A 57671-nucleotide genomic window follows, 5' to 3' on the forward strand; every position below is an offset into this window, starting at 1 on the left:
GACCTGCCGACGCTGGACGAGGCGCTGAAATCGCTGGAGAACGGCGGTACCCTGCCGGGCGCTGCGCCACGCGTGAATGGCACGCCGGCAAGCCCCGGCCCCGCAAACCATGCGCCTGCAAGCGGTGGTGCCGGCGCCGTGGCGCAGGCGCGGATGCCGACGGCGAATGGCGGCGCCCAGACGATGCGCCTGGTCGAGACGATGCGCCTAGTCGAGGCCGAGCCGGTGCCGACTAGTTTCGTTGCTCCGCCGGAGCCGGCGGTCGAGGCGCCGCCGGTGCCGGTAAAATCGCTGGCCGACATTGTCGCCTTTGCCGACGCCCAGCGCGACATGGCCTTCAAGGTGTTGGTGAAGCGTTGCGTGCGCCTGGTGCGCATCGAGCCCGGTCGTATCGACGTCAGCCTGACCGACGATGCGCCGAAGATGTTGCTCAATGATTTGACCGCCAAGCTGCGCGCCTGGACGGGCCGCAACTGGCTGGTGTCGCTGTCGAAGGACGAGGGCGGCCAGACCTTGGCCGAGATGGAATCGACAAAGCGCGAAAACGCCTTCCTCGATGCCAAGAGCGACCCGACGGTCGCCGCCATCCTGGCGCGCTTTCCCGGTGCCAAGATCATCGACGTGCGCATTCCCGACGCGTCGGAAGCCGATGCGGCCGAGGCCGAAGTGCCGGTCGAGCCGCCGGCCGACGACGACGAAACCTGAAACAACCAGCACCAGCTGCAAAGGACCGTGCGATGAAAGACCTTCTCGGCATGATGGGCAAGGCAAAGGAAATGCAGGCCAAGTTCCAGGCCATGCAGGATGAGATCGCCACGCTGGAAGCCACCGGGCAGGCCGGCGGCGGCCTGGTCAGCGTGACGCTGACCGGCAAATTCGAGATGAAGTCGCTGAAGATCGACCCGGCGCTGTTCAAGGAAGACGAGGTCGAGATTCTCGAGGACCTGCTTCTCGCTGCCCACAACGACGCCAGGACCAAGGTCGAGCAGATCATGCAGGAGAAGACCAGGGCGCTGACCGCGGGCCTACCGATCCCGCCGGGAATGAAACTGCCGTTCTAAGGCTAGTGCATGTCGCGCAAAAGTGTGCAGCGGTTTTGCGATAACGACATGCATCAAAACAAGAACCTAAAGCGCGTCGCATGAGGCCGGTCGAACGCGACGCGCTAGTCAATCGTATGCCGTTACAGTGGCCGAAGAGTGCAGCGGCCCAGTGCTCGCTGTACCGCCAGCTGTGTCTATTGGGCAACTCCCACACTTAATAACGCTTTAGCCATCTTTTTGCCTGAAAGTGTCTCATTCTTGCCGCAACCAGGGGCGGGCTGGCAGCAGAATTGAGGGGACACCTGTTGATCTCTACCCGATGGAAGACGCCGTTGCGGCTCGGCGTCGTTATCTCGCCGCTGTTTTTGGCCGCTTGCAGTCAGACCGCCTCGCACGGCATATCCAACCTGACCGATGCTATTACGCCGAGTTTCCTGAGCTCGCGCTCCTACAATTCCACGCCGAAGGAAAAGGAGTGCCTGGAGCGGGCAATGTTCTTCGAGTCCAACCGGTCGAGCCGTGACGGCATGATTGCGGTCGGCACGGTGGTGATGAACCGGCTGCGGTCCGGCAATCACGGCAACACCATCTGCCAGGTCGTCGGCGAGCGCGGGCAGTTCGCGCCGGGCGTCATGACACGGCCGATGAATTCGAAGGCGATGCCCGACGTCGAGGAAGCCGCCGAGGCGGTGCTCAAGGGCGAGCGCAAAGCCAAGCTGAAGAACACCATGTTCTTCCACACCGCCGGCCTGCGCTTCCCCTACAAGAACATGCACTACACCATGGTCGCCGGCGGCAATGCCTTCTATGAAAAGCGCGGCCGCAACTGGCAGCCGCTGCCGGACGAACCGGTGGTCGCCATGGCCCAGGCCAAGCCGCAAGCACCTGCCGCTCAGGCCATACTTGTCGCCTCGGCGGAGCCGGCTCGCGAGGTCAAGCCGACATTCGCCAAGGCAACCTATGTGACCGCCGCTGCATCGCTGCCGGCAAAGCAGACAAGGGTGACCGCCGGAATGGCGACCCCGGAGAAGGCGACGGCGGAGAAGCCGATGCTTGTTGCGCTGCAGGAACCAATGCAGGAGCCGGATGCGGCCCGTTTTGGCGGAACCGTGAGCGAGCGGCCTGTCACCTCCTTCCAGGCCGCGCCGGCAGAGCCGACAATGTCGTTCGAGGCGACGCCCGAGAACACCGACGCCATCGGCGCGATGATCGCCGGCCAGACCCGGCCACTGGAAGAAAACTGAGGACGGCAGCACTGGCCGCGACGTCGGCCTTCCCTTCTCCCACAACAAGGGGAGAAGGGAAGAGCGGAGCCCCTGGCCGCTCAACTGTTCCAAAGCGTGCGGAAAAATCCTAAACCGGTGCGATGTCGAAGCGAATCGCCGGTCCCGAGATCGAACGCCTGATCCAGCTGCTGGCCAAGGTGCCGGGGCTCGGTCCGCGTTCGGCACGCCGCGCCGCGCTCCACCTCATCAAGAAGAAGGAACAATTGCTGGCGCCGCTCGCCGCCGCCATGGGCGAGGCGGTCGACAAGGTGCGCATCTGCTCGACCTGCGGCAATGTCGATACCTCGGATCCATGCATGATCTGCACCGACCCCCGCCGCGACCCCACTACGCTCATCGTCGTCGAGGACGTGGCCGACCTTTGGGCGCTGGAGCGGGCGACAGCCATGAACGTGCGCTACCATGTGCTCGGCGGTACGCTGTCGCCGCTCGACGGCATTGGTCCTGATGAGCTAAACATCCGTTCGCTGGTCGATCGCGTCGCCGGCGGCGAAGTCAAGGAAGTGATCCTCGCCGTCAACGCCACGGTCGAGGGCCAGACCACCGCGCACTACCTCACCGACCAGCTTTCCGGCTTCGACATCAAGGTGACGCGCCTGGCGCACGGTGTTCCGGTCGGCGGCGAACTCGATTATCTCGACGAAGGCACGCTGGCCGCCGCACTGCGCTCGCGGACGGTGTTTTGAGGCGAGTTGCGGGGAGAGTGCTTCCGAGATGATTGCGTTCCGTCGGCTTTGTGGATTGGCGATCTTTCTTGCAGTCCTCTTTGCCTTCCTCCTCGCCACCCCCGCCTCGGCGGCAAAAATCGACGACCAGTTCCACGCCTGGCTTGGCAACGACCTCTGGCCCGAAGCCAATGCCAAAGGCATCTCCAGGAAAACCTTCGATGCCGCCTTCGAAGGCGTCAAGCCGAACCTGAAGCTGCCCGACCTGGTGAAGCCGGGCGAGAAGGCGACGACGCCGCGGAAGCAGCATCAGGCCGAGTTCGGTTCGCCGGGCGCCTATTTCGCTGAAAAGATAGTCCGTGCCGTGACCGCCGGCGGCCGCACCCGCGAGGCGACCAACGCTAGGACTCTTGCCGCGATCGAGAAACGCTACGGCGTGCCTGGCGAAGTGCTGCTGGCGATCTGGGGCCGCGAGAGCGGCTTCGGCGCGGCGAAGATGCCTTATGACGCCTTCGAGGTGCTGGGCACCAAGGCGTTCATGTCGACCAAGAAGGAATTCTTCCGCACCGAGCTCTTGGCTGCGCTCGAGATCGTCGAGCGCGGGCTTGCCCCGGTCGGCGCGATGAAATCGTCTTGGGCAGGCGCGCTTGGCCAGCCGCAGTTCATGCCGACATCGTTCCTCAAGCATGCCGTCGATTTCGACGGCGACGGCCGCACCGACATCTGGAATTCGACGCCCGATATACTGGCATCGATCGCCAATTATCTCGTCCATTATGGCTGGGTCAGGGGCCGCGGCTGGGGCTTCGAGGTGACTGTGCCGGACAGCGTCTCGTGCTCGCTCGAAGGTCCGGACCAGGGCAAGAAGATTTCCCAATGGGCTGATATGGGCATCAGGCGTGTGTCGGGTAAACCGTTCCCGGCGAGCGAACTGAAAGCCGAGGGCTTTCTTTTGATGCCGGCCGGGCGTAGCGGCCCGGCCTTCATCGTCACCCCCAATTTCTATGTGCTGAAGCAGTATAACACCAGCGATCTCTATGCCCTGTTCATCGGCCACGGCGCCGATCGCATCGCCCATGGCGACAGCAATTTCTCGGGCAATTGGGGCGCGGTCGGCGGGCTCTACCGCTCCGACATCGCCGCCCTGCAGCGGGCGCTGGAAGCTAAGGGCTACGATGTCGGCAGCGCCGACGGCCTGCCTGGCTTCAAGACGCGCCGCTCGATCGGCAAATGGCAGGCCAGCAACGGCCGTTCCGCTACCTGCTTTCCCGACGCCGACCTGGTTACCGCGCTGAAATAGCCGGATTTTCGCACCGCCGGTCTGGCCCAATCGACCGTTCTGCAAATGCTCGTTGCCGCGCTCGAAACCGCCGGATATGGTGAACCGGAACCGCACAAAAAATCGCCAAGACAACGGTCCGGGGATCACCGTTCGACGCGGCAAGAAATGCCACAATCCTGAGCCGGGAACTCAGGTCAACAAAAACAGGGAACAGTTAAAATGATGATGGAAAAGTTTGCTCTACGCTCCCGCTTCTTGCTCGCGGGCGCGGCCATGTCCGCGCTGCTTCTGGCCGGTGCGCCTGCCTTCGCGGTCACGCCCGCCGACACGCTGGTCGAGGGTTTCGCCATCGACGACATCATCACCATGGATCCGGGCGAAGCATTCGAATTGTCGACCGCCGAGGTCACCGGCAACACCTATGATCTTCTGGTACGCCTCGACCTCAGCGACACATCCAAGGTCAAAGGCGATCTCGCCGAAAGCTGGAGCGTCTCCGACGACGGCCTGACCTACACGTTCAAGCTCAAGCCTGGCCTCAAATTCGCATCCGGCAATCCGATCACGGCGGCGGACGTCGCCTATTCGTTCGAGCGCGCCATCAAGCTCGACAAGAGCCCGGCCTTTATTATCGGCCAGTTCGGTATCGATGGCGGCAACGTCACCGAGAAGGCCAAGGCCGTTGATGACACGACGTTCCAGTTCACCGTCGACAAGGCCTATGCGCCGAGCTTCGTGCTGAACTGCCTGTCGGCGACGGTCGCCTCGGTCGTCGACGCCAAGCTGGTCAAGGAGCATGTCGCGGCGGTCACGCCGAGCGCCGACTACAAATGGGACAATGATTTCGGCAATGCCTGGCTGAAGACCGGCTATGCCGGCTCCGGTGCCTTCAAGCTGCGCGAATGGCGCGCCAACGAAGCCGTCGTCCTTGAGCGCAACGACAATTACTACGGCGAAAAAGCCAAGCTTGCCCGCGTCATCTATCGCAACATGAAGGAAAGTTCGGGCCAGCGCCTTGCGCTGGAAGCCGGCGACATCGACGTTGCCCGCAATCTCGAACCGAACGACCTCGATGCGATCGCCAAGAATGCCGACCTCACCACCACCAGCGCGCCGAAGGGCACGGTCTATTACATCAGCCTCAACCAGAAGAACCCGAACCTCGCCAAGCCCGAGGTTCGCCAGGCTTTCAAATATCTCGTCGACTACGACGCCTTGAGCTCGACCATCCTCAAGGGCATCGGCGAGATCCATCAGACCTTCCTGCCCAAGGGCGTGCTCGGCGAGCTGGACGAGAATCCGTTTAAGCTCGACGTCGCCAAGGCCAAGGAACTGCTCGCCAAGGCCGGCCTCGCCGACGGCTTCAGCGTCACCATGGACGTGCGTACCGGCCAGCCGACGACGGGCATGGCGGAATCGATCCAGCAGACGCTGGGACAGGCCGGCATCAAGCTGGAGATCATCCCCGGCGACGGCAAGCAGACGCTGACCAAATACCGCGCCCGCAACCACGACATCTATATCGGCCAGTGGGGCCAGGATTATTTCGATCCGAACTCCAACGCCCAGACCTTCGCCAGCAACCCCGACAATTCGGATGAAGGCAAGACCAAGACGCTGGCCTGGCGCAACGCCTGGGACATCCCGGACTTGACCAAGCAGACCGAAGCCGCCCTGCTCGAAAAGGACGCGGCCAAGCGCGCCGCAATGTACCAGGATCTCGAGAAGAAGATCCTCGATACCAGCCCCTTCGTCATCATTCACCAGCAGCTGGAAGTGGCCGGCCTGCGCAAGAACCTCAAGGGTTTTGCGCTCGGCCCGAGCTTTGACACCAACTTCGTCGGCCCCGTCTCGAAAGAGTGATGCCGGGGAGTGACGCCGGCGGACGCGCCGTATGAGTGTCGCTGAAACCGAGGTGACGGCAGGGCGCGGCGGCGCCCGCGCCGTTGCCGTGGCCTCATCTATCGCCCGGTTCCTGGTCATCGCGATAACGACCTATCTCGGTCTGCTCGCGGTGACCTTCTTCATCGGCCGCGTGATCCCGATCGACCCGGTGCTGGCGGTGCTCGGCGACCGGGCGCCGGCCAACGTCGTCGAACGCACGCGCCGTGAGATGGGCCTCGATTTGCCGCTGGTCGAGCAGTTCTACATCTATGTCAAACATGCCCTGAACGGTGATTTCGGCACCTCGGTGCTGACCACCAATCCGGTGATGACCGATATCCGCCGCGCCTTTCCGGCGACGCTCGAACTGGCGACATTGGGAACATTGATCGGTTCGGTGATCGGCGTGCCGCTTGGCGTGCTGGCCGCCGTGCGGCGCGGCAGCGTCATCGACCAGATCGTGCGCATCATCGGCCTTGTCGGCTATTCCGTGCCGATCTTCTGGCTGGGGCTGCTGGCGCTGGTGCTGTTCTACGCCAAGCTGCAATGGGTCGCCTTTCCCGGCCGGCTCGACGTCGTCTACGAATACACCTTCACGCCGATTACCGGCTTTTACCTGCTGGATGCGCTCTGGCAGCGGCAGTGGGACGTATTTGCCGATGCCTTCCGCCACATCATCCTGCCGGCCTCGCTACTCGGCTATTTCTCGCTCGCCTACATCAGCCGCATGACGCGCTCGTTCATGCTGAACGAACTCACCCAGGAATACATCGTCGCAGCGCGCGCCAAGGGCCTGTCGGAAACGCGCATCATCTGGGGTCACGCGCTGCGCAACGCCGCGGTGCCGATGGTCACGGTGATCGCTCTGTCCTATGCCGGGCTGCTCGAAGGCTCGGTGCTGACCGAGACAGTGTTTTCGTGGCCGGGCATCGGCCTCTACATCACCAACTCGCTGCAGAACGCGGACATGAATGCCGTGCTTGGCGGCACGATCATCATCGGCTCGGTCTTCATCGCCATCAATCTATTCTCCGACCTGCTCTACCGGCTGCTCGATCCAAGGACCAAGGCAGGATGAGGACCAAGACAGGATGAGCACGGAAGCGATTCAAACCCGCCGCGACTGGCTGCTCAGCGAACGGCCGGCGTCGCGCGTGCAGGCGAGGCTCGGCCGCGCCTATGTGGCGTGGCGGCGCTTTTCCGCCAACCGGCTGGCGTTTGCCGGCCTGCTCATCATCGTCGCCCTGCTGGTGGTCGCGGCATTCGCCGATGTGCTGGCGCCCTATTCGCCGACGTTCGGCGACCTCAAGGGCTCGCGGCTCCTGGCGCCGAGTGCGGCGCACTGGTTCGGCACCGACGATCTCGGCCGCGATATCTATTCGCGCATCATCTTCGGCTCGCGCTGGACACTCTACGTCGTCATTCTGGTTGCCATTATCGCCGCGCCCATCGGCTTGCTGGTCGGCACCGTCGCCGGTTACGCCGGCGGCTGGACCGATGCGATCCTGATGCGCATCACCGATATCTTCCTCGCCTTTCCGAAGCTGATCCTGGCGCTGGCCTTTGTCGCCGCGCTCGGCCCCGGCATCGAAAATGCCGTGCTTGCCATCGCCATCACCTCGTGGCCGCCCTATGCCCGCATTGCCCGCGCCGAAACGCTGACGGTGCGCAATTCCGATTACATCAAGGCGGTGCAATTGATGGGCGCCTCGCCGTTTCGCATCGTGCTTCGCCACATCATGCCGCTGTGCATCTCCTCGCTGATCATCAGGGTGACGCTCGACATGGCCGGCATCATCCTGACCGCGGCCGGCCTCGGCTTCCTCGGCCTCGGCGCGCAGCCGCCGCTGCCCGAATGGGGCGCGATGATCGCGTCGGGCCGCCGCTTCGTGCTCGACCAGTGGTGGGTTGCGGGCGCGCCGGGCTTTGCCATCCTCATCGTCAGCCTCGGCTTCAACCTGCTCGGCGACGGCCTGCGCGACGCGCTCGATCCCCGAAGCGGTGACCAATGAGTGGCGACCAATGAGCACGCTTCTCGAAGTCGACGACCTGCGCGTTACCTTCCCGACGCGCACCGGCCTGATCGAGGCAGTGCGCGGCGTTTCCTTCTCGCTCGGCCGCGAGCGGCTCGGCATCGTCGGCGAGAGCGGTTCGGGCAAGTCGCAGACCGGCCGCGCCATCATGGGCGTCACCCCGCCGCAGGCCGAGGTGACCGCGAAGACGCTCGCTTTTGACGGCATCGACCTGCTGGCCGCCTCGCCGCGCGAGCGCCGCGCGCTACGCGGCAAGCGTATCGCCATGATCCTGCAGGATCCGAAATATTCGCTCGACCCGGTGATGAGCATCGGCCGCCAGATCGTCGAGACGCTGCGCACGCATGAGAAGGTCTCCAAGGCCGAAGCCCGCGACCGCGCGCTGGCCATGCTGGAGGCTGTGCAGATCCGCGATCCGGCCCGTGTGTTCGACCTGCATCCGCACGAGGTTTCCGGCGGCATGGGCCAGCGCGCCATGATCGCCATGATGCTGATCGCCGGGCCGGAAATGATGATCGCCGACGAGCCGACCTCGGCACTCGACGTCACTGTCCAGCTCGACGTGCTCGGCATCCTCGACCGGCTGGTCAGCGAGCGCGGCATGGGGCTGATCTTCATCTCGCACGATCTGCGCCTGGTCTCGTCCTTCTGCGATCGTGTCATCGTCATGTATGCCGGCAAGGTGGTCGAACAGCTCAAAGCCTCGGAGCTCGGCCGCGCCCAGCATCCCTATACGCGCGGCCTGCTCAACTGCATGCCCAAGATCGGCGCCGACCGTCACCCGCTGCCGGTGCTCGACCGCAAGCCGGAGTGGGCAGCATGACGGCAGCGCTTTCCGTCGACAGGCTGGAGGTGGTCTTCGACCGCTTCCGCGCGTTGAAAGGCGTCAGCCTCGAGGTCGAATCCGGTGAATCCTTCGGCCTGGTCGGCGAGTCCGGCTCCGGCAAGTCGACGTTGCTCAGGGCAATCGCCGGCCTGGCGCCGGCCGCTTCGGGCACCATCGCGGTCAACGGCAAAACGCTCGGCGCGCGCCGCGACAAGGCGTTCTACCGCGAGGTGCAGATGGTCTTCCAGGACCCGTACGGTTCGCTGCACCCGCGCCAGACCGTCGACCGCCTGCTGCAGGAGCCGCTCGCCATTCACGGCTTCACCGACGGCGAAAAGCGCATCCAGCGGGCACTCGACGAGGTCGGCCTCGGCACCGGGTTCCGTTTTCGCTATTCGCATCAATTGTCCGGCGGTCAACGCCAGCGCGTGGCGATCGCCCGCGCCCTGATTCTGGAACCGTCGATCCTGCTGCTCGACGAGCCGACCTCGGCGCTCGACGCTTCGGTGCAGGCGGAGGTGCTGAACCTGCTGGAAGAGATCAGGCGCCGCCGCAAGCTGACCTTCCTGATGGTCAGCCACGACCTAGCCATCATCACCCACATGTGCGAACGGCTGATGGTGATGCAGAACGGCGAGGCGATGGAGAATCTGACCGCGGACGATCTTGTCGAACGCCGTGTCACCAAGGATTATACGCGCAATTTGCTGAGGGCCAGCGAGGGGTTCGTGCGGACGGCGTGAGTAGGCTTGCTTTCAATTCCCCGCGTCGTGTTCTTTCGCGCCCCCCTCTGGCCTGCCGGCCATCTCCCCCACGGGTGGGGAGATTGGCTGTCACCACTGATTTCGCCAATCGCCAACGTTATAGAAGGAACGCTGCCGACGAAGCTGCCAATCTCCCTCCTTGTGGGGGAGATGTCCGGCAGGACAGAGGGGGGCGCGAAGGAACGGGACTTGGCAACTTTGTGTCAGGTCGCCCGCCGGACGGGCAGGCCCAATCGCCCGCCGCCAGTGCCAACTTGAGGAAAACCTGAAATAAGCCCAGAAGAGTCTCAACAGCCATCAACGAGAGCGGGCGCCGGCCCGGTGAGGGATACGATGACAAATTCAGCCATTTCCGAACGCAAGAGCCAGTCGATTTCGCGCGGCGTCGGCATGACCACTCAGATCTATGCCGATCGCGCCGAAAACTCGGAGATCTGGGATGTGGAAGGCCGCCGCTATATCGATTTTTCGTCCGGCATCGCCGTCGTCAACACCGGCCACCGTCACCCCAGGGTGATCGAAGCGGTCAAGGCGCAGCTCGACCGCTTCACCCACACCTGCTATCAGGTCGTGCCCTATGAGAGCTATATCAGGCTGGCCGAACGGCTGAATGGCATGCTGCCCGGCAAGTTCGACAAGAAGACGATCTTCGTCACCACCGGCGCCGAGGCGGTCGAGAACGCGATCAAGATTGCGCGCAACGCCACCGGCCGGCCGGCGGTCATCGCTTTTTCCGGCGGCTTTCACGGCCGCACCTTCATGGGCATGGCACTCACCGGCAAGGTCGTGCCCTACAAGGTCGGCTTCGGCGCCATGCCGGCGGATGTCTTCCATGCGCCGTTCCCGGTTGCACTGCACGGCGTGTCGGTCGCCGATTCGCTGGCTGCGCTCGACCGGCTGTTCAAGGCCGACGTCGATCCGGCCCGCGTCGCCGCGATCATCGTCGAGCCGGTGCAGGGCGAGGGCGGCTTCTACGAGGCGCCGCGCGACTTCATGACCGCATTGCGCAAGATCTGCGATCAGCACGGCATGCTGCTGATTGCCGACGAGGTGCAGACCGGCTTTGCCCGCACCGGCAAGATGTTTGCCATGGACCACCACGAGGTGGCGGCCGACATCACCACCATGGCCAAGAGCCTGGCCGGCGGCTTCCCGTTGGCGGCGGTCACCGGGCGCGCCGAGATCATGGATGCGCCGAACCCCGGCGGACTCGGCGGCACCTATGGCGGCAGCCCGATCGGCGTCGCCGCGGCGCATGCCGTGCTCGACGTCATCGACGAGGAGAAGCTCTGCGACCGGGCCAACACGCTGGGCAACCGTCTGAAGCAGCGCCTGCAATCGATCCGCGACGAAGCGCCGGAGATCGTCGATATCAGAGGCCCCGGCTTCATGAACGCGGTCGAGTTCAACGATGTGGCGAAGGGCCTGCCGTCTCCGGAACTCGCCAATGCGGTCCGGCTAAAGGCGCTCGACAAGGGCCTGATCCTGCTCACCTGCGGCGTCTACGGCAACGTCATCCGCTTCCTCGCGCCGATCACCATCCAGGATGGCGTCATGAACGAGGCGCTCGACATTCTGGAAAGTTCGATCCGCGAGACCCGCGCCGCCTGAGCGGCGAGGATATCGCCTAGGATTCAACTGCGGCGAAGGCCGAGATAGGTGGCAAGCCGCCGTTCAACGCCCTATGCGAGCACGAAATTCGGCAGTCGAATTGGTGCGTGGAAACGGTTCGGAAGGCAACTGTACACCGAGAAAGGCACAAAGCGGCTCCCACCCTTCGGAGGCCTGATAAGTAAGAAGGCGTTCAGGTGGCAGCGTTGATTTCACGGAAGCGTTATGTGCTTCATAGACAGCGATTGCGTGATCACGGTTATCAAATCGACCGCCAAAGACAGTGTTTCCAACCACCGCCACACCAAAGGACTGTGGATCATTGGTAGCAGCATCCATCGTGAGCCCTATTGTTTGCGCCATGCTGTCATACCAGGCTTCCGGGTCACGAACTGTCAGGATAACCTTTGCATGAGGGTAGTGGTCACTCACTTCGCGCCAAAAATGCGCCGTTGGCCAATCGACCGCGGAAAGATAGCCGGCATATGCCGCATCCCAGGTCGGGAGTTGTCCCTGTCCGGCGGCGCGCCACAGCGCCTTCTGCTCGGGATTGGCGTGGACATCTGCCATGTGATGACACGGCCCGAACCCAAGATGCTCCAAGGCGAGCTTCAGCGAATATGTGCCAGTGCGACCCATGCCTGCGCCAATGACATATAGAGCCATGAGCACCCCCCGACGATTTCAATTGGTCAAAATACCGCTGTTTCCTTTACTTCGCTATATGTTTTGAAGGTCAGCTCCCGGTCGAACTCGGTCATTCAGGGTGATTGGGTTTGATCTTATCCCGCAGCGCGGACAGGCTCTCCTTCCTGGAAGGCGGCGAGCGCCGCCTTCAGCCCGTCGGGCCCGGTCGCGACAATCTGCGGCGGCGGCGAAAAGCCGGCGCCGAGCATCTTGCGGCCAAGCATGTGGTCGCCGGGCCGGTTGACCGATTCGATGCCGAGCAGCCGGCTTCCGGCATAGTGGTAGATGGAGAATTTGTTCTCGACCACGTCGCCCAGCACGACATGGCTGTCGCCACCCGCAATCAGGCCGACCATCTGCAGCTTCATGTCACCGATATCGGACCAGAACCACGGCACTGCCGAGTAATTGTCGGTGTGGCCGACGATGGTGCGCGCGGCGAGCCGCGCCTGGTCAGTGGCGTTCTGTACCGATTCCAGCCGCACATCGCCGCCGGTGAACCAGTGCCGGTAGGAGGCGGCATCGCCGATGGCGAGGATTTCCGGCACCGACGTACGCATCTGCTGGTCGACGTGGATGCCGTTGCCGATGGCAATGCCGGCGGCTTCGGCCAGTTCGACATTCGGCACGACGCCGATGCCGATGACGACCATCTGCGCCGGCAATCTTTCGCCGGATGAGGTGATTGCAGCCGAAACACGGCCGTTCTCGTCCTCCAGCCGTTCGATGGTGGTGCCGGTAAGGATGCGCACACCGGTGGCCTCCAGCCGCTGGCGCACATGGCCGGCGATGACCGGTGCCACGGCGCGGCCGAGCAGCCGGTCGACCGCCTCGACCACCGTAACCTTGCGGCCTGCCGCGGTGAGCGTCGCGGCAATCTCCAGGCCGATGAAGCCGCCGCCGAGGATGACGACCTCCTCGCTTTGCGCGCTCAATTCGCGGATCAGGCGGGCATCGCCGAGCGAGCGCAGCGACACAACGCCGGAAAGCTCCGAACCCGGCAGCGGCAGCAGGCGCGGCCGCGCGCCGGTGGCGAGGATCAGCCGGTCAAACGGCAACACACCGCCGCCCGATATCTCCAGCCTGCGGCCGCCTACGTCGATCCGCTCGACCCGGATGCCTGGCCGGAAGTCGATGGCGCTGCCGGTATAAAAAGCCTCGCCGCGCAACGGCTGCGGCTTTGCTTGCTGATCCTTGATGAAGGTCTTCGACAGCGGCGGCTTGTGGTAGGGCAATTCGTTTTCGTCGCCGACCAGGATCACCGGGCCGTCATAGCCTTCTTCGCGCAGGCTGGCGGCCGCTTGCACGCCCGCATGACCCGCACCGACAATGACGACCCCGTTCTTCATAACAGCCCGATTCCTCATCCAAATCTAGGACGTCTCGCCAGGTGGCGATTGTCCGGCGCCGCCGCAAGAGCGCCGATCCGGGTCGCACCCGGAACGGCCGCCTGTCAACTGCGTCATGCGCCGGCATTCCTCATACGTCGGTGTTAAAGTTGACAGTTATAGTTTAGAATAATTCTAAACTATTGTTTCAATTGAATTTTTTCTACGCCACCAGTTGACATCCGGCGTCTTCGCCGTTTTATGGAAGCTCGCGCGTCAGCGCATCCCTTTGATGTCTGGGCCTTGAACCCTTTCGATTGGAGGCATTTCGGTGTCTTTCTTCCGCGAACCGCGCGATGGCGCGACCCTTCTTTGCCCGCTGGCACTGCCCGCCGCGGCGTCGGCATTTCATTGATTCCCGAGGAGAGACAATCATGAGAACGATGATCACGGCGCGGTATGGCGGCAGGCTTGCGGCGATCGGCGCCACCGCGATGCTGACGGCGGCCGTGTTCGTGCTGCCGGCCAAGGCGCAAACCGATGCCAAGGCGGTCATCAAGACCTATTCCGACATTGCACTCGCCAAATACGAGGATTCGCTGATCGCGGCCGAGGCGCTCGACAAGGCTGTCGATGCGCTGCTCGCCAAGCCATCTGCCGAAACGCTGAACGCCGCCCGCGAGGCCTGGAAGGCATCGCGCGTTCCCTATCAGCAGACCGAGGTCTATCGCTTCGGCAATGCCATCGTCGATGACTGGGAAGGCAAGGTGAACTCCTGGCCGCTCGACGAAGGCTTGATCGACTATGTCGCCAAGAGCTACGGCACCGAGTCGGACGCCAACGCGCTCTACACCGCCAATGTGATCGCCAACAAGTCGATCGAGATCAACGGCAAGAAGGTCGACGCCACCGACCTGACGCCGGAGTTCCTCTCCGGCACCCTGCAGGAGGCCGGCGGTATCGAGGCCAATGTGGCGACCGGCTATCACGCGATCGAATTCCTGCTTTGGGGTCAGGACCTGCACGGCACCGGTCCGGGCGCCGGCGAACGGCCCTACACCGATTACGACCTCGCCAATTGCACCGGCGGCAATTGCGACCGCCGCGGACAGTATCTGAAATCGGCGAGCGACCTTCTGGTTTCCGATCTAAAGGATATGGTCGACGACTGGAAGGCGGGCGGCGCCGCCCGCAAGAACCTTGTCGATGGCGAGCCGAACGCCGCCATTTCGACCATCTTCACCGGCATGGGCTCGCTGTCCTATGGCGAGCTCGCCGGAGAGCGGATGAAGCTCGGCCTCTTGTTGCACGACCCGGAAGAGGAGCACGATTGCTTCTCCGACAATACCTACAACTCCCATCTTTACGATGCGATCGGCATCCGTGCCGCCTATCACGGCAGCTACAAGCGGCTCGACGGCACTGTCGTCGAGGGGCCGTCGGTGGCCGACATGGTCAAGGCGGCCGACCCGGCGGTTGACAAGGAATTGTCGGACAAACTGGACGTCACCGTCGCCAAGATGGAGGCCGTCAAGGCGCGGGCGCTTGCCGGCGAGGCCTATGACCAGCAGATCGGAGAAGGCAACACGGAAGGCAATGCCACTGTGCAGGCGGCGATCGACGCGCTGGTCGATCAGACCAAATCGATCGAACGCGCCGTCGGTACCCTGAAGCTCAATGCGATAGCCTTCGAGGGCTCGGACAGCCTCGATTCACCGGACAAGGTGTTCCAATAGACTATCGAAACCACCAGCCACGCGACGCAGCGAAGCGCCGTTAGCCAGAGCGACAAAATGCTGATCTGCCATTGCAACATCATCACCGAAAAGGAGATAGAGCAGACGATCGTCGGGCTGCTGGATGAGGACCCCTGGCAGCTGATCGTGCCGGCGAAGGTCTATCACGCCATGCACAAGCGCGGTCGCTGTTGCGGCTGCTTCCCAAATGTGGTCGAAACGATCATTCGGGTCACCGAAAATTACCATGCCCGCTCGGCGGCGAGTGGCGTGGACATCGTTTCACACCTGGATCGCGTCAGAGGCCTGCGCGTCCAATACGGGAGCAGAACCCATGAAAGGCGAACAGCAGATCATAGAGCGGCTTAACGAGGCTCTGTTTCTGGAACTTGGGGCGGTCAATCAATACTGGGTGCATTTCCGGCTGCTGGAAGACTGGGGATACGCCAAGCTAGCGAAAAAGGAACGCGCTGAATCGATCGAGGAAATGCACCATGCCGACCGGCTTGTGGCGCGCATCATCTTCCTCGAGGGCCATCCGAACCTGCAGTCCGTGGCGCCGCTGCGCATCGGGCAGAATGTCAAGGAAGTGCTCGAATCCGATCTTGCCGGCGAATATGACGCGCGCACCGCCTACAAGCGTTCGCGCGAGGTTTGTAACGAAGCAGGCGACTACGTGACGATGAAGCTGTTCGAGGAATTGCTGGCTGACGAGGAAGGTCACATCGACTTTCTCGAGACGCAACTCGACCTGCTCGCCTCGATCGGCGAAGAAAAGTACGGTCAACTCAACGCAGCGTCGGCCGACGAGGCGGAATAAGGACATGCCGGAATGCGGCGCCCCCTAGATTTCATGCGCCGCTTGCGGCCGGCCGAGCATTGTGGCCTGCCGCCTCAAAAGAAGCCGCGATACGGTATCCTTCGCGGCGCCTTTCTTGCCGTGGTGGCGACGCTCACAGCCTCGGCGCTGGCCGGGGCGCCGCAACCGGCGGGGCTTGCCACCAGCCGCACGGATCTGACGCCGAAGGATCTGGCGCGCGTCATCGCCATCACCAGGCCGACCAGCGATTTCTCCAAGCCCGAGCAATTCGAGCTGATGCAGGGCGGCGCCGGCACCTCGAAGAAGGACGTCAACAAGGACGCCTTCTCGCAATCCTCCGCCAACATCAGCTTCGAGGAAGAGGGTACCTTCAAGCTCGGCAATGCCATTTTCCGCAAGAACTGGGTGTCCTCGCCATCCTCGACACAAGCCTCGGATGGGCTCGGTCCGCTGTTCAACGAGCGCGCCTGCCAGAACTGTCATCTGAAGGACGGTCGCGGCCATCCGCCCGAAGGCGACAGCGGCACCACCTCGATGTTCCTGCGCCTGGCAAGGGAAGCCAGTACCGAGGAGGAGAAAGCCGCGCTCGCCGATCACAAGGTGCTCAACTTTCCCGACCCGGTCTATGGCACGCAGCTGCAGGAATTGGCCGTTCCCGGCCTGCAGGGCGAAGGCAGGATGCATGTCGACTATCAGGACGAGAAGGTGAAATTGGCGGACGGCAGCACGGTGTCGCTGCGCAAGCCGAGCTATTCGGTCGACGGTCTCGCCTACGGGCCGCTCGATCCGCACACCACACTGTCGCCGCGCATGACACCGCCGATGATCGGTCTTGGCCTGGTCGAGCAGATCGCTCCTGCCGACATCCTTGCGCGTGCCGATGCGGCCGACCGCGATGGTGACGGGATTTCCGGCAGGCCAAACATAATACGCGACGCCAGCAGCGGTGAACTGACGCTCGGCCGTTTCGGCTGGAAGGCGCAGGCGGCATCGATCCGCCAGCAATCGGCGGACGCTTTTGCCGGCGATATCGGCATTTCGACGCCTGAGGTGCCGAAGCACTGGGGCGATTGCAGCGCCGCGGAAAAGACCTGCCTTGCCCTACCTAACGGTGTACAGGAGCGCCTCGGTCCGGTCGAAGCGCCGCCGCCGGTCATGGACCTCGTGACCTTCTATTCGCAAAACCTTGCTGTGCCGGCCCGGCGCGATCTCGACAGACCGGACGTGCTCGCCGGCAAAAAACTGTTCTACGATATGGGCTGCATCTCCTGCCATACGCCGAAATTTGTCACCCGTCGCGGCACCCCGAACAAGGCGCAGGCCTTCCAGCTGATCTGGCCTTATTCCGATTTCCTGCTGCATGACATGGGACCCGGTCTTGCCGACGGACAGGCGGTGGGCGAGGCCACGGGAAGCGAATGGCGCACGCCGCCACTGTGGGGCATCGGGCTCACCCAGACCGTCAGCGGCAACACCTTCTTCCTGCATGACGGGCGCGCACGAAGCCTGGCCGAGGCGATTCTGTGGCATGGCGGCGAGGGCCAGAAGGCGCGTGACCGCTTTGCCGCTGCCGATGCCGCCGACCGCGCCGCGCTGATCAAGTTTCTGGAGTCGCTCTGATGCGGAAGCGTCTTGCATTCGCTCTGATGCTGGTCCTCGCCGGTGCGCTGCCGGCATCCGCGGCGGTGAAGGCTTCGGATGTGATCCAGCGGGCGATCGACGGCTTCGTCCGCCCGGCCTATGCCAGACTGCATGACCATGCGGACAGCTTGGCCAAGACCATGCACGCGCTTTGCCAAGCGCCCTCGCGAGACAATCTCGATGCGGCACGCGCCGAGTTCGCCGGTGTCGTGGATGCCTGGTCGGTGGTGGAAATCATCCGTTTCGGGCCGATCGCGGAAAACAACCGGCTTGAGCGCATGCTGTTTTGGCCGGACCGCAAGAGCATCGGCCTGAAGCAGGTGCAGGCGGCACTTGCCGGCAAGGATCCGACAGCCGCCGATCCGGCCCAGCTGGCTACAAAGAGCGTCGCCATGCAAGGGCTCGGCGCACTGGAATTCGTCCTCTACGGCGACGGAGCCGGTCAATTGGTCGGCAGGGACGACGCCTATCGCTGCGCCTACGGTGCGGCCATTGCCGGCAATGTCGAGACGATTGCCGGCGAGGTTGGCGATGCCTGGAACGAGCCCAACGGCTTTGCCGCGCTCTGGGCCAATCCGGGTCCGCAGAACGCGCTCTACCACGACGGAACTGAAGCGGTGACCGAACTGGTCGGCGTCTTCATCAACGAGCTGGAAATGGTCCGCGACGTACGCCTGAAAGGCTTCCTGGGCGCCAAGCCGGAGGCCGACAAACCGAAACAGGCGATCTATTGGCGCTCGCAAAACACCGCCCGCTCGCTGACCGGGAATCTGGCGGGCATGGACACGCTGTTCCAGGCCTCGCAGCTTGGCGACGCGCTGCCGGCCGATGCGCGCTGGATGGCAGAATCGGTCCACATCCAGCTCACCAACGGGATCGAGGCGGCCAAGGCGATCAGGGGACCGATCGACAAGGCACTTGCCGATCCGGCGCTGCGCCAGAAGCTCGACTATTTCTCGCTGGTGACATCCAGCCTGACGACCCTGATCGGCACCAGGCTGACCGCCGAATTCGGCCTGACCGCCGGGTTCTCGTCATTGGATGGCGACTGATCATGAGGACGCCGCTGATCGATCGGCGCGATTTCCTGAGGGCCGCAGGCGCTGGTTTCGTAGCGGCGATGGCGCCGTCGGCCTGGGCAAAGACACTCGACGCCGACTCGGTCTTCGCCACCGCTTTCGTCAAGCGCGACGGCAGCTATGGCGCGGCCGTCCTGTCCGAGGCCGGCAAGTTGTTGCACACGATCGATCTGCCCGATCGGGGCCACGACGTTACCTTCGACCTGGTGTCCAAGCGTTCGGTGGTGTTTGCCAGGCAGCCGGGCACCTTTGCTGTCGTCTTCGACCATACCGGCCGCGATGAACCGCAGACCGTTGCCAGCGTTGCCGGCCGGCATTTCTTCGGCCACGGCGTGTTCTCGGCCGACGGTACGCTGCTCTACGCCACCGAGAACGATTTCGACAATGCCGCCGGCGTCGTCGGCGTCTATGACGCGCATGCGAAATTCAAGCGCATCGGCGAGTTCCCGACCTACGGCATAGGCCCACACGAGCTTTTGCTGCTTTCCGACGGCAGGACGATTGCTGTGGCTAATGGCGGCATCGAGACGCATCCGGATTATGGCCGCGCCGAGCTCAACATCGCAACGATGCGGCCATCCTACGTGCTGGTCGACCGTCTCACGGGCGATCTCACCGAAAAGCACGAATTGCCGCCGGCGCTGCACCAATTGTCGATCCGCCATATGGATGCCGACCGGTCCGGCACCGTCTGGTTCGGCTGCCAGTACAGGGGGCCGGGCACCGATCGTCCCCCGCTGCTCGGCCGCGCGCCGCCGGGCAAGGACTTGAAATTGCTCGACATGTCGCAGGACGTGCTCTCGGCCTTCAGGAACTATATCGGCTCGGTCGCCGCCAACCCTGCCGCCGGCACTATCGCCGTGTCTTCGCCTGAGGGCAATTCGCTCGCCGTGATCGACACGGCCAGCGGCCGCATCGTCGCCACCAAGGCGCTGGTCGAGGTTTGCGGCATTGCAGCCGATGGGGAAAGCTTCATGGCGACGACCGGCGCCGGCGAAATCATCGAAGCCGGTGGTGCGACCCGTTCCGAGCCGGACTATGTCTGGGATAATCACGTGCTGCGTATCGAGCAGATCGGCTAGTCCTGGCACCGATTTGTGGCAGTTACGTTCGTCGAAACTTACCGTCTTGAACCTGAGCCGAAGCAAAGTCGCCTGACGATTTATCCATTATGCCCTTGCGGTGATGAGCCCTGGCGGGCAGAGGGAAGCTGTTTTCGAAACTGTCTCAACCGGCCGCTTCATGAATTTACTTGCCATCGACTGTGCCGCCAATCTCTGCGCCGCCTGCGTCTACGACGCGGCGGCTGGGAAGGAACTCGGCCGTTCGGTGATCGATCTTGGCAAGGGCCATGCGGAACATTTGATGGCCGTGATCGAGGGAGCATTGAAGGCGGCTGGAACCGATTATGCCAGCCTCGGCGCCATTGCCGTTTCCACCGGTCCGGGCTCCTTCACCGGTCTGCGCGTCGGCGTCTCGGCGGCGCGCGGCCTTGCGCTGGCGCTGAAAATCCCGGCGATCGGCGTGACGACTCTTGAAGCATTGGCGGCGCAAGCGAGAGCGACGTTTCCCGGCCGCGCCGCGCTCGCCGCGCTCGATGCAGGGCGCGAGGAAATCCATGCGGCACTCTACGATGAAACATCCGTTTTGATTTACGGTCCCTCGGTGACCACGCTCTCGCAAGCCGCCGCCATCGCGGTTGACAGCTCCGCGGTTCTGGCCGGTACGGCGGCAACGCAAATTGCCGCCTCGGCCGGGCGCGCCTTCGACGTCGGCGCGACAGCGGCCACCGCCGACATCGCCGTCTATGCCCGGCTGGCCGCCGCCCAACGTGCCGGTAAAAAGGGCAAGGGCGAAAAGCCGAAACCGCTCTATCTGCGCGGCGCCGACGCAAAGCCTCAGGGAGGCTTTATTCTATCGAGGCAAGACCATGATCCCAAAAAGTGGAAACCGGTTTTGGGAAAAGATCATGGTCCAAACGGAAACAAGTCCTGATGCGCATTCCCTTCCTCCAGTCGCGCCGCAGGGACTATGCGCTCGAGCCGTTGACGGTTGCCGATAGCGCGGCCATGTCGGTGCTGCATCGCGAGGATTTCGCGCGGCCGTGGACCGACGACGAATTCGCCGCGCTGCTCGAGCAGGACACGGTGTTCGGCTATGCCGCGCGCGAGACCGGACAGGGTGCCAAGCCGCCGGTCGGCTTCGTGCTGGCGCGGCTGGCGGCCGGCGAGGGGGAGATCCTGACGGTCGCGGTGGCACGCTCGCATCGGCGCCGGGGGCTCGGCTGGCAATTGATGGATGCGGTGCTGCGTGAACTGCACGCACAGCGCGCCGAGGCGCTTTTCCTCGAGGTCGACGAGACCAATGTCGCCGCGATCGCGCTCTACCGGCGGTTCGGCTTCCGCGAGGTCGGCAAGCGTGCCAACTATTACAAGTCGCCGGAGCAGGGCCCGACCGGCGCGCTTGTCATGCGCCGCGATCTTCGTTAGCCAAACGCCGGGGTGGTGCGGATGATCGGAAAAATCAGGATTTTCCTGGCGCTGGGGCTGGTTGTCGTCGGCTCGCTGGTGCTTGTGCCGCTGCAGATATTGTCGATGCGGACCGGGCTCTGGCGCGAGACCTTCATCCTGAAAATCTGGCACAGGATGATTGTCAGGACGCTGGGGCTGCGCATCCATGTCAAGGGAGCGCTGTCCGGCCGGCGCCCATTGCTGATTGCTGCCAACCACATCTCCTGGACCGACATCATGGTGCTGGGGTCGATGGTCGACGTGACGTTCATCGCCAGGGCCGATATGGCCGGCTGGCCGTTGATCGGCATGCTGTCGAAGCTGCAGCGCACGGTATTCATCGAACGTGAGCGTAAGCGTTCGTCGGGCGACCAGGCGAGCGAGATCGCCGGCCGCATGGCCAATGGCGACGCCATGGTGCTGTTTGCCGAAGGCTCGACCGGCGACGGCAACATGATCCTGCCGTTCAAGAGCACGCTGTTCGGCGCCGCTACAATGGCGATTGCGGAAGGGGCGGCCGAACAGGTCTTCATCCAGCCGGTGGCGATCGTCTATACGCGCCTGCATGGCGTGCCGCTCGGCCGCCGGCATCGGCCGGTTGCCGCCTGGATCGGCGACGAGGAGCTGATGCCGCACCTCAAGGTGCTGATGGCCGAGGGCGCCCTCGACGTCGAGGTGCATTTTGGCGAGGCGATTGCTTTCTCCAAGGGCTCAAGCCGCAAGGAGACGGCAAAGCAGATGGAACGCCAGGTGCGCAAGATGGTGCAGGCGGCGCTCGCCGAACCGCGTCCGAGCCGGTAGGCTGCGCAGGTCCCGGCCAGATTCGTCTGTTTTTTGTCGGGGAAAGGCGCTAGAAGCCGCGAAATGGAATTGAACACGATAGAACGCGACGACATCGGCGCTGCCGCCGAAAACCTGGTCGTTCCGCCTGCCGCGACCAGAAAGGTCTTCGTCAAGACCTATGGCTGCCAGATGAACGTTTACGATTCGCAGCGCATGACCGATGCGCTGGCGGCCGACGGCTATGCCGCGACAGACGCTATCGGCGAGGCCGATCTGGTGCTGCTCAACACCTGCCACATCCGCGAAAAAGCGGCGGAAAAAGTCTATTCCGAACTTGGGCGCATCCGTGAGTTGAAGGCCGAGCGTGCAAAGGCCGGGCGCGAAATGCTGGTCGGCGTCGCCGGCTGCGTGGCGCAGGCCGAGGGTGCCGAGATCATCCGCCGCTCGCCGGCCGTCGACCTGGTCATCGGCCCGCAGACCTACCACCGGCTGCCCGGTGTGCTGGCGAGGGCGCGTGGCGGCGAAAAGATCGTCGAGACCGACTATGCCGTCGAGGACAAGTTCGAGTATCTGCCGCAGCCGAAGCGCGCCGAACTGATCAGGCGCGGCGTGACGGCGTTCTTGACCGTTCAGGAAGGCTGCGACAAGTTCTGCACCTTCTGTGTCGTGCCCTATACGCGCGGCTCGGAAGTCTCGCGGCCGGTCGCACAGATCGTCGCCGAGGCCGAGCGCCTGGCAGATGCCGGCGTGCGCGAGGTGACGCTGCTCGGCCAGAACGTCAATGCCTGGCATGGAAGAGGCGAAAACGGCGAGGAATGGGGCCTTGGCCGGCTGCTGTTCAGGCTGGCCGAGATTCCAGGCCTGGCGCGGCTGCGCTACACAACCAGTCATCCGCGCGACATGGACGATGAATTGATCGCCGCCCATCGTGATTTGCCGACGCTGATGCCCTATCTACATTTACCGGTGCAGTCCGGCTCCGACCGCATACTCAAGGCGATGAACCGCAGGCATATGGCCAAAGACTATCTGACGTTGATCGACCGCATCCGTGCCGCACGGAACGATATTGCACTGTCGGGCGATTTTATTGTCGGCTTTCCCGGCGAGACGGAAGCCGATTTCGAGGCGACCATGCAGTTGGTCGAAGACGTCAACTATGCCTCGGCCTTTTCGTTCAAATATTCGCCGCGCCCCGGCACGCCCGGCGCCGAGATGAGCGATCACGTGCCGGAGGCCGTCAAGGACGAGCGCCTGCAGCGGCTGCAGGCGCTGCTGCTGAAACAGCAGCAGGATTTCGGCACCAGCCTGATCGGCAGGACCATCGACACGCTGATCGAAAAGCCGGGCCGCCAGGCCGGCCAGAAGGTTGGCCGCTCGCCCTGGCTGCAGCCGGTTATTGTTGATGAAAAGGCCGGCGAAATCGGTGACATTATCCAGGTACGAATCACGAAGACGGGCTACAACAGCCTGTTCGCCGAATTGGCCTGAAGGTCTCGGCAGATGAGGAGAGACGGTTGAGCGCTGCTGAAGTGAAGAACCTGCCCCAGAACCTACCCTCGGGGGCCTCGGATATCGCGCACATCGTACTGACTTTCGACAACAACAAGCTTGCCAGCGCCCTTTACGGCCAGTTCGACGAGAATCTGGCCCGACTCGAGCAGAAGCTCGGCGTCGATATCCGCTCGCGCGGCAATCAATTGACCATCAAGGGCTCTTCCTCGGCCGCCGAGCAGGCACGCCGCGCCTTGGACAATCTTTACGGCATTCTGCAGAAAGGCACCGACATCGGCCAGTCCGATGTCGACGGCGCCGTGCGCATGGCGATCGCCAGCGACGACCAGCTGACGCTGCCGACGCTGGAGCGCAAGGGCAAGATGTCCGCCGCCCAGATATCGACGCGCAAGAAGACGATCTATGCCCGCTCGCTCAACCAGGACGCCTATATGCGCGCGCTGGAGCGGTCGGAACTCGTCTTCGGCATCGGCCCGGCCGGCACCGGAAAGACCTATCTGGCGGTGGCGCATGCGGCAATGCTGCTCGAACGCGGCATGGTCGAACGCATCGTGCTGTCGCGCCCCGCGGTCGAGGCCGGTGAACGGCTTGGCTTTCTGCCGGGTGACATGAAGGAGAAGGTCGATCCCTATCTGCGGCCGCTCTATGACGCGCTCTACGACATGATGCCGGCCGACAAGGTCGAGCGGGCGATTGCCGCCGAGGTCATCGAGATCGCGCCGCTGGCGTTCATGCGCGGCCGTACGCTGGCGCACGCTGCCGTCATCCTCGACGAGGCGCAGAACACCACGCCGATGCAGATGAAGATGTTCCTGACCCGGCTCGGCGAGAACTCGCGCATGATCGTCACCGGCGATCCGACCCAGATCGATCTGCCGCCAAACACCAAATCCGGCCTGGTCGAGGCGCTGAGAATCCTCGACGGCGTCACCGGCATGGTGACGGTCCGCTTCAACGAAGGCGACGTCGTCAGGCATCCGCTGGTCGCCGAGATCGTCAAGGCCTACGACCGGGACGGCAAGCTGGCCAGGGGTTTGGGTGTCGAAAGCTGATACGATTATGCGGCCGCATGGCTGAGGAGCAAAAGGCGGGGGGACCGCTTCCCGTCGAAATCGATATCGCGATCGAGGCGGGCGACTGGCCCGACGAGGCGGTGCTGATGCGGCTGGTCGACCACGCCGTCTCGGCCGCCTTTGCCGAAACCGGTGCCGACGGCCGTTCCGAGCTCAGCATCGTCTTTTCCGACGATGCCCGTATCCGCACGCTCAATGCCGGCTGGCGCGGCAAGGACAAGCCGACCAACGTCCTGTCTTTTCCAGCTTTTCCGTTTGCCAGGGGAGGGCCTCTGCCGCCGATGCTCGGCGACATCGTGCTGGCCGCCGAGACTGTCGCGCGCGAGGCGGCACTGGAAGACAAGCCCATCGAGGACCATATCTCCCATCTCGTCATCCATGGCCTGCTGCATTTGCTGGGCTATGATCACGAAACGGATGCCGAAGCGGAACTGATGGAAGCGACAGAGCGCGCAGCACTTGCGAGGCTTGCCATTCCCGATCCCTACACGTAATTACAAAAGACCAATTGACCGGACGATGATGAACGACAAACCAGAGACTGCCGCCCGCTCCGACGCCGGCAGTGTGATCAAGCCTTCCGAAACGACGGAAGAGGGCTCGAGTCCGAGTACCACGACCGGCAGCTTCGCCAGCGAGGCATCGCCTGCCGGTCCTTCCCTGTTCGATCGCGTGCTCGGGCTTTTTAGGCACCGCAACGGCACCAGCCTGCGCGAGGAGATTGCCGGTGCGCTTGCCGAAACGGCGAGCGATGCAGAATCCTTCTCGCCCGGCGAACGCGCCATGCTCAACAACATCCTGCGCCTGCGCGAAGTGCGGGTCGAGGACGTCATGGTGCCGCGCGCCGACATCGAGGCGGTCGAGATCACCACGAAGCTCGGCGACCTTCTGGGGTTGTTCGAGCAGTCCGGCCATTCCCGCATGCCGGTCTATTCGGAGACGCTCGACGATCCGCGCGGCATGGTCCATATCCGCGACGTGCTGGCGCATATCACCAAGGTCGCCCGCGTCAGAAAGGGCAGGACGACCAGGAAAACTCCGGTCGCGACGGTTCTCGATCTCGCCCAGGTCGATCTGGCGCGCACCATCGGCGATCTCAGCCTGATCCGACCGGTGCTGTTCGTGCCGCCGTCGATGCTCGCCTCCGACCTGATGGGGCGAATGCAGACGACGCGCACCCAGATGGCGCTGGTCATCGACGAATATGGCGGCACTGACGGTCTCGTCTCGCTCGAGGATATCGTCGAGATGGTGGTCGGCGACATCGAGGACGAGCATGACGAGGACGAGCCGATGATTACCCAGGCCGGCGAAGGCGTCTTCATCGTCGACGGCAAGGCCGAGATCGACGACGTCGCCAAGATGATCGGCGAGGATTTCGCCGCCGGCGAGCACGGCGAATATGTCGACACGATCGGCGGCATGATCTTCAACACGCTTGGCCGGGTGCCGGCGCGCGGCGAAGTGGTGCAGGCCATACCCGGCTTCGAGTTCCATGTGCTCGACGCCGATCCGCGCCGCGTCAAGCGCGTGCGCATCGTCGAGACCCTGAAGGGCGAGCGCCGCCGCCGCGCCGTCCGCACCGAGCAGGCTTAGACGCTGCGTTTCGGCAAGCGGTGGAAACCGTTTAGCGTCTTAGCTGGCCGTTAGAGCCAACCCTGGACCATGGCTTGCAGCGAATGCGGTCCAAAGATCCGACACCGAAAGGGTTCCTTTCCAAGGCCGAGCCAGCGCGAACAGCAGGACTGCACTTGGGACGGAAACCATGAGCATGGCCAGAACGCTATTGAGCAGCGAATGTCGCTTCAAGTGAATTGTGCTCCCGTGACGACCAGCATCATCGCATCGCTGGGCAAGGTCTGCCAAGGTCGAGGCCGAAGTTAATGCTCGGCAGCCCCAGCTGGGCGCCATTTGGAGCCAAGGCCGCGGCCTGATAAATCTTGCTTCCTGATTCGCACGACTCGGAAGCATAGATGGAGCGCCAGGCCGGCCGGATAATTCTGCTTTGGGGCTGGCGGCGCGCGTTGGTGGCGTTTCTTGCCGGCGCGCTGGCGGTTCTTGCCCAGGCGCCTTACGATTTCTTCGCCGTCTGTTTCGTTTCGTTTCCCCTGCTGGTGTGGCTCCTCGACGGCGCGACCGGCGAAGCCTCGGACGGTTTTCTGCGGCGCTTGCGTCCGGCTTTCGCCATCGGCTGGTGGTTCGGTTTCGGCTACTTTCTTGCCGGTCTCTGGTGGGTCGGCTCGGCGCTTCTGGTCGAGGCCGACAGCTTTGCCTGGGCCTTGCCGTTCGCGGTGGTCGGCATCCCCCTCGCGCTCGCCTTCTTCTATGGTTTCGCCGCCGTGGTCGCCCGGCTGTTGTGGAGCAACGACATCGGACGCATCGCCGCGCTCGCCTTCGGCTTTGCGCTGGCGGAATGGCTGCGCGGCTTCCTGTTCACCGGCTTTCCGTGGAATGCGGTCGGCTATGCGGCGATGCCGGTACCTTTGCTGATGCAGAGCGTCTCGGTGACCGGCATGGTCGGCATGGACGCGCTTGCGGTCTTCGTCTTTGCGCTGCCGGCGCTGCTTGCGGCGCGCCGGCATCTCCGCCTCGGCGCGGCATTGCTTGTCGTGCTCGTCGCCGCCCATGCCGGCTTCGGCTATATCCGGCTCGCCGCCCCCGAAAAGCCGGCCGCCCGCAGCCTTGACGTCCGTATCGTGCAGCCTGCCGTCGACCTTACGGAAAAATGGGATACCTCGGTGCGTGACCGCATCTTCGCCACCATGATGGGGCTTTCGGCCAAGGCGCCGGAACCCGGCCATGACAGGCCGCAATTGATCCTGTGGCCGGAGACCTCCGTGCCGTTTCTGTTCACCGAACGTCCGGATGCCCTGCCTGCGATCGGAGAGATGCTCGGCGATGGCCAGATGCTGGTCGCCGGCGTCGTTCGCGAAGAAGGCGGCTCGGCGGCCGGCAGCCGTTACTACAACTCTGTGGTGGCGATCGACGAAAAAGGCGAAATCGTCGATGCCGTCGACAAGGTCCACCTGGTACCCTTCGGCGAATACCTGCCTTTTGCCGATCTGCTCGGCCGCTTCGGGCTTGAGCAGCTTGTTGCCGGTCCAATGACCTTCGCGGCGGGCAATGAGCGGCATCCGATCGCGCTGCCCGGCGGTATCCGGGCGCTGCCGTTTATTTGCTATGAGGTCATCTTTCCCGATCTGGTCGCAGTTGACGCAACGTCAGCCGAGCTTATTGTGAACGTCACCAATGACGCCTGGTTCGGCGACACGCCGGGGCCGTACCAGCACTTCAGGCAGGCGCAGATCCGGGCGGTGGAGAATGGGGTGCCCCTGTTGCGCGCGGCTAATAACGGCATTTCGGCCGTTGTCGACCCGCGCGGTCGCATCGTCGACGCGCTGGCAATCGATGCACGCGGCGCGATCGATGTGCGTGTGCCGATCTCCGACCAAGCCATCGTTTCATCCGGCCAACGACGCATTAACGGAATGCTGATCATGTTTTTGCTTGCCGTTGCGGCATGCATTTTGAACGTAAGGCAAAGGCTACGGGCGAATTGACAGCCGACACATTAGAAACTCATACTGTAAGCGCCTGAAAATTTTCGAAGTCGATAAGGTCGTTCTGTTGGGGCACGGGCCGCGGCGTCGTTTGGGCAGCAAAATAGAAAAAGCCGGAAAAATTCGGCGAGGAAAAAATGACAGAAGAAAACAAGAAAAAGCCGAATCCGATCGACATCCACGTCGGAAGCCGCATCCGGCTTCGCCGCAATATGCTGGGAATGAGCCAGGAAAAACTGGGTGAAAACCTCGGCATAACGTTCCAGCAGATCCAAAAGTACGAAAAGGGCACCAATCGCGTCGGCGCCAGCCGTTTGCAGGCAATCGCCTCCATACTCGGCGTCCCCGTCGCCTTCTTTTTCGAGGATGCGCCCGGTCAGGAGCCCGTGGGCAACCGTGGATTTGCCGAGGATGCTTCGATGACCTCCGCCGTCGAATTCTGCGGCAGCCCGGAAGGCCTCCAGCTGAATCGCGCCTTCGTCAAGATCGCCGATGTGAAAGTGCGCCGCAAGATCATCGAGTTGGTGAAGTCGCTTTCCACCGACGAAGTCGATTGACTGGCCCGTGAAGAGTTCAACAAGGAAGGGCTCGTCGTAGCTGGGCATGCAATTTCTCGCGGCTGCGCGCATTGAGGGATGTTCATTCCGCAGATGCGCTAAAGCGCAGATCGATTTCGCTCGACTCGCTTCCTGGAAGCCGTTTTCCTCAGTCTGTTGGTGCAAGGGCTGATCGCAGTGCGCCCTGCCGCCGTCTCGGGATGCAAAGATAATAACGTCAAAATTCATGCCAGAACGGCTGCATGGCTTGACGAGCGACGCCCGGCACCGTTAACAACTGGCGCGCCAAAATCGGCGGCCTGCCGATATTTTTTTCAAGAGGGGACACCCGTGACGCGGCACAATTACTTCTTCACCTCGGAATCCGTTGCCGAGGGCCATCCCGACAAGGTCTGCGACCGCATCTCCGACGAGATTGTCGATCTCGTCTATCGCGAAGCCAGAAAGACCGGCATGGACCCGTGGAAGGTCCGCGTTGCCTGCGAGACGCTTGCGACGACCAATCGCGTTGTCATCGCCGGCGAGGTGCGCGTCCCCGAGACGCTGCTCAAGAAGGACAAGGAGGGCAACGTCCTGAAGGATGCGGCCGGCCATCCGATCGTCAACCCGGCCAAGTTCAAGTCGGTCGCTCGCAAGGCGATCCGCGAAATCGGCTACGAGCAGGCCGGCTTCCACTGGAAGACAGCCAAGATCGAGGTCCTGCTGCACGGCCAGTCGCCGGATATCGGCCAAGGCGTCGACAACGCCTCCGACCGGCAAGGCGAGGAGGGAGCCGGCGACCAGGGCATCATGTTTGGCTATGCCTGCCGCGAAACTCCGGACCTGATGCCGGCGCCGATCTATTACAGCCACAAGATCCTCGAATTGCTGGCGGCTGCGCGCCATGAAGGCAGCGGTGATGCCGGCAGGCTCGGGCCGGATGCCAAGAGCCAGGTCACCGTCCGCTATGTCGACGGCAAAGCGGCGGAAGTGACGCAGATCGTGCTGTCGACCCAGCATCTCGATGAGACGTGGGATTCGAAGAAGGTGCGCAACGTCGTCGAGCCCTATATTCGCGAAGCACTGGGCGACCTGAAGATTGCCGACAATTGCAACTGGTACATCAATCCGACCGGCAAGTTCGTCATCGGCGGGCCTGATGGCGACGCCGGCCTGACCGGCCGCAAGATCATCGTCGACACTTATGGTGGGGCTGCGCCTCATGGCGGCGGCGCTTTTTCTGGCAAGGACACCACCAAGGTCGACCGCTCGGCGGCCTATGCGGCGCGTTATCTCGCCAAGAACGTGGTTGCCGCAAAGCTCGCCGATCGCTGCACCATCCAGCTTTCCTATGCGATCGGTGTCGCCCAGCCGCTGTCGATCTACGTCGACCTGCACGGCACCGGCAAGGTCGACGAGGCAAAACTCGAGCGTGCACTGCGCGCCGTGATGGACCTGTCGCCTTCCGGCATCCGCCGCCACCTCGATCTCAACAAGCCGATCTATGCCAAGACGTCGTCCTACGGCCATTTTGGCCGCAAGGCCGGCCGCGATGGATCCTTCTCCTGGGAGAAGACCGATCTCGCCAAGGCGCTCAAGGACGCTCTCGCCGAACCGGTCGCCGAAGCAGTCGCCGCCTAACCGCGGCGCCTATGGATCCGAAGGACCGGCCAAGCCGTGCGACCGAGGCCTTTTTCGGTCGCCGGCGCGGCAAGACCATTCGACCACAACAGGCAGCGGCGCTGGAGAGCGGCTTCGCCGCCTACAAGCTCGATCTGACGGTTGAACCGCCGGCCGACTTGCGCAGCCTTTTCGAAGCCGAAGTTTCGGCTGTCCAGCTCGAAATCGGTTTTGGCGGCGGCGAACATCTTCTGCACCGTGCTACGGCCAGCCAGACGACCGGCTTTATCGGCGTCGAGCCTTTCGTCAACGGCATGGCCAAGATGATGATGGCGGTCCGGAAGCGGCCGCTTGCCAATCTGCGCGTCTATGACGACGACGCCACACGTCTGCTGGACTGGCTGCTGCAGGCTTCGCTTGACGGCATTGATCTTCTCTATCCGGATCCGTGGCCGAAGAAGAAGCACTGGAAGCGGCGCTTCGTCAGCCCGGTCAATCTCGACCGCTTCGCGCGCGTCCTGAAGCGCGGCGGAAAGTTCCACTTTGCGTCCGATATCGATAGCTATGTGAACTGGACGCTCCTGCATTGCCGGGCGCACGACGCCTTTACGTGGCAGGCAAGCGAAGCAGCCGACTGGCACCGGCCCTATGATGGCTGGCCGGGGACGCGCTATGAGGCCAAGGCCATTCGCGAAGGCCGACGGCCCGCCTATCTCACCTTCGTGCGGAAATAAGCGGGAAATTAGAGCTGAGCACAAGGCGAGCGGGCCGAAGGCTCTCGGCGCTCACTTGGCTCAGAAGCGACGGATCTTGTCGAAGGCTGCCGGCTCCATGCCGAGATTGCGCAGATCATGCGCACGCGGCTTGCGACCGCTTTCCACAGCCCGCGACGCGGCTACGGCGCTGCCGAACACGCTAAAGACATCGCCTATGGCTGAAAAAATCCACGATTGTTCATGATGGTACCCTTTCGAGCGCAGTGAGCGCTCCAATTGTGCAATGCAACATAGGTAGTCGTGCGTGGCCGGTGCTCAAAGGGGGATCACTGCATGGGCGCCATGCATTTGGCGCAGCGCTGCGGACTCGGAGCCTTGCCGTCATGCAGGACGGGCTTGAAATGAGGACCACGATCGTCTATATCAGCTTCAAATTCTTGGTCGGTATGACGAAGAGTGGGTCCACCCGGTCCCGCTCTTTTTTATTACCTGCCGACCAACAGAAATCGAGTGACAGGACCGAATGACAGTGACGGCAAGCGAAGGCGACGACCGCATCATCCGCGAAAGCGGCATCGATGCGCGCATCGCGCTGATCGTTCAGCCGGTACTGCGCGCCATTGGCTTCCGCTTGGTACGTGTGCACCTGTCGGGCCAGAACGGGCTGACGCTGCAGATCATGGCCGAGCGCGAGGACGGCACCATGACGGTCGAGGATTGTGAAGAGGTCAGCCGGGCGGTGTCGCCGGCGCTCGATGTCGATGATCCGATCGAGAAGGCTTATCATCTCGAAGTGTCGTCGCCGGGCATCGACCGGCCGCTGGTCCGCAAATCGGACTTTGCAGCCTGGACCGGCCATCTGGTGAAGATGGAAACATCGGTTCTCGTCGCCGACCGTAAGCGCTTCAAGGGCAAGATCGCCGAAAGCGACGCGGACGGTGTGCTGATCGAGCGTGACAAGGCCGCTTACGGCGAGGAGCCGACGGTACGTGTTCCCTACGATGCGATTGCCGAAGCGCGGCTGATTCTGACCGACGACCTTATCCGCGATGCGCTCTCGAAGGACAATCGGGCGCGCAAGGAAGCCAGGAAACGCCGCGGCGAACCCGAAGACGCACCAGAGGGTGCGGAAGACGAAACCGAACAGGAAATGTGATTGGGCTGCCGGCCGTAAGGGTCGGCAACAAGCTCGGGAGAAAGAAGATGGTTGTAAGCGCCAACAGGCTTGAACTGCTGCAGATCGCCGATGCGGTCGCGCGTGAAAAGTCGATCGACAAGTCGATCGTCATCGCCGCCATGGCCGATGCGATCCAGAAGGCCGCGCGCTCGCGCTACGGCCAGGAAACCAATATCCGCGCCGACATCAATGCCAATACCGGCGAGATGAAGCTGCAGCGGCTGATGGAAGTGGTCGAGAAGGTCGATGACTACGCGACGCAGATTGCCATTTCCTCGGCGCGCGAGCGCAATCCGGACGCCCAGCTCGGCGATTTCATTGCCGAACAGCTACCGCCGATGGATTTTGGCCGCATCGCCGCCCAGTCCGCCAAGCAGGTCATCGTGCAGAAGGTGCGCGAGGCCGAGCGCGACCGGCAATATGACGAATACAAGGACCGTATCGGCGAGATCGTCAACGGTACCGTCAAGCGCGTCGAATACGGCAACGTCATCGTCGATCTCGGCCGCGGCGAAGCGATCATCCGCCGCGACGAGCTGATTCCGCGCGAAAACTACAAGTATGGCGATCGCGTCCGTGCCTATGTCTATGACGTGCGCCGCGAACAGCGCGGCCCGCAGATCTTCCTGTCGCGCACCCATCCGCAGTTCATGGCGAAGCTGTTCACCATGGAAGTGCCGGAAATCTACGACGGCATCATCGAGATCAAGTCAGTCGCCCGCGATCCGGGTTCGCGCGCCAAGATCGCTGTCATCTCGCGCGACAGCTCCATCGATCCGGTCGGTGCCTGCGTCGGTATGCGCGGCAGCCGCGTCCAGGCGGTCGTCGGTGAATTGCAGGGCGAGAAGATCGACATCATTCCATGGTCGCCTTCGGCGGCGTCCTTCATTGTCAATGCATTGCAGCCGGCGGAAGTCGCCAAGGTCGTGCTCGACGAGGATGCCGAGCGCATCGAGGTCGTCGTTCCCGACGATCAGCTGTCGCTGGCCATCGGCCGCCGCGGCCAGAACGTCCGTCTTGCCTCGCAGCTCACCGGCTGGGATATCGACATCCTGACCGAGCAGGAAGAGAGCGAACGCCGCCAGAAGGAATTCGTCGAACGGTCGTCGCTGTTCATGGAAGCCCTCGACGTCGACGAGATGGTCGGCCAGGTGCTCGCTTCCGAAGGCTTCACCAGCGTCGAGGAGGTCGCGTATGTCGACTCCGGCGAAATCGCGTCGATCGACGGCTTCGACGAGGACACGGCTTCGGAAATCCAGACCCGCGCCCGCGAATATCTGGAGAAGATCGAAGCCGAGCATGACGAGAAGCGCAAGGCGCTCGGCGTCAAGGACGAGCTGCGCGAGATTCCCGGCATCACCACCGCCATGATGGTGACGCTCGGCGAGGACGGCGTGAAGACGATCGAGGATTTCGCCGGCTACGCCGCCGACGACCTGACCGGTTGGAAGGAACGCAAGGACGGCGAGACGAAGGTATTCCCGGGTGTGCTCGCCAACCACGGCGTATCACGCGCCGATGCCGAGCAGATGGTCCTGGCCGCTCGCCTGAAGGCTGGCTGGATCACCGAAGACGAGCTTGCCGCCGAGGGCGTGCCGGCTGACGAAACCGTCGGTGCGTGAGGTGAAACCGCATCGCACCGAACCCGCCCTTGGACGAGATGAACGATCGCACCTGCATCGTCACCCGCAGGCAAGCCGAACCGGATGAACTGATCCGTTTCGTCGTCGGCCCGGATTCGGCCGTCGTTCCGGACATCAAGAGAAACCTGCCCGGCCGCGGTTGCTGGGTGACGGCCGACCGCCTACATATAGAAAAGGCAGCGGCCAAAAACCTGTTTGCCCGTGCTTTTAAGGCGCAGGTGAGCGTGCCGGCCGATTTTGGCGGCATGGTCGACGCGCTGCTTTCCAGGTCCGCTCTGGGCATGCTTGGCCTGGCCCGCAAGGCGGGCGCCATAGCGCTCGGAGCGACCAAGGTCGAGAGCGCCGTGCGCGGCGGACTTGCACTTTTCGTGCTCCACGCGACCGAGGCTTCCGACGATGGCGTCCGCAAGATAAGCCAGGCGCGACGGGCAACCGTCCACCTCGGCGGGCCTGCGATCCGCGCTTACAAACTTTTCTCCGAGGCCGAGTTGAGCTTGGCATTGGGGGGTACAAATGTGATACATGCTGCCGTTCTCGCGGGAGACGCGGGCAGGGCGGTCCAGAAGCGCATGGTTGCGCTCGACCGATATCGGGGCGGTTCCCCGGACGATCTGGCAATGCTTGCGGCCGTTGCTGACGAAGATGATGCCGCAGAGGATATGGAATGAGCGATACGAAATCGGGCGACGACAAGACGCTGAGTGTTACGCCGAAGAAGACCTTGACGCTGAAGCGCCCCGGTATGGAACAGGGCACGGTGCGCCAGAACTTCTCGCACGGCCGCACCAAGTCGGTGGTCGTCGAGACCAAGAAGCGCAAGTTCTCGCTGCCCGGCGACAAGCCGGAGCCGGCGGCAGCGCCTGTGTCTGTCTTCACGCCGAAGCCGGTCGCGGCAGCGCCTGCCGTGCAGGAAGCTCCCAAGGCGCCTCCCCCTCCGCCGCCGGTCGAACGCGGCGGCATGGTGCTGAACGAGTTGTCGCGCCAGGAAATGGAAGCACGCCGCCGGGCTCTCGAGGGCTCGAAGGTCCGCGATGTCGAGGATCGCCAGCGCGCCATCGAGGAAGCCAAGCGCCGCAGCGAGGACGAAGAGCGCCGCCGCCGCGAGCGCGAGGAATCGGCTCGCCGTCAGGCCGAGGAAGAGGCACGGCTGCAAGCCGAGGCCGAATCCCGCCGCCGTGCCGAGGAAGAGGCGCGCCGCCGTGCGCCGCTCGCCGCCGAACTGGCAACAGTCGATGACGAGGAAGAGGTCAAACCGAAGCGGACCGGTGCCGGCGCACCAGTGCGCCGTCTGGTCACGCCGGAAGTGGCGCGTCCGGCCAAACCGACGAAGGGCGAGGAAGACCGCCGCCGCGGCAAGCTGACGCTGAATTCGGCACTTTCCGACGAGGATGCGCGCGCCCGCTCGCTCTCGTCGATGCGCCGCCGTCAGGAGAAATTCAAGCGCGCGTTGCATAACGAGCCACGCGAGAAAGTCATGCGTGAAGTGATCCTGCCCGAAACCATCACCATCCAGGAGCTAGCGCAGCGCATGTCCGAGCGCGCTGTCGACGTGGTCAAGTTCTTCATGAAGCAGGGCCAGATCCTGAAGCCTGGTGACGTCATCGACGCCGACACGGCCGAACTCGTCGCCACCGAATTTGGCCACACGGTCCGCCGCGTCGCCGAGTCCGACATCGAAGAGGGCTTGTTCAACATCGCCGATCGTCCCGAGGATCTGCAGCCGCGTCCGCCGGTGGTAACGATCATGGGCCATGTCGATCACGGCAAGACCTCGTTGCTCGATGCCATCCGCAATGCCAACGTCGTCTCCGGCGAGGCCGGCGGCATTACCCAGCATATCGGCGCCTATCAGGTCGAGAAGAACGGTCACAAGATTACCTTCATCGACACGCCCGGCCATGCCGCCTTCACGGCGATGCGTGCCCGCGGTGCCCAGGCGACCGATATCGCCATCCTCGTGGTGGCAGCTGACGACAGCGTCATGCCGCAGACGATCGAATCGATCAATCACGCCAAGGCGGCCGGCGTTCCGATCATTGTGGCGATCAACAAGATCGACAAGCATGACGCCGACCCGCAGAAGGTGCGTTCGGAACTGCTGCGCCACGAGGTGTTCGTCGAATCCATGGGCGGCGAGGTGCTGGATGTCGAGGTGTCGGCGACCAAGGGCATCAATCTCGACAAGTTGCTCGAAGCGATCCTGCTGCAGGCCGAAATCCTCGACCTGAAGGCCAATCCGGACCGCACCGCCGAAGGCGTGGTCATCGAAGCCCAGCTCGACAAGGGCCGCGGCCCAGTCGCTACCGTGCTGGTGCAGACCGGCACGTTGATGCCGGGCGACATTCTCGTCGCCGGCAACGAATGGGGCCGGGTACGCGCGCTCATCGATGATCGCGGCGAGCAGGTCAAGGAAGCGCCGCCGGCAATCCCGGTGGAAGTCCTCGGTCTGCAAGGTACGCCGCAGGCCGGCGACCGCTTCGCCGTGGTCAACAACGAAGCCCGCGCCCGCGAGATCACCGAATATCGCCAGCGTCTGGCGCGTGAGAAGGCGGTGGCCAGGCATGCCGGCCAGCGCGGCTCGCTTGAACAGATGATGTCGCAGTTGCAGACGAGCGGACTGAAGGAATTCCCGCTGGTCATCAAGGGCGACGTGCAGGGCTCGATCGAGGCGATCAACGCAGCGCTGGACAATCTCGGCACCGACGAGGTGCGCGCCCGCATCGTCCATGCGGGGGCTGGCGGCATTACCGAAAGCGACGTGTCGCTGGCGGAAACTTCGGGGGCTGCGATCATCGGCTTCAACGTTCGCGCCAATGCGCAGGCCCGCGCAGCCGCGGCTGCGGCAGGCATCGAGATCCGCTACTATTCGATCATCTACAATCTGGTCGATGATGTGAAAGCGGCTCTTTCCGGCCTACTCTCGCCGGAGCGGCGCGAGACCTTCATCGGCAATGCCGAGATCCTCGAGATCTTCGACATCACCAAGGTCGGCAAGATCGCCGGCTGCCGTGTCACCGAAGGCAAGGTCGAGCGTGGTGCGGGCGTGCGCCTGATCCGCGACAACGTCGTCATCCACGAAGGCACGCTGAAGACCCTGAAGCGCTTCAAGGACGAGGTTTCGGAAGTTCCGGGCGGCCAGGAATGCGGCATGGCCTTCCAGAACTACGAGGACATGCGCGTCGGCGACGTCATCGAGTGCTTCCGCGTCGAGATGGTGACCAGGACGCTCTGAGCTCGAACGTTCGAGTTCGGGCATCCATCGAGACCGGGCGGTGGTCGAAAGACCGCCGCCCAAACCATATGAGACATGTGGTGCGGTCCTATCCCGCGCCCCACGATTTCAGGATAGAGAAAAATGCCCCGTTCAATCACATCAGGCCCATCCCAGCGCATGCTGCGTGTCGGCGAGCAGGTGCGCCATGCGCTGTCCGAGACCTTGCAGCGCGGCGAGATCCTCGATCCGCTGATCGAGAACACGGTGGTTTCGGTCTCGGAAGTGCGCATGTCGCCCGATCTGAAGATCGCCACCGCCTTCGTCTCGCCGCTTGGCGCCAAGGATGCCGGCGTGGTGGTCGAAGCGCTCAACAAGCATGCGAAGTTCGTCCGCGGCCGTGTCTCCGGCGCGCTGCGGCAGATGAAGTACATGCCGGAATTCCGCTTCCGGCTCGACACCAGCTACGACAATTTCCAGAAGATCAACGAATTGCTGCACTCGCCCGAAGTGGCGCGCGATCTCAGCGCCGACGACAAAGACAAAGACGACCGGAAGGACAGCGAATAGTGGCGCGTCGCGGCAAGAAGAAGGGCCGGCCGATCTCGGGCTGGCTGGTACTGGACAAGCCGGTCGGCATGGGCTCGACTGAAGCCGTCTCCAAGATCAAATGGCTGTTCCAGGCGGAAAAAGCCGGCCATGCCGGCACGCTCGACCCGCTGGCGTCCGGCATGTTGCCGATCGCGCTCGGCGAAGCGACCAAGACCGTGCCATACGTCCAGGACGGCGCCAAGGTCTACCGCTTCACGGTTGCCTGGGGCGAGGAGCGTTCGACCGACGACCTCGAAGGCCCGACGACCAAAAGCTCGGACCGCCGTCCGGCGGAAGCCGACGTACGGGCGCTGCTTTCGAAATATAACGGCGTCATCATGCAGACGCCGCCGCAATTTTCGGCGATCAAGATCGCCGGCGAGCGCGCCTACGACCTTGCCCGCGATGGCGAGACGATCGACATTCCGCCACGCGAGGTTGAGATCGGCCGGCTCGATCTGGTCGAGCACATGGCCGATCGCACCATCTTCGAGGTCGAATGCGGCAAGGGCACCTATGTCCGCTCGCTGGCGCGCGACATGGGGCGCGACCTTGGCTGTTTTGGTCACATCGCCGAGCTGCGGCGGGTCGAGGTCGAGCCGTTCACGCAGGAAGATTTCGTCACCTTGGCCGAGCTGGAAGCCGCCCGCTTCGGCGAACAGAGCGAGGAAGGCTCGCAAACAGCGGACGCGCCGATCGACTTCGGTGCCATCGATGCACTTCTGGTCGACACCGCCGCGGCGCTCGAATGCTTGCCGCAGGTCGCGATCAGCGACGATGCGGCAACCAAAATCCGCCTCGGCAATCCGGTCATCATTCGCGGCCGTGACGCGCCGGTAGAAGCGGAGGAGGCCTGCGCCACCGCGCGCGGCAAGCTGGTCGCCATCGGCGCCATCGAGCAAGGCATGTTCAAGCCAAAACGGGTCTTTGTCGGGTAACAGCTGTCGCCCGGCGCATGATCTCCAAACCGGATTCTATTTTGGGAAAGGATCATGCGCTAAATCAACAGGGCGACGGCGTCGTTTGCCGTCCGAAGGGATGCGCGGCACCGACGCTGCATTCGAGGGGGCACATGGCAAAGGCTGACACGGTCAACAAACGAGCGGCGCTCAAAACACGGAGGCCGCCCGTCGGGGCCTCGCCCGGCACGCTGATCGCCGACCCGGCGGCACGCCGTTCCGAGCTCAGGCTGACATTGATCTCGCCCGAAAAGTTCAAGACCATCGACAATGCCAGCATCGACGACGTCAACACCTATTGCCACAATTGGCCGGTTATCTGGCTCGATTGCACAGGCCTCGCCAACATCCAGCTGATCGAGGAGATCGGCCGGATCTTCAACCTGCATCCGTTGGCGCTGGAAGATGTCGTCAACACCGGCCAGCGGCCGAAGGTGGATTTCTTCGAGGACCATGCCTTTGTCGTCGTCAGGATGATCGACGATGTCACCGCGCATCGCTACGAACAGATCGCCGTCTTCTTCGGCAGGAACTTCGTCGTCACCTTTCAGGAGCGCGAAGGCGACCCGTTCGATCCCGTACGCAAGCGGATCGCAAGCTCGGTGCCCAACCGCTTGCGCTCGCGCGGCGCCGACTATCTCGCCTATGCTTTGATCGACGCCATCGTCGACAGCTATTTCCCGCCGATCGAGGCTGCCGGCGAATTGGTCGACAGCATTGAGGACCAAATGCTGAACCAGGCGCACAAGCATCAGATGCGGCAGCTTCACGAATTGCGGCGCGATGCCAATGTGCTGAAGGGCGTGCTTTGGCCGATGCGCGACGCGCTGGCGACCATGATCCGCAACGACGTCTCTTATGTGAAGGCCGAAACCAAGATATTTCTGAACGACACGCTCGATCATTCGCTGCGATTGATCGAACTGGTCGAAACCCAGCGCGACATGCTGACCGGCCTGATCGAGATGCACTTGTCGTTCAGCCAGGCGCGCACCAACGACGTCATCAGCTATCTGACGATCGTCTCGGTGATCTTCATGCCGCTTACCTTTCTCGTCGGCGTGTGGGGCATGAATTTCGACCCCGACACCTCGCCCTGGAACATGCCGGAGCTGAAAGCCTATTACGGCTATCCCCTGTCGCTCGTCTTCATGGCGCTTGTTGCGGTCGGGCTCTTTGCGTACTTCAAATGGAAGAAATGGCTCTGACTAGGCGGAAGTGCCCGTTTATGCAGCAAAAAGCCGGCTTGTGAATTAGGCTGGCCTTTTTGTCGGAATTGCACTATATGCGCCGCAGCCTCGCGCTTTGACGCGTTGCTTGCACCGGCCCCTGCTGGACGACATCCCGGCTGAGGGCGTCCCGTTTCCTCAAACAGACAAGGAAAAACACGATGTCGATTACTGCCGAACGCAAGAAGGAATTGATGGGCGAATTCGCAACCGCCAAGGGCGATACCGGGTCTCCGGAAGTCCAGGTGGCCATCCTTTCGGAGCGCATCAAGAACCTGACCGACCATTTCAAGGACCACAAGAAGGATAACCATTCCCGCCGTGGTCTGCTTGCTCTCGTTTCCCAGCGCCGCAGCCTGCTTGATTATCTCAAGCGCAAGGACGACGCGCGCTATCAGACGCTGATCGAGAAGCTCGGTCTGCGCCGTTGACGAATTGACCGGCGGGTTCTTTCGAGAGCCCGCCGGTCGCGCATTGGAGCATCGGGTCATCCAAGGCTCCATGAAGGAAGTAGAGCGCCGCGCATCGGTTTGGATGCGCAAAGGACGCTCTGAAGTTTAGATTTGCGCAGGATATTTTCCGAAAACCTGGTTTTCGGGTTCACGCGCAAGGCCACTCGGATCGATTGGCCAACCCGGTTTCGAAACAGCAGAGGGCCGCTCGAAACCGCCCATGGACGGTCATGGGGCAGGATTGCAGGACGCTCGTGCGGCAAATGCGCTGAATAGCCGAGCTTCCCGTTGTCTTGCCCGTGGCTGCCCGAGAAAGGAAGCCAAGGGAAAGGGGCATCCGCGCACGCTGAAACGGCGCGGCCCTTTCCGCATACGAAGGACAAGACATGTTCAATTACCACAAAGTGGAAATCGAATGGGGCGGCCGTCCGCTCATTCTCGAAACCGGCAAGATCGCACGTCAGGCTGATGGCGCGGTGCTGGCCACCTACGGCGAAACCAAGGTTCTCGCCACCGTCGTCTCGATGAAAGAGCCGAAACCCGGCCTCGATTTCTTCCCGCTGACGGTCAACTACCAGGAGAAGACTTACGCGGCCGGCAAGATCCCGGGTGGCTATTTCAAGCGTGAAGGCCGTCCGAGCGAGAAGGAAACGCTGGTTTCCCGCCTGATCGACCGCCCGATCCGGCCGCTCTTCGCCGAAGGCTACAAGAACGACACCCAGATCGTCGTCACCGTCGTCCAGCACGATCTCGAAAATGACCCGGACATCCTGTCGATCGTCGCCACCTCCGCCGCCCTGACCTTGTCCGGCGTGCCGTTCATGGGCCCGGTTGGCGGCGCCCGCGTCGGCTACATCAACGGCGAATATGTGCTCAACCCGCATGTCGACGAGATGCAGGAATCGAAGCTCGACCTGGTCGTCGCCGGCACCGCCGACGCCGTGCTGATGGTCGAGTCCGAAGCCAAGGAACTCGGCGAGGACCTTATGCTCGGCGCCGTCATGTTCGGCCACAGGGGCTTCCAGCCGGTGATCGACGCGATCATCAAGCTGGCTGAAGTCGCGGCAAAGGACCCGCGCGACTTCACCGCGCCGGACTATTCCGCACTTGAAGCCGAGATGCTCAAGATCGTCGAAGGCGAGCTTCGCGACGCCTACAAGATCACCGACAAGCAAAAGCGCTATGCCGCCGTCGACGCCGTCAAGGCGAAGGTCAAGGCCGCGTTCGCGCCGGCAGAAGGCGAAGAGGCCAAATACACGTCCGAACAGATCGGCACCGTGTTCAAGGAACTCCAGGCCAAGGTCGTGCGCTGGAACATCCTCGACACCGGCTCGCGCATCGACGGCCGCGACCTGAAGACGGTCCGCAAGATCGTCTCGGAAGTCGGCATCCTGCCGCGCACGCACGGCTCGGCGCTGTTCACTCGCGGCGAGACCCAGGCATTGGTCGTCGCCACGCTCGGCACCGGCGAGGACGAGCAGTATGTCGATTCGTTGACCGGCATGTACAAGGAGAAGTTCCTCCTGCACTACAACTTCCCTCCCTATTCGGTCGGTGAAACCGGCCGCATGGGTTCGCCGGGCCGCCGCGAAATCGGCCATGGCAAGCTCGCCTGGCGCGCCATCCGGCCGATGCTTCCGACCGCCGACCAGTTCCCCTATACGTTGCGCGTCGTTTCGGAGATCACCGAGTCCAACGGCTCGTCGTCGATGGCTACCGTCTGCGGCACCTCGCTGGCTCTGATGGACGCGGGCGTGCCGCTGGCCAAGCCGGTCGCCGGTATTGCAATGGGCCTGATCAAGGAAGGCGGGCGCTTCGCCGTGCTCTCCGACATTCTTGGCGACGAGGACCACCTCGGCGACATGGACTTCAAGGTTGCCGGCACCGCCTACGGCATCACCTCGCTGCAGATGGACATCAAGATCGAGGGCATCACCGAGGAGATCATGAAGATCGCCCTCGACCAGGCCAAGGATGGCCGTCAGCACATTCTCGGCGAAATGGCCCACGCGCTGTCCGGCGCACGTGCCGAGCTCGGCGAGTTCGCGCCGCGCATCGAGGTCATGCACATCCCGACCGACAAGATCCGCGACGTGATCGGCTCGGGCGGCAAGGTCATCCGCGAGATCGTCGAAAAGACCGGCGCCAAGATCAACATCGAGGACGACGGCACCGTCAAGATCGCCTCGGCCAATGCCAAGGAGATCGAGGCGGCGAAGAAGTGGATACACACCATCGTCGCCGAGCCGGAAGTCGGTGAAATCTACGAAGGCACGGTCGTCAAGACCGCCGACTTCGGCGCTTTCGTCAATTTCTTCGGTCCGCGTGACGGCCTCGTCCACATCTCGCAACTCGCCAATGACCGCGTCGCCAAGACCTCCGATGTGGTCAAGGAAGGCGACAAGGTCTGGGTCAAGCTGATGGGCTTCGACGAGCGCGGCAAGGTCCGCCTGTCGATGAAGGTCGTCGACCAGGCCACCGGCAAGGAAATCGTGCGCGACAAGAAGAGCGAAGGCGAAGAAAACGCCGCCTAAGCTGATCTACTATGCAATCGAAGCGGGCGCGCCGGAAGGTCGCGCCCGTTTGCGTTTCAACAACAGCATTGCAGTTCAAGAGTGGTGAATGTCCGCCGAGCCGCTGAAAACGCTTTTCCATCCGTTCGAGGCCGGTGCTGTTTCCCTGCCACGAAAGGATGAACGCATACTCTTTCTCGGTGCCGAGCCCGGCTTTCGCCTGCCGGAAGGGTTTGATGCCAAGCTTCATCTTGTCCAAGGCTTCAGGCCGCACTTTCGCGCCTTGCAGGCGTCCGGCTTCGCGGTCACGCCGCAGGTCGAAGGCGAGGCTTTCGACGCGGCATTTGTGCTCGCTGGCCGCCATCGCGGCCAAAACGAGTTGCGCGTTGCCGAAGCGGTCGAACGCGCAGCACCAGGCGGGTTGATCGTCGTCGCCGGCAGCAAGGACGATGGAATCGCCAGCCTGCGCAAGCATGTCGGCGCCCTTGTGCCGCTCGAAGGCCACCTGCCGAAGCATCACGGCATTGCCTTCTGGTTTCGCCGGCCGGCCGATACCGTTGCCGCGGCAACGCTTCGCGCCGCCAATCCGGACTTGGTGGTCGAGGACCGCTTCCGCACGGCCCCAGGCATGTTTTCCTTCGACAAGATCGATGCCGGATCGAAGCTGCTGGTCGAAAATCTGCCCAACGATCTGCGTGGCAGCGTTGCGGATTTCTGTGCCGGTTGGGGCTATGTCGCCGCCGAAGTCGCCGCCCGCTCACCCGGCATATCGGCGCTTGACCTTTACGAAGCGGATTTCGAGGCGCTGGAGGCGGCCAAGGCCAATGTCGGCAACACAGGCGTGGAGCCACATTTCTTCTGGATAGATCTTTTGAGCGAACCGGTCGAGCGCCGCTACGACGTGGTCGTCATGAACCCGCCCTTTCACCGCAGCCGGGCGACTGAGCCGGAAATCGGTGCCGGCATGATCCGCGCGGCAGGCAAGGCGCTGAAGCCCGGCGGCCGGCTGTTCATGGTGGCAAACCGTCAGCTTCCCTACGAACCGGTGCTGGCGGCCGCCTTCTCCAGCCATGCGGAGCTCGCCCGCGACGGCATGTTCAAGGTCTTATCGGCGCGACGCTGAAATCCTGCGGGGCAAGCCGGCGATACGTCGCTCGCGCTATTCCCGCCCGCCGTCGGTCTGCTTCAATTCGTCAAGCGTCGGCATGGAAACGATGTGATAGCCGGAATCGACATAGTGGATTTCGCCGGTGACGCCGGAGGACAGGTCGGACAGCAAATAGAGCGCGGAGCCGCCGACTTCGTCGATCGTCACTGTACGGCGTAGCGGCGAGTTGCGCTGCTGGTAGGAGAACATGTGGCGTGCGTCGGAAATCCCGGCGCCCGCAAGCGTCCGTACCGGTCCCGCCGATATGCCGTTCACCCTGATGCCGCGCGGGCCGTAGTCGTTGGCGAGATAGCGGACGCTGGCCTCCAGCCCCGCCTTAGCGACACCCATAACGTTGTAGTTCGGCATGACACGGACCGAGCCGGCATAGGTCAGCGTGATCATCGAACCGCTATCCTTCATCAATGTGGCGGCGTGACGGGCGATCTCGGTGAAGGAGTAGCAGGAGATCACCATGGTGCGGATGAAGTTGTCGCGGCTCGTGTCGGCGTAGAGGCCTTTCAGCTCGTTCTTGTCGGAAAAGCCGATGGCATGGACGACGAAATCCAGCCCGCCCCACGCCTTCCCCAAAGTCTCGAAAGTCGCGGCGACCGACACGCTGTCCTCGACGTCGCAAGGCACCACCAGGGATGCGCCCAATTTCTCGGCGAGCGGCTTGACCCGGCGCCCGAAGGCCTCGCCCTGATAGGTGAAGGCGAGGTCCGCGCCATGTTCGGACAGTTTGCGGGCGATACCCCAGGCGATCGAATGATCGTTGGCAACACCCATGACAAGCCCGCGCTTGCCCTTCATCAATCCGTCCATGGTCGGCAAATCCTTATGCGGAATAGCGCTGGAAAATCAGCGTTGCGTTGGTGCCACCGAAACCGAACGAATTGGACAAAACGGTGTCGATCCTTGCATCGTCGATGCGCTTGCGCACGATCGGCATGCCCTCGAATTCCGGATCGAGGTTCTCAATGTGGGCGCTCTCGCCGATGAAGCCGCCTTGCATCATCAGGATCGAGTAGATCGATTCCTGCACGCCGGCGGCGCCCAGAGAATGGCCGGTTAGCGATTTGGTCGACGTGATGAAAGGCATCTTCTCGCCGAACACCTCGCGGATGGCGCCCATTTCCTTGGAGTCGCCGACCGGCGTCGAGGTGCCGTGCGTATTGATGTAGTCGACCGGCGAGGACACCGTTGCGAGCGCCTGCTTCATGCAGCGCGCCGCGCCTTCGCCCGACGGCGCCACCATGTCGTAGCCGTCCGATGTCGCGCCATAGCCGACGATCTCGGCATAGATCTTGGCGCCGCGTGCCTTGGCATGCTCGAGCTCTTCAAGAATCAGCACGCCGGCGCCGCCGGCAATGACGAAACCGTCGCGATCGACGTCGTAGGCGCGTGAGGCGACCGATGCCCTGTCGTTGAACTTGGACGACATGGCGCCCATGGCATCGAAGAGATCCGACATCGTCCAGTCGAGATCCTCATGGCCGCCGGCGAAGACGATGTCCTGCTTGCCCCACTGGATCAGCTCGTAGCCATTGCCGATGCAATGCGCAGACGTCGAGCAGGCCGATGAGATCGAATAGTTGACGCCGTGGATCTTGAACCAGGTGGCAAGCGTCGCCGACGCGGTCGACGACATCGCTTTTGGCACTGCGAACGGCCCGATCCGCTTGGGGCTGCCGTTTTTGACCGTGGTCTCGGCCGCCTCGACGATTGCACGGGTCGACGGTCCGCCGGAGCCCATCACGATACCGGTGCGCTCGTTGGTGATGTCGGCCTCGTCGAGGCCGGCGTCTGCGATCGCCTGGTCCATTGCGACATGGTTCCAGGCAGCACCCTGCGACAGGAAGCGCATGGCGCGACGGTCGATCATGCCCGATGGGTCCAGCGTCGGCGCACCCCACACCCGGCAACGGAAGCCATGCTCGGCGAAAGAGTCGGAGAAGCTGATGCCGGATCTGGCATCGTGCAGCGAGGTCTGCACCTCGTTGGCATTGTTGCCTATCGACGACACGATGCCGAGACCTGTGACTACGACCCGTCTCATTCGCAACTCCTTCCAGCGCCGACCCCGAACCTGAAATCAATTTCCGGAATGGAACCATGCGCAAAATTAAAAGTGCTACAGCGTTCATCAGACGTCCAAGACGTCGTACTGTAGGGTCTTCGTTCAGACGGCGGCCGATTGCTTGGACAGACCGACCTTCAGATCCGTTGCCGCGTATATGGGCTCGCCATCTGCCTTCAGCCAGCCATCGGCGATGCCAAGCACAAGCCGACCGCGCATCACTCGCTTGAAGTCGACGCCATACTCCACCTTCTTGACCGAAGGCGTGACCATGCCTTTGAACCTCACCTCACCGGTCGACAGCGCCATCCCTTTGCCGGGTTCACCGAGCCATCCGAGATAGAACCCCGTCAACTGCCACATGGCGTCCAGGCCTAGGCATCCTGGCATGATCGGATTACCGATGAAATGGCAGGCGAAAAACCACAAATCCGGCTTGATATCGAATTCCGCGCGGATGAAACCCTTGTCGAACGCACCGCCGGTCTCGCTGATCTCGGTGATGCGGTCGAACATCAGCATCGGCGGATAGGGCAGCTGCGCATTTCCCGGTCCGAACAGCTCGCCGCGGGCGCAGGCAAGCAATTCCTCGTAACCGTAGCTGGATTTCGAACCCGCCATCAATCTCGTCCCCGTGATCGTCCCGGGCGATAGGCGCCCTTGTCGGTGGTTTCCTAACACAATCTGTTTCAGGCCGGAAACCGGCGCTTGCGCTTAACCTGCCCGTCTGCCCGGGTCAATGCGCGCTATTGATCGCATTCGGTCGACAGAATATATGTCAGGACACGTCCGGTTTCGGCAGATGCTCAATTTCTGCCATTTTGGACCTGTCTGAGGCGGAACTGTGAGCGCGACGGATACATGGATCTGGGTTGCCGGAAGGATAATGTCGCTGTGGACAAGCGCGTTCGCGAGGCCGGTCTGAGGCCGACACGCCAGCGCATCGCGCTGGCCGATCTGCTTTTCGCCAAGGGCGACCGCCATCTTTCGGCCGAGGAACTGCACGAGGAGGCGCTTGCCGCCGGGGTGCCGGTGTCTCTGGCCACCGTCTACAATGCTCTGCACCAGTTTACCCAGGCCGGTCTTCTGCGCATCCTTGCCGTCGAGGGATCGAAGACTTATTTCGACACCAACACCTCCGATCACCATCATTTCTATATCGAGGGCGAAAACAGGATCTTCGATATCGACAGCGGCCCGGTGACGGTTTCCAACCTGCCGGAACCGCCGGAGGGCATGGAGATCGCCAATGTCGATATCGTGGTGAGACTGCGTCCGAAACGCTGCGACTGACCGGCGCCTTATGAAATTCCTGGATTTGACGCTCCGGCTCGAATGGGTCGCTGTCGCGGTGGCGGCTCTTGTCTTCTATGCAATCGCCGGTGTTTCCTGGTGGCTGTTTGCCGTGCTCATTCTGGCGCCCGACCTGTCGATGCTGGGTTACATGGCCGGGCCGCGCGTCGGGGCGGTCGCCTACAACGCCTTGCACATACTGATCTTGCCCGTTCTGCTGGCGCTTGTCGGCAGCGTCTTTGACAATGCAATGGCGATAGCTGTCGCACTGATCTGGATCGCCCACATCGCCATCGACCGCGCTCTGGGCTATGGTTTGAAGCTGTCGAGCAGTTTCCAGGATACCCATCTCGGCCGCATCGGCCGCTAAACCATCCCCGAACCGAAGATCAGCGAAACAAATGCCGGATCCGGTGCTTGCAGCGCTGGCCTGACCTCCGGTTCGGAAAGGTCAGTTCTTGACCTTTTCGCCGGGATAGGCACCCCAGACGAGCGACTGTGCGAGCCAGCCGGTATGGCCGTCGAAGGTCATTTGGCACCATTGGCCATCGCAGGACTTGATTGTGCCCATCACCCCCGGTTCGAGGATCGCAATGACGCCTGCATCTTTTGCCGGGTCGTCAAGGAGGTTGACGCGAGCGTCCTTGCCGCGCTGCCAGGGGGCGACAATCGCCGTGCGACGGCCCGAAAGCAGCGACTGATTGATCCAGCCTTCCGAGCCGTCGGCATCACGCACACGGCGCCACGTATCGAACTCCTGGATGATCTCCATCGGCAGGCCTGGCTTCATATACATCCAGTCGACGGAATAATTGACGCCCGGCCCAACGCGCGAGTTGACGCGGCCGGATTTCAGGCTGACGAAGCGCGGCAGCGGCAAGCCGCTTGGTCCGAGCGTGACGCGCTGGGCGGGTGCGGCGGCACTTTGCGCCATCACCAGTGGGCTGTGGATGAGAGCGCCGAGGAATGCTGCACTGAGGGTCAGGCGGAGCGACGCGAAACCAGACACTTTCGTTCCTTTCGGCGCCCGCCCATCGGCCTTCGCGCCCATTTTTCTTTGTCTTCGGCGGAACCGCTTGTTACATGGATGACCGGTACCGCGATCGGCTCTCAGTTTCGCCGTTCTTGGTTAAAGAGGTCTCAACGAGATCGGGTTCGAGGAAACAATGACAGGCAAAAAGAAGCCCCTCGTCGTCATCACGCGCAAGTTGCCCGACGTAGTCGAGACCCGCATGCGCGAGTTGTTCGACGCCCGCTTGAATGTGGAGGACAGGCCGATGACGCAGCCGGAACTGGTGGCGGCGGTCAAGGAGGCCGACGTGCTGGTGCCGACTGTGACCGACAATATCGACGCGGCGCTGATTGCCCAGGCCGGCGACAACCTCAAGCTGATCGCCAACTTCGGTAATGGCGTCGACAAGATCGACGTTGCGGCAGCGGCCAAGAAAGGCATCACCGTCACCAACACGCCGAACGTGTTGACCGAAGATACGGCCGACATGACCATGGCGCTGATGCTGGCCGTACCGCGGCGGCTGGCTGAAGGCGCCAACGTGCTGACCGGCGATAAGAAATGGGCGGGCTGGTCGCCGACCTGGATGCTCGGCCGGCGCATCTGGGGCAAACGGCTCGGCATTGTCGGCATGGGTCGCATCGGCACCGCTGTCGCCAGGCGCGCCAAGGCGTTTGGCCTCTCGATCCACTACCACAACCGCCACCGCGTACTGCCGGCAATCGAGGACGAGTTGGAAGCGACGTATTGGGAAAGCCTTGACCAGATGCTCGCCCGCATGGACATTATCTCGGTCAATTGTCCATCGACACCGGCAACCTTCCACCTGCTTTCGGCACGGCGGCTGGCGCTTCTGCAACCGTCAGCTTACATAGTCAACACCGCGCGCGGCGATATCATCGATGAGGAATCGCTGGTCAAGCTCATCCATGACGGCAAGATCGCTGGCGCCGGCCTCGACGTCTACGAGCACGAGCCGGCGCTGAACAGCAAGCTGCTGAAGCTTGCCCACAAAGGCAAGGTCGTGCTGTTGCCGCATATGGGTTCGGCGACGCTCGAAGGCCGTATCGACATGGGCGAGAAGGTGATCATCACTATCCGCGCCTTCTTCGATGGTCATCGCCCGCCCGACCGCGTGCTGCCGTTGAGGGCGTGACCTGCCGTCACGCCGGCACGGTCTTGCCGCGGCAACCGCGCGTTCGTCGTTGGATAGCTTTGGCTTACGAAAACGCCTTGCGCATGGTGATTGAGGTCGGCCGGTCGTAGCCCTTGTGCGCTGTCCGTTCGGTTTCACGAAAACCGAGGCGGGCAAAGGCTGCGTGATTTCCGGTCAGCTCGACCCGCGTCTGGAGCTCGATGGCGGTCCTGTTGTGGCTGCGGGCAAGATCTTCGACGGCCTGCATCAGCTGTTTTCCAATGCCTTGTCCCTGAAGAAGCGGCTCGACCGCGAGCTTTCCAACATAGAGCTCGTCTGCGCGCTTCAGGATGAAGACGCAACCGACGATCTCGTTTTCCTTCAGCGCCAGGAATGCTGTCTCCTCCAGCGCTCTAGCCCTGAGATTTTCAACGGTGAGCCGATGCGCCGAGGACGGCGGGTCAATAACCCCGTCCATAAAGGCGAAGGCGCGCATGACCAGCGCCAGCACCTCGTCCCAACGGTCGAAATCGGCCGCAAGCTGCACGATGGAAACGTCGGCAGGCAGGCTCACGGGCTGGTTCGCTTGTAGCGGATCGTGTCGAAGCGTGCCGCCAGCGCATCGTAGAGCAGCAGTCGTCCGACCAGCGGCTCGCCAATCCCGGTGATCAGCTTGATCGCTTCCATGGCTTGCAGCGTGCCGATGACCCCGGTCAGCGCGCCGACAATGCCGGCCACCGCGCAGGATGGCACCAGTCCCGGCGGCGGCGCCTCGGGAAAGAGATCGCGGTAGCTTGGGTTCAACTTGCCGTCCGGGCCGGTTTCGAATGGCTTCAGTACGGTGACCGAGCCGTCGAAGCGGCCAACGGCGGCATGCACGAGCGGCCGGCTTTCCGCGGCGCAGGCGTCGGCCACCGCGTAGCGTGTCTCGAAATTGTCGGAGCCGTCAACGACGATGTCATAACGGGCAATGAGGGTAGGGGCGTTGTCCACGGTCAGCCTGAAATTGTGCTCTTCCACGACGACGTTTGGATTGATGCGGATGATCGCCGCTCTGGCGCTGTCGGTTTTCGCCACCCCGACATCGCCCGTGGCGTGGATCACTTGTCGTTGCAGGTTGGAAAGCGAAACGATGTCGTCGTCGACGATACCGAGAGTGCCAATCCCTGCGGCGGCGAGATATTCGAGCACCGGCGCACCCAATCCGCCGGCGCCAATGACGAGCACCCGCGCCCGCTTCAGCCGCTGCTGGCCGGCGCCGCCGATCTCGGGCAGCACGATGTGGCGGGCGTAGCGTTCGAGCTCTTCATCGGTGAGGGCGGCTGTGATCATCGCCGGACCATATAGCGGAGGAAAAAGCTTGTCAGGTATCAATGCATGCCGCTCAGAAGTGCGCCATGAACCAAGTTCAAATGGTCGGCCTGACCGTGCCGTGATCGACGGTCAGGAATTGCGCGCGTCCCTTGAGGCTGTCAAACAACGCGGCATCGGTCCCGGTCATGAAGGCCTGGCAGTTTAGTTCCTCCAGGATCGAGAACAAGGCCGCCCGTCGACCGCCGTCGAGATGGGCGGCGATCTCGTCGAGCAGCAGGATCGGTGTCATGCCCGACATCTCGCCGGTTAGCCGCGCATGCGACAAGACAATGCCGACCAGCAGCGCCTTCTGCTCGCCGGTCGAACAGAGCTCGGCCGGCATCGCCTTGGGCCGGTGGCGCACCACGAGGTCGGAACGGTGCGGGCCGTCGAGCGTGCGTCCGGCGGTGCGGTCGCGGTCGCGCCCCTGGGCAAGCGCACGACGGAACCGTTCCTCTACGTCGACGGCCGGCAAAATACCGAGTTCGCCTTCCAGTTCGCCAGAGATGCCGATGTCGGCTTGCGGAAACGGTCCGTCGCCGGGCAGCCGGTCGATCATGGCGGCGAGCAGGCGCACCAGTTCGGCACGCGCCGCGGCAATCGCCACGCCGGTCTCGGCCATTTGCATCTCGATCGCATCGAACCAGGCACCGTCGCGTGAACCGTCGGCGAGCAGTCTGTTGCGGCCGCGCATTGCCTTTTCGTAGTCAAGCGCGCGCTGGCCGTGGCCAGGATCGATCGCCAGCACCAGCCGGTCTAGGAAGCGCCGGCGGTCGGCAGCCGGCCCGGGGAACAGGCCGTCCATGGCCGGTGTCAGCCAGACCACGCGCAGCCATTCCAGCATGTCTTCGGCTGAGCGTGCCGTCGCGCCGTTGATCCGCACCCGCCGGCCGGCTTCGCCGTCGCTGCCCGATATTCCGGTACCGATCTCGACCTGGCCTTCCGGCCCGTCAAGCCGGGCATGCAGCGCAAAGCCACCGTCGCCGCCTTCGCGCGCCACCTCGGAATAGGGTGCGCGGCGCAGGCCGCGGCCCGGCGTGAGCAGCGAGATCGCTTCAAGCAGATTGGTCTTGCCGGCGCCATTGTCGCCGGAGAAAACCACAGCACCGGGATCAAGGTCGATTGCCAACGCCGCATAGTTGCGGAAATTCGTAAGTGTGAGCTTACTTATGTACGTCTGCTGCGGTTTTGCAGATCTGGTCACGACAGCAAGATGGCCCCGTTCGGGCCCTACACCCGCATCGGCATCAGCACGTAGAGCGCGGTCTCGTCGGCCATATCGTGGATCAGCGTCGGGGAACCGGCATCCGCCAGCATGAACTTCGCCTCCGTGCCGGTCAGTTGCGCGGCAACGTCGAGCAGGTATTTGGCGTTGAAGCCGATTTCGATCGGATCGGACGAATAGTCGGCCGCCAGTTCCTCGGTGGCACTGCCCGAATCCGGGTTGTTGACCGCAAGCGTGACCTGCCCTTCGGCGATCGAAAGCTTCACCGCCCGGCCGCGTTCGGACGAAATGGTCGAAACGCGATCGACGGCAGCGGCGAAACTCTGGCGATCGATAATCAGCTTCTTGTCGTTGCCGGTCGGAATGACGCGCTGGTAGTCCGGGAAAGTGCCGTCGATCAGCTTGGAGGTCAAGATAACGCTGCCGATGGTGAAACGAATCTTGGTGTCGGACAACTCGGTGGTGACTGCAACATCGGGATCGTCGACCAGCTTTTGCAGCTCGCTGACCGTCTTTCGCGGGATTATGACGCCAGGCATGCCCTCAGAGCCTGCCGGCGCATCGATCTCTGCGCGCGCCAGCCGGTGGCCGTCGGTCGCGACAGAGCGCAGCTTCAGCTTGCCGCCGGCCTCGTGCGTGTGCAGATAAATGCCGTTCAGATAATAGCGCGTCTCCTCGGTCGAGATGGCGAACTGGGTCTTTTCGATGAGGCCCTTTAGTCCGACGGAATCGAGCCGGAAAATATGCGAGAACGACCCGGCTGAAAGCTCGGGAAAGTCGGACTGCGGCAGGCATTGCAGGCGGAAGCTCGAGCGCCCCGACGTCACCGTCATGGCATTGCCGTCTTCGTCGGTCTTCAGCGCCACCTCCGCGCCGTCGGCAAGCTTGCGCACGATGTCGTAGAGCAGATGTGCCGGGACCGTCGTCGCCCCGCCACGTTCGACCTTTGCCGGCGTTGCTTCGGTCACCTCCAGGTCGAGGTCGGTCGCCTTCATTTCAAGGCTGGCCCCCTCGGCGCTGAGCAGCACGTTCGACAGGATCGGAATGGTATTGCGCCGCTCGACAACGCGGTGAACATGGTTGAGCGACTTCAGGAGATTTGACCGTTCCAGGATAACACGCATGACGAAACAGGCTCGCTTGAATGAATGAACGGGTCTCCGGCAAGCGGCGCCCCGCGAAAGGTCTGAACAGGCTCAGAATCTGCGTAAACTGACAGGAAAAACCCGGCAAACGCAAGCCCGCGCCACCGGTTCGGACCGGCTGCACGGGCTTTCTGGGGATAAAAAGGCCGGAGTCCGCGAGCCGGCGTTTTTCGGGCCGTCAGGCCTGGTCGTTGATCAGCCTTCTCAGCAATTCGAGTTCCTGCGCCAGTGTGTTGTCGGCACCGGAAAGATCCTCGATCTTGCGCACCGCATGCAGCACGGTCGTATGGTCACGACCGCCGAACCGCCGCCCGATCTCCGGCAGCGAGCGCGGCGTCATCACCTTCGACAGATACATGGCGACCTGCCGTGGCTTGACGATGGTGCGTGTGCGCCGGTTGGACAGAAGTTCGGTCTTCGACACGTTGTAGTGGCGCGCGACGATGCGCTGGATGTCCTCGATACGCACCCGCTTGGGTTCGCCCGAACGATAGATGTGGCCAAGGATCTCGTCGATGCGGTCGATGGTGATCTGCGGTTCGAAGGATTGACGAAACAAAAGCTGGTTGAAGGCACCTTCGAGCTCGCGTCCGCTGCCGGTCACAGTGCGGGCGACGTGGTTGAGGATCTCTTCGGAAATATCGAGCGACGCATCATCGAGCTTGGCGGTGGCAAGCCTGAGCTTGAGCATACCGATACGCATGGCGAAATCCGGGGCTGACATTTCCAGCGCGACGCCGCCGTTGAGGCGCGAGCGGACGCGTGGCTCCAGCGACTCCAATTCCGACGGCGGCCGGTCGGCAGCGACCACCACTTGCTTGGCGCTGTCGAGCAGCATGTTGATCAAATGGCAGAATTCGTGCTGGATCGACTTGCCCTGCAGGAACTGCATGTCGTCGATGATGAGGAGGTCGATGTCGCGCAGCTGTTCTTTCAGCGTCAGTGCGTTGTTGTCGCGGATCGCGGTGGCGAACCGCCACATGAAATACTCAGCCGTCAGATAGACGACCCGCGATTTCGGATTCTGCTTCAGCGATTCTGCGGCGATCGCCTGCAACAGGTGCGTTTTGCCCAGCCCGACCGTCGCGTGAAGAAAGAGCGGATTGAAACGCACCGCGCTCGACTGCGATTCCGCGACCGCCTTGGCCGCGGCAAAAGCCACTCGGTTCGATGGTCCTTCGATGAAGGAGGTGAAAGTGTAGCGCGGATCGAGTGGCGAACCGAGAACATTGTGCCGGAACTCGGTTTCTGCCGACATCCCCGGGCGGGGTACCGGGACCCGTTCGACCCTGCTGGGGCTCGCCGTGCCCGCAGAGAGCGCGGTTTGCGTCTGCCTGGTCATCTTGCGCGCCGGGGCCACTTCTGGCTCGACGCTGTTGCGGCCCTGCCGTGTGGCGGTGCGAACCACGATCTCGATCTTGAGGATCTCCGGATCCTCGTGCTTCCACAACTCGGTGATGAGATCGAGATAGTGGCCGTTGATCCATGAACGCAGGAATGCGGTTGGCACCGAGATGCGGACAATGCCCTTAGAGGATTCAGCGACCTTCATGCGCCCGAACCAGCTCGAATAGACCTCGGTTCCCAGACGCGCCTTCAACTGGGCCTTGACCCGATCGAACTTCTGTTCAGCTTCATTGGAAGCCGCCATGTCGTTCCTTCCGATTAACGTTCCAGGAAATGGGAGGTCGCCTGTAAGCTCCCTTTCGATGCCGCCGCTCTGCATGATCGAGTTCCTTGTCTCTTGTACCTGTTTTCCGCCGGGGATGCGCCTCCTGCATCCATGTTTCCGGCGACCGTGTCTTCGCTGCGACACCATCGCCGCCGCCGGCTGATGAATCGCCTCGTTGTCGGTCCGGCGCCGAAGAGCCGATCCGCTTTGGTCATGTCAGGGCAACAAAATGCCGTCCGGCGAAAAACCGCCGGCGCACCGTCGACCTGCCATGTACAATTACGCCAGTCCCCTACCGTATCGAAAAGACAAACCAACTCCGTCCGCGGAGTTGAATCCGCGCTGTAAACTCTGCCAATTTGAGCTGGCCGGTTTCAGGCTGGTCAAGGGCCAAGGGCCCGTCCCTTCGATGGACAGACATTACCGAAATCGCTGTGGATAGGGCAAGGCCACCCCTAACGGATTTTTAAGGAATCTGACTAGCAAGGGACGTTTCGAACGCCATGCCGCAACAGTTGATTTTGACAAAGCCATTGTGATTCAAACCCTTTTCCGGCGAATGTGAAAAAGGCCACACAATGCGAAATTTTCTGAAATAATTCACTTGACAGCCAATTGCCGCCTATCGGCCACAGCCGATGTGAACAAGCTGTGGATCACCATCGGTAAGCCTCTGAAAAAAAACAGTAATCTGTGACGTTCGGAAATTTTCGCATTGGCGGTTTCGAAGGCTGCGAATATCAGCAGGCATGTATATGCCGGCAAAGCATTTCGAACTTTGAAATGCCCGCGGAGCGCCATTTTGCAGGCTTTCTTTTAAGTACTTGCCGGCAAACGAAAAAAACCCGGCGCGATTGGCCGGGTTTGAAGAAGCGCAGTTCAGGAAAAGGTATATTAGGCCGACAGCACCTTGACCCGTTGGGCCAGCCGCGACACCTTGCGCGATGCCGTGTTCTTGTGCACCACGCCCTTGGTCGCGGCGCGCATCAATTCCGGCTCGGCCACCTTGAAGGCAGCCTGTGCGGCCGCCTTATCGCCAGCCGCGAGCGCCTCTTCGACCTGGCGGATGTAGGTCCGGACGCGGGAGCGGCGGTTCTTGTTGATCGCTGCGCGACGGGCGATCTTGCGCGTTGCCTTTTTGGCCGAGGAGGTATTGGCCATGGTGCCTCTCTTCTGATCTGGTGGGCGCTTGCGGGATACCGCAGGGCGCAAAAAACAAACGGGCAGCCACAGGGCCGCCTCGGTTGGTGCGGCTTATAGTTCAGCTTTTCCGGCGCGTCAACGCTGCAGCGATTTCTTTTTGACCGGCGCCTTCGTCATCTCATCGGTTCGTGAAATTCGGCTTCCGCTTGCCGCTGAAGGCCGCCATGCCTTCCTTCTGGTCATCCAGCGCAAACAGCGAATGAAATAGCCGGCGCTCGAACCGCAGACCCTCGGTGAGCGTCGTCTCATAGGCGCGGTTGACGGCCTCCTTTGCCATCATCACCGACGGCAAGGAAAAACCAGCGATCTTGGACGCTGCCTTAAGCGCTTCCTCGATCAACTCGCCGGCTGGCACCACGCGCGAGACAAGGCCGGAACGCTCGGCCTCGGCTGCGTCCATCATTCGACCCGTCAGGCACATATCCATCGCCTTCGACTTGCCGACAAAGCGGGTCAGGCGCTGCGATCCGCCCATGCCGGGCATGACGCCCAGCGTGATCTCGGGTTGGCCAAACTTGGCGGTGTCGGCGGCGATGATGAAGTCGCACATCATCGCCAGTTCGCAGCCGCCCCCCAGCGCATAGCCCGCCACCGCCGCGATGATCGGCTTTCGTGCCCGCGTAAATTCTTCCCAGCCGACGAAGAAATCCTGCAGATAGGCATCCACATAGGAGATGGACTGCATTTCCTTGATATCGGCACCTGCCGCGAAAGCCTTTTCCGAACCAGTGATGACCATGGCGCCGATGTCGGCATTGGCGCCCATGCTATTCACCGACGCGACCAGTTCCGCCAGCACTTGTGAATTCAGCGCGTTGAGCGCCTGCGGCCGGTTCAGCGTAATCAGCCCGACCTTGCCGCGGGTTTCGACGATGATGGTTTCATAGCCCATGCTTTGCTCCTCCTCGCTTCTGGTTCAAGCCTGACAGGCCCGGCAGTGGAAAGTCGAACGACCGCTTTGCACGATACGCTCGATGTGGCCGCCACAACCAGGCTTGGAGCAGGCTTCCCCCTCGCGATCGTAAACCGCGAAGGAATGCTGGAAGTAGCCCAGCGATCCATCGGTCTGCATATAATCGCGCAACGACGAGCCGCCGGCGGCGATCGCATCGGCGACGACCGAGCGGATTGCTTCGGCCAGGCGTGCGCTCTGCTCTTTGGCTTTCTTGCCGGCTCTCGCGAGGGTGCCCGCTTCGCGCAGCGGCGACAGGCCGGCCCGCCAAAGCGCTTCCGAGACGTAGATATTGCCTAGCCCGGCAATCAGCCTCTGGTCCAGAAGTGCCGCTTTCAGCGGTGACTTGCGACCTTTCAGCAACGAAGCGAGCAGCGCGCCGTCCAGTGCGTTGCCTGTAGGCTCGACGCCTAATCCCGCCAGCATCGGATGCATGTCGGGCTCGCCTTCCGAAAACAGCATGAACCCGAAGCGGCGCGGGTCGTTGAAGATCACGCGAGAGCGGACGCCGGCAGGGGATGCGATGTCGAAGACGACGTGATCGTGAGCAGTGTTTTTCGAACGTTCGTGGTGGAACGCGCCGGGCGTTGCGCTCTCGTCGGCCGTTTCGATGCGAAACGAACCCGACATGCCGAGATGGCAGATCAGAACCGGGCCGTTGTCCATGTGCATTGTCAGATA

At 62.7% G+C, this 57671-nt stretch carries 56 protein-coding genes (2 of these 56 running past the window's edge); 41 read left to right on the forward strand and 15 right to left on the reverse strand.

Annotation, left to right across the window (positions count from 1 at the left end):
• The 11 genes from NKH16_RS12365 to NKH16_RS12415 all read left to right on the forward strand — a co-directional run.
• Positions 1-705: the 3' portion of a DNA polymerase III subunit gamma/tau gene (locus tag NKH16_RS12365; protein ID WP_352899606.1), read on the forward strand. 1140 nt of this gene lie to the left of the window's left edge; the window shows 705 of its 1845 coding nt (coding positions 1141-1845); its start codon lies beyond the left edge, outside the window; it ends in the stop codon at positions 703-705.
• Positions 706-737: 32 nt separating this feature from the next.
• A complete protein-coding gene (locus tag NKH16_RS12370; protein ID WP_352470044.1) occupies positions 738-1061 on the forward strand; it encodes a YbaB/EbfC family nucleoid-associated protein in 324 nt (107 codons plus the stop codon).
• Between the two features lie 287 nt (positions 1062-1348).
• Complete coding sequence (locus NKH16_RS12375; protein WP_352899609.1) at positions 1349-2287, forward strand: cell wall hydrolase; 939 nt, start codon at positions 1349-1351, stop codon at positions 2285-2287.
• Between the two features lie 122 nt (positions 2288-2409).
• A complete protein-coding gene (gene recR / locus NKH16_RS12380; RefSeq protein WP_352448580.1) occupies positions 2410-3015 on the forward strand; it encodes a recombination mediator RecR in 606 nt (201 codons plus the stop codon).
• Between the two features lie 28 nt (positions 3016-3043).
• Complete coding sequence (locus tag NKH16_RS12385; protein WP_352899612.1) at positions 3044-4294, forward strand: lytic murein transglycosylase; 1251 nt, start codon at positions 3044-3046, stop codon at positions 4292-4294.
• Positions 4295-4495: 201 nt separating this feature from the next.
• Entirely contained in the window at positions 4496-6139 is a 1644-nt protein-coding gene (locus NKH16_RS12390) for an ABC transporter substrate-binding protein (protein WP_352899615.1), read from the forward strand.
• Between the two features lie 31 nt (positions 6140-6170).
• On the forward strand, positions 6171-7238 hold the full coding sequence (locus tag NKH16_RS12395; RefSeq protein ID WP_352899618.1) for an ABC transporter permease: 1068 nt from the start codon (positions 6171-6173) through the stop codon (positions 7236-7238).
• A 13-nt stretch (positions 7239-7251) separates the two neighbouring features.
• A complete protein-coding gene (gene nikC / locus NKH16_RS12400; RefSeq protein WP_352448584.1) occupies positions 7252-8172 on the forward strand; it encodes a nickel transporter permease in 921 nt (306 codons plus the stop codon).
• A 10-nt stretch (positions 8173-8182) separates the two neighbouring features.
• Positions 8183-9016: an ABC transporter ATP-binding protein gene (locus NKH16_RS12405; protein ID WP_254816190.1), complete on the forward strand. Its 834-nt coding sequence runs from the start codon at positions 8183-8185 to the stop codon at positions 9014-9016.
• Positions 9013-9762, forward strand: a complete 750-nt coding sequence (locus tag NKH16_RS12410) for an ABC transporter ATP-binding protein (RefSeq protein ID WP_352470049.1) — start codon at positions 9013-9015, stop codon at positions 9760-9762. Before NKH16_RS12405 ends, NKH16_RS12410 begins: the two co-directional genes overlap by 4 nt.
• A gap of 354 nt (positions 9763-10116) precedes the next feature.
• Positions 10117-11394, forward strand: coding sequence for a 4-aminobutyrate--2-oxoglutarate transaminase (locus NKH16_RS12415; protein WP_352899623.1), 1278 nt, complete (start codon positions 10117-10119; stop codon positions 11392-11394).
• 63 nt (positions 11395-11457) lie between these two features.
• Here NKH16_RS12415 and NKH16_RS12420 read toward each other — a convergent pair whose 3' ends face one another.
• Together NKH16_RS12420 and NKH16_RS12425 are read right to left on the reverse strand one after the other, a co-directional pair.
• Complete coding sequence (locus tag NKH16_RS12420; protein WP_084643033.1) at positions 11458-12060, reverse strand: sulfotransferase family protein; 603 nt, start codon at positions 12058-12060, stop codon at positions 11458-11460.
• 116 nt (positions 12061-12176) lie between these two features.
• The gene (locus tag NKH16_RS12425; protein ID WP_352899626.1) at positions 12177-13430 is read right to left on the reverse strand and encodes an NAD(P)/FAD-dependent oxidoreductase; all 1254 of its coding nucleotides are present in this window, start codon (positions 13428-13430) and stop codon (positions 12177-12179) included.
• 422 nt (positions 13431-13852) lie between these two features.
• Between NKH16_RS12425 and NKH16_RS12430 the strand changes: the two genes are divergently transcribed.
• The 17 genes from NKH16_RS12430 (at position 13853) to trmB (ending at position 31016) form a co-directional block, all read left to right on the forward strand.
• Positions 13853-15145 (forward strand): imelysin family protein, encoded by a 1293-nt coding sequence (locus NKH16_RS12430; protein WP_502911695.1) that lies wholly within the window; start codon positions 13853-13855, stop codon positions 15143-15145.
• A gap of 57 nt (positions 15146-15202) precedes the next feature.
• On the forward strand, positions 15203-15514 hold the full coding sequence (locus NKH16_RS12435; protein ID WP_023676882.1) for a (2Fe-2S)-binding protein: 312 nt from the start codon (positions 15203-15205) through the stop codon (positions 15512-15514).
• Positions 15480-15965, forward strand: coding sequence for a bacterioferritin (gene bfr / locus NKH16_RS12440; protein WP_023676883.1), 486 nt, complete (start codon positions 15480-15482; stop codon positions 15963-15965). Before NKH16_RS12435 ends, bfr begins: the two co-directional genes overlap by 35 nt.
• Before the next feature lie 12 nt (positions 15966-15977).
• Positions 15978-17585 (forward strand): di-heme oxidoreductase family protein, encoded by a 1608-nt coding sequence (locus NKH16_RS12445; protein ID WP_352899629.1) that lies wholly within the window; start codon positions 15978-15980, stop codon positions 17583-17585.
• The gene (locus NKH16_RS12450) at positions 17585-18658 is read left to right on the forward strand and encodes an imelysin family protein (protein WP_352448590.1); all 1074 of its coding nucleotides are present in this window, start codon (positions 17585-17587) and stop codon (positions 18656-18658) included. Before NKH16_RS12445 ends, NKH16_RS12450 begins: the two co-directional genes overlap by 1 nt.
• Positions 18659-18660: 2 nt before the next feature.
• Positions 18661-19767, forward strand: a complete 1107-nt coding sequence (locus tag NKH16_RS12455; protein WP_352899633.1) for a DUF1513 domain-containing protein — start codon at positions 18661-18663, stop codon at positions 19765-19767.
• 160 nt (positions 19768-19927) lie between these two features.
• Complete coding sequence (gene tsaB, locus NKH16_RS12460) at positions 19928-20680, forward strand: tRNA (adenosine(37)-N6)-threonylcarbamoyltransferase complex dimerization subunit type 1 TsaB (protein ID WP_352899636.1); 753 nt, start codon at positions 19928-19930, stop codon at positions 20678-20680.
• On the forward strand, positions 20680-21174 hold the full coding sequence (gene rimI / locus NKH16_RS12465; RefSeq protein ID WP_352744399.1) for a ribosomal protein S18-alanine N-acetyltransferase: 495 nt from the start codon (positions 20680-20682) through the stop codon (positions 21172-21174). The genes tsaB and rimI overlap by 1 nt, the downstream gene beginning before the upstream one ends.
• Positions 21175-21195: 21 nt before the next feature.
• Positions 21196-21996, forward strand: coding sequence for a lyso-ornithine lipid O-acyltransferase (olsA, locus tag NKH16_RS12470; RefSeq protein WP_352899639.1), 801 nt, complete (start codon positions 21196-21198; stop codon positions 21994-21996).
• A gap of 63 nt (positions 21997-22059) precedes the next feature.
• A complete protein-coding gene (miaB, locus tag NKH16_RS12475) occupies positions 22060-23469 on the forward strand; it encodes a tRNA (N6-isopentenyl adenosine(37)-C2)-methylthiotransferase MiaB (protein ID WP_352680493.1) in 1410 nt (469 codons plus the stop codon).
• Between the two features lie 26 nt (positions 23470-23495).
• Positions 23496-24545, forward strand: coding sequence for a PhoH family protein (locus tag NKH16_RS12480; protein WP_352455111.1), 1050 nt, complete (start codon positions 23496-23498; stop codon positions 24543-24545).
• A 17-nt stretch (positions 24546-24562) separates the two neighbouring features.
• Positions 24563-25060, forward strand: coding sequence for an rRNA maturation RNase YbeY (ybeY, locus tag NKH16_RS12485; RefSeq protein ID WP_352541254.1), 498 nt, complete (start codon positions 24563-24565; stop codon positions 25058-25060).
• Positions 25061-25088: 28 nt separating this feature from the next.
• On the forward strand, positions 25089-26162 hold the full coding sequence (locus NKH16_RS12490) for a hemolysin family protein (RefSeq protein ID WP_352613880.1): 1074 nt from the start codon (positions 25089-25091) through the stop codon (positions 26160-26162).
• Between the two features lie 377 nt (positions 26163-26539).
• Positions 26540-28126 carry an apolipoprotein N-acyltransferase gene (gene lnt, locus NKH16_RS12495; RefSeq protein ID WP_352470063.1) on the forward strand — a complete coding sequence of 529 codons (1587 nt, stop codon included), beginning with the start codon at positions 26540-26542 and terminating at the stop codon, positions 28124-28126.
• A gap of 137 nt (positions 28127-28263) precedes the next feature.
• On the forward strand, positions 28264-28683 hold the full coding sequence (locus NKH16_RS12500) for a helix-turn-helix domain-containing protein (protein ID WP_023676895.1): 420 nt from the start codon (positions 28264-28266) through the stop codon (positions 28681-28683).
• A gap of 330 nt (positions 28684-29013) precedes the next feature.
• On the forward strand, positions 29014-30303 hold the full coding sequence (gene metK, locus NKH16_RS12505) for a methionine adenosyltransferase (RefSeq protein WP_023676896.1): 1290 nt from the start codon (positions 29014-29016) through the stop codon (positions 30301-30303).
• Positions 30304-30314: 11 nt separating this feature from the next.
• Positions 30315-31016 (forward strand): tRNA (guanine(46)-N(7))-methyltransferase TrmB, encoded by a 702-nt coding sequence (gene trmB, locus NKH16_RS12510; RefSeq protein WP_352899644.1) that lies wholly within the window; start codon positions 30315-30317, stop codon positions 31014-31016.
• A 60-nt stretch (positions 31017-31076) separates the two neighbouring features.
• Here trmB and NKH16_RS12515 read toward each other — a convergent pair whose 3' ends face one another.
• On the reverse strand, positions 31077-31274 hold the full coding sequence (locus tag NKH16_RS12515) for a hypothetical protein (protein WP_352455155.1): 198 nt from the start codon (positions 31272-31274) through the stop codon (positions 31077-31079).
• A gap of 247 nt (positions 31275-31521) precedes the next feature.
• Here NKH16_RS12515 and rimP point away from each other — a divergent pair, with 247 nt between their 5' ends.
• The 10 genes from rimP (at position 31522) to NKH16_RS12565 (ending at position 43896) form a co-directional block, all read left to right on the forward strand.
• A complete protein-coding gene (gene rimP, locus NKH16_RS12520; RefSeq protein ID WP_023676900.1) occupies positions 31522-32154 on the forward strand; it encodes a ribosome maturation factor RimP in 633 nt (210 codons plus the stop codon).
• A gap of 47 nt (positions 32155-32201) precedes the next feature.
• Complete coding sequence (gene nusA / locus NKH16_RS12525; RefSeq protein ID WP_023676901.1) at positions 32202-33797, forward strand: transcription termination factor NusA; 1596 nt, start codon at positions 32202-32204, stop codon at positions 33795-33797.
• Between the two features lie 38 nt (positions 33798-33835).
• Positions 33836-34486 (forward strand): RNA-binding protein, encoded by a 651-nt coding sequence (locus NKH16_RS12530; protein WP_352448602.1) that lies wholly within the window; start codon positions 33836-33838, stop codon positions 34484-34486.
• Positions 34483-37050 (forward strand): translation initiation factor IF-2, encoded by a 2568-nt coding sequence (gene infB, locus NKH16_RS12535; RefSeq protein WP_352448603.1) that lies wholly within the window; start codon positions 34483-34485, stop codon positions 37048-37050. The genes NKH16_RS12530 and infB overlap by 4 nt, the downstream gene beginning before the upstream one ends.
• 123 nt (positions 37051-37173) lie before the next feature.
• Positions 37174-37599, forward strand: a complete 426-nt coding sequence (gene rbfA / locus NKH16_RS12540; protein WP_352448604.1) for a 30S ribosome-binding factor RbfA — start codon at positions 37174-37176, stop codon at positions 37597-37599.
• Positions 37599-38558: a tRNA pseudouridine(55) synthase TruB gene (truB, locus tag NKH16_RS12545; RefSeq protein WP_352899648.1), complete on the forward strand. Its 960-nt coding sequence runs from the start codon at positions 37599-37601 to the stop codon at positions 38556-38558. Before rbfA ends, truB begins: the two co-directional genes overlap by 1 nt.
• Before the next feature lie 134 nt (positions 38559-38692).
• Complete coding sequence (corA, locus tag NKH16_RS12550) at positions 38693-39787, forward strand: magnesium/cobalt transporter CorA (RefSeq protein ID WP_352899651.1); 1095 nt, start codon at positions 38693-38695, stop codon at positions 39785-39787.
• Between the two features lie 140 nt (positions 39788-39927).
• Positions 39928-40239, forward strand: a complete 312-nt coding sequence (gene rpsO, locus NKH16_RS12555) for a 30S ribosomal protein S15 (RefSeq protein ID WP_280940423.1) — start codon at positions 39928-39930, stop codon at positions 40237-40239.
• A 407-nt stretch (positions 40240-40646) separates the two neighbouring features.
• Entirely contained in the window at positions 40647-42794 is a 2148-nt protein-coding gene (pnp, locus tag NKH16_RS12560) for a polyribonucleotide nucleotidyltransferase (RefSeq protein WP_352899654.1), read from the forward strand.
• Positions 42795-42882: 88 nt separating this feature from the next.
• Positions 42883-43896 (forward strand): class I SAM-dependent methyltransferase, encoded by a 1014-nt coding sequence (locus NKH16_RS12565; protein WP_352899657.1) that lies wholly within the window; start codon positions 42883-42885, stop codon positions 43894-43896.
• Positions 43897-43932: 36 nt separating this feature from the next.
• Here NKH16_RS12565 and fabI read toward each other — a convergent pair whose 3' ends face one another.
• From fabI to fabA, 3 genes are all read right to left on the reverse strand, one after another.
• The gene (gene fabI / locus NKH16_RS12570) at positions 43933-44745 is read right to left on the reverse strand and encodes an enoyl-ACP reductase FabI (RefSeq protein ID WP_023676910.1); all 813 of its coding nucleotides are present in this window, start codon (positions 44743-44745) and stop codon (positions 43933-43935) included.
• A gap of 13 nt (positions 44746-44758) precedes the next feature.
• The gene (gene fabB / locus NKH16_RS12575) at positions 44759-45979 is read right to left on the reverse strand and encodes a beta-ketoacyl-ACP synthase I (RefSeq protein WP_352448609.1); all 1221 of its coding nucleotides are present in this window, start codon (positions 45977-45979) and stop codon (positions 44759-44761) included.
• Between the two features lie 123 nt (positions 45980-46102).
• On the reverse strand, positions 46103-46621 hold the full coding sequence (gene fabA / locus NKH16_RS12580) for a 3-hydroxyacyl-[acyl-carrier-protein] dehydratase FabA (RefSeq protein ID WP_023676912.1): 519 nt from the start codon (positions 46619-46621) through the stop codon (positions 46103-46105).
• Positions 46622-46861: 240 nt separating this feature from the next.
• Here fabA and irrA point away from each other — a divergent pair, with 240 nt between their 5' ends.
• Both irrA and NKH16_RS12590 read left to right on the forward strand, forming a co-directional pair.
• Complete coding sequence (gene irrA, locus NKH16_RS12585; protein WP_023676913.1) at positions 46862-47293, forward strand: iron response transcriptional regulator IrrA; 432 nt, start codon at positions 46862-46864, stop codon at positions 47291-47293.
• A gap of 10 nt (positions 47294-47303) precedes the next feature.
• The gene (locus tag NKH16_RS12590) at positions 47304-47663 is read left to right on the forward strand and encodes a DUF4260 domain-containing protein (RefSeq protein ID WP_023676914.1); all 360 of its coding nucleotides are present in this window, start codon (positions 47304-47306) and stop codon (positions 47661-47663) included.
• An 81-nt stretch (positions 47664-47744) separates the two neighbouring features.
• Here the strand turns inward: NKH16_RS12590 and NKH16_RS12595 are convergent, their stop codons facing one another.
• On the reverse strand, positions 47745-48302 hold the full coding sequence (locus NKH16_RS12595) for an SH3 domain-containing protein (protein WP_352899660.1): 558 nt from the start codon (positions 48300-48302) through the stop codon (positions 47745-47747).
• A gap of 157 nt (positions 48303-48459) precedes the next feature.
• Here NKH16_RS12595 and NKH16_RS12600 point away from each other — a divergent pair, with 157 nt between their 5' ends.
• The gene (locus NKH16_RS12600) at positions 48460-49461 is read left to right on the forward strand and encodes a 2-hydroxyacid dehydrogenase (protein ID WP_352899663.1); all 1002 of its coding nucleotides are present in this window, start codon (positions 48460-48462) and stop codon (positions 49459-49461) included.
• Positions 49462-49525: 64 nt separating this feature from the next.
• Here NKH16_RS12600 and NKH16_RS12605 read toward each other — a convergent pair whose 3' ends face one another.
• The 8 genes from NKH16_RS12605 to mutM all read right to left on the reverse strand — a co-directional run.
• Positions 49526-50014, reverse strand: a complete 489-nt coding sequence (locus NKH16_RS12605) for a GNAT family N-acetyltransferase (protein ID WP_352899666.1) — start codon at positions 50012-50014, stop codon at positions 49526-49528.
• Positions 50011-50772 (reverse strand): molybdopterin-synthase adenylyltransferase MoeB, encoded by a 762-nt coding sequence (locus NKH16_RS12610; RefSeq protein ID WP_031211813.1) that lies wholly within the window; start codon positions 50770-50772, stop codon positions 50011-50013. Before NKH16_RS12610 ends, NKH16_RS12605 begins: the two co-directional genes overlap by 4 nt.
• Before the next feature lie 76 nt (positions 50773-50848).
• Complete coding sequence (gene recF, locus NKH16_RS12615; protein ID WP_352576939.1) at positions 50849-51997, reverse strand: DNA replication/repair protein RecF; 1149 nt, start codon at positions 51995-51997, stop codon at positions 50849-50851.
• A gap of 26 nt (positions 51998-52023) precedes the next feature.
• A complete protein-coding gene (dnaN, locus tag NKH16_RS12620; RefSeq protein WP_023676920.1) occupies positions 52024-53142 on the reverse strand; it encodes a DNA polymerase III subunit beta in 1119 nt (372 codons plus the stop codon).
• Positions 53143-53341: 199 nt separating this feature from the next.
• Positions 53342-54889 carry a chromosomal replication initiator protein DnaA gene (gene dnaA / locus NKH16_RS12625; RefSeq protein WP_502911692.1) on the reverse strand — a complete coding sequence of 516 codons (1548 nt, stop codon included), beginning with the start codon at positions 54887-54889 and terminating at the stop codon, positions 53342-53344.
• A gap of 840 nt (positions 54890-55729) precedes the next feature.
• Complete coding sequence (rpsT, locus tag NKH16_RS12630) at positions 55730-55996, reverse strand: 30S ribosomal protein S20 (protein ID WP_023676922.1); 267 nt, start codon at positions 55994-55996, stop codon at positions 55730-55732.
• Between the two features lie 160 nt (positions 55997-56156).
• A complete protein-coding gene (locus NKH16_RS12635) occupies positions 56157-56930 on the reverse strand; it encodes an enoyl-CoA hydratase (RefSeq protein ID WP_352448613.1) in 774 nt (257 codons plus the stop codon).
• Between the two features lie 24 nt (positions 56931-56954).
• A protein-coding gene (mutM, locus tag NKH16_RS12640) for a bifunctional DNA-formamidopyrimidine glycosylase/DNA-(apurinic or apyrimidinic site) lyase (protein WP_352899673.1) crosses the window boundary here: on the reverse strand, positions 56955-57671 show its 3' portion. Its footprint extends 174 nt past the window's final position; 717 of the gene's 891 nt are visible here — the last part of the coding sequence; its start codon lies beyond the right edge, outside the window; the stop codon is at positions 56955-56957.

The sequence above is a fragment of the Mesorhizobium sp. M1307 genome (assembly GCF_040318155.1).
In the GTDB taxonomy this organism is placed as follows: Bacteria; Pseudomonadota; Alphaproteobacteria; order Rhizobiales; family Rhizobiaceae; genus Mesorhizobium.

Coding starts and splice junctions, on each gene's coding strand:
- NKH16_RS12370 (WP_352470044.1), top strand. CDS start 738: ATGAAAGACCTTCTCGGCATGATGGGCAAGGCAAAGGAAATGCAGGCC.
- recR (WP_352448580.1), top strand. CDS start 2,410: ATGTCGAAGCGAATCGCCGGTCCCGAGATCGAACGCCTGATCCAGCTG.
- NKH16_RS12385 (WP_352899612.1), top strand. CDS start 3,044: ATGATTGCGTTCCGTCGGCTTTGTGGATTGGCGATCTTTCTTGCAGTC.
- NKH16_RS12390 (WP_352899615.1), top strand. CDS start 4,496: ATGATGATGGAAAAGTTTGCTCTACGCTCCCGCTTCTTGCTCGCGGGC.
- NKH16_RS12395 (WP_352899618.1), top strand. CDS start 6,171: ATGAGTGTCGCTGAAACCGAGGTGACGGCAGGGCGCGGCGGCGCCCGC.
- nikC (WP_352448584.1), top strand. CDS start 7,252: ATGAGCACGGAAGCGATTCAAACCCGCCGCGACTGGCTGCTCAGCGAA.
- NKH16_RS12405 (WP_254816190.1), top strand. CDS start 8,183: ATGAGCACGCTTCTCGAAGTCGACGACCTGCGCGTTACCTTCCCGACG.
- NKH16_RS12410 (WP_352470049.1), top strand. CDS start 9,013: ATGACGGCAGCGCTTTCCGTCGACAGGCTGGAGGTGGTCTTCGACCGC.
- NKH16_RS12415 (WP_352899623.1), top strand. CDS start 10,117: ATGACAAATTCAGCCATTTCCGAACGCAAGAGCCAGTCGATTTCGCGC.
- NKH16_RS12420 (WP_084643033.1), bottom strand. CDS start 12,060: ATGGCTCTATATGTCATTGGCGCAGGCATGGGTCGCACTGGCACATAT.
- NKH16_RS12425 (WP_352899626.1), bottom strand. CDS start 13,430: ATGAAGAACGGGGTCGTCATTGTCGGTGCGGGTCATGCGGGCGTGCAA.
- NKH16_RS12430 (WP_502911695.1), top strand. CDS start 13,853: ATGATCACGGCGCGGTATGGCGGCAGGCTTGCGGCGATCGGCGCCACC.
- NKH16_RS12435 (WP_023676882.1), top strand. CDS start 15,203: ATGCTGATCTGCCATTGCAACATCATCACCGAAAAGGAGATAGAGCAG.
- bfr (WP_023676883.1), top strand. CDS start 15,480: ATGAAAGGCGAACAGCAGATCATAGAGCGGCTTAACGAGGCTCTGTTT.
- NKH16_RS12445 (WP_352899629.1), top strand. CDS start 15,978: ATGCGGCGCCCCCTAGATTTCATGCGCCGCTTGCGGCCGGCCGAGCAT.
- NKH16_RS12450 (WP_352448590.1), top strand. CDS start 17,585: ATGCGGAAGCGTCTTGCATTCGCTCTGATGCTGGTCCTCGCCGGTGCG.
- NKH16_RS12455 (WP_352899633.1), top strand. CDS start 18,661: ATGAGGACGCCGCTGATCGATCGGCGCGATTTCCTGAGGGCCGCAGGC.
- tsaB (WP_352899636.1), top strand. CDS start 19,928: ATGAATTTACTTGCCATCGACTGTGCCGCCAATCTCTGCGCCGCCTGC.
- rimI (WP_352744399.1), top strand. CDS start 20,680: ATGCGCATTCCCTTCCTCCAGTCGCGCCGCAGGGACTATGCGCTCGAG.
- olsA (WP_352899639.1), top strand. CDS start 21,196: ATGATCGGAAAAATCAGGATTTTCCTGGCGCTGGGGCTGGTTGTCGTC.
- miaB (WP_352680493.1), top strand. CDS start 22,060: ATGGAATTGAACACGATAGAACGCGACGACATCGGCGCTGCCGCCGAA.
- ybeY (WP_352541254.1), top strand. CDS start 24,563: ATGGCTGAGGAGCAAAAGGCGGGGGGACCGCTTCCCGTCGAAATCGAT.
- NKH16_RS12490 (WP_352613880.1), top strand. CDS start 25,089: ATGAACGACAAACCAGAGACTGCCGCCCGCTCCGACGCCGGCAGTGTG.
- lnt (WP_352470063.1), top strand. CDS start 26,540: ATGGAGCGCCAGGCCGGCCGGATAATTCTGCTTTGGGGCTGGCGGCGC.
- NKH16_RS12500 (WP_023676895.1), top strand. CDS start 28,264: ATGACAGAAGAAAACAAGAAAAAGCCGAATCCGATCGACATCCACGTC.
- trmB (WP_352899644.1), top strand. CDS start 30,315: ATGGATCCGAAGGACCGGCCAAGCCGTGCGACCGAGGCCTTTTTCGGT.
- rimP (WP_023676900.1), top strand. CDS start 31,522: ATGACAGTGACGGCAAGCGAAGGCGACGACCGCATCATCCGCGAAAGC.
- nusA (WP_023676901.1), top strand. CDS start 32,202: ATGGTTGTAAGCGCCAACAGGCTTGAACTGCTGCAGATCGCCGATGCG.
- NKH16_RS12530 (WP_352448602.1), top strand. CDS start 33,836: ATGAACGATCGCACCTGCATCGTCACCCGCAGGCAAGCCGAACCGGAT.
- infB (WP_352448603.1), top strand. CDS start 34,483: ATGAGCGATACGAAATCGGGCGACGACAAGACGCTGAGTGTTACGCCG.
- rbfA (WP_352448604.1), top strand. CDS start 37,174: ATGCCCCGTTCAATCACATCAGGCCCATCCCAGCGCATGCTGCGTGTC.
- corA (WP_352899651.1), top strand. CDS start 38,693: ATGGCAAAGGCTGACACGGTCAACAAACGAGCGGCGCTCAAAACACGG.
- pnp (WP_352899654.1), top strand. CDS start 40,647: ATGTTCAATTACCACAAAGTGGAAATCGAATGGGGCGGCCGTCCGCTC.
- NKH16_RS12565 (WP_352899657.1), top strand. CDS start 42,883: ATGTCCGCCGAGCCGCTGAAAACGCTTTTCCATCCGTTCGAGGCCGGT.
- fabI (WP_023676910.1), bottom strand. CDS start 44,745: ATGGACGGATTGATGAAGGGCAAGCGCGGGCTTGTCATGGGTGTTGCC.
- fabB (WP_352448609.1), bottom strand. CDS start 45,979: ATGAGACGGGTCGTAGTCACAGGTCTCGGCATCGTGTCGTCGATAGGC.
- fabA (WP_023676912.1), bottom strand. CDS start 46,621: ATGGCGGGTTCGAAATCCAGCTACGGTTACGAGGAATTGCTTGCCTGC.
- irrA (WP_023676913.1), top strand. CDS start 46,862: ATGGATCTGGGTTGCCGGAAGGATAATGTCGCTGTGGACAAGCGCGTT.
- NKH16_RS12590 (WP_023676914.1), top strand. CDS start 47,304: ATGAAATTCCTGGATTTGACGCTCCGGCTCGAATGGGTCGCTGTCGCG.
- NKH16_RS12600 (WP_352899663.1), top strand. CDS start 48,460: ATGACAGGCAAAAAGAAGCCCCTCGTCGTCATCACGCGCAAGTTGCCC.
- NKH16_RS12610 (WP_031211813.1), bottom strand. CDS start 50,772: ATGATCACAGCCGCCCTCACCGATGAAGAGCTCGAACGCTACGCCCGC.
- dnaN (WP_023676920.1), bottom strand. CDS start 53,142: ATGCGTGTTATCCTGGAACGGTCAAATCTCCTGAAGTCGCTCAACCAT.
- dnaA (WP_502911692.1), bottom strand. CDS start 54,889: ATGCAGAGCGGCGGCATCGAAAGGGAGCTTACAGGCGACCTCCCATTT.
- rpsT (WP_023676922.1), bottom strand. CDS start 55,996: ATGGCCAATACCTCCTCGGCCAAAAAGGCAACGCGCAAGATCGCCCGT.
- NKH16_RS12635 (WP_352448613.1), bottom strand. CDS start 56,930: ATGGGCTATGAAACCATCATCGTCGAAACCCGCGGCAAGGTCGGGCTG.